The sequence below is a fragment of the Romboutsia maritimum genome, from assembly GCF_002251085.2.
GTDB classification, from domain to species: Bacteria; Bacillota; Clostridia; order Peptostreptococcales; family Peptostreptococcaceae; genus Romboutsia_B; species Romboutsia_B maritimum.
On the sequence record NZ_NOJZ02000001.1, the window covers coordinates 173,015 to 230,685 of the forward strand.

The 57,671-nt window shown below is 26.9% G+C and carries 54 protein-coding genes and 1 other annotated feature (1 of these 55 cut by a window edge); of the genes, 2 read left to right on the forward strand and 52 right to left on the reverse strand.

Features of this window, described 5'->3' with window-relative positions; genetic code table 11:
* A protein-coding gene (locus tag CHF27_RS00830) for a ribonuclease J (protein WP_095404867.1) crosses the window boundary here: on the reverse strand, nt 1-1,586 show its 5' portion. It extends 91 nt beyond the left edge of the window; 1,586 of the gene's 1,677 nt are visible here — the first part of the coding sequence; it begins with the start codon at nt 1,584-1,586; the stop codon falls past the left edge of the window.
* 221 nt (nt 1,587-1,807) lie between these two features.
* Between CHF27_RS00830 and CHF27_RS14665 the strand changes: the two genes are divergently transcribed.
* Entirely contained in the window at nt 1,808-2,545 is a 738-nt protein-coding gene (locus CHF27_RS14665; protein WP_095404866.1) for a metal-dependent hydrolase, read from the forward strand.
* Between the two features lie 22 nt (nt 2,546-2,567).
* Here the strand turns inward: CHF27_RS14665 and CHF27_RS00840 are convergent, their stop codons facing one another.
* The 19 genes from CHF27_RS00840 to CHF27_RS00930 form a co-directional block, all read right to left on the reverse strand.
* Nucleotides 2,568-3,011 (reverse strand): Fur family transcriptional regulator, encoded by a 444-nt coding sequence (locus tag CHF27_RS00840; RefSeq protein ID WP_095404865.1) that lies wholly within the window; start codon nt 3,009-3,011, stop codon nt 2,568-2,570.
* A 96-nt stretch (nt 3,012-3,107) separates the two neighbouring features.
* A complete protein-coding gene (locus CHF27_RS00845; protein ID WP_095404864.1) occupies nt 3,108-4,001 on the reverse strand; it encodes an LCP family protein in 894 nt (297 codons plus the stop codon).
* 199 nt (nt 4,002-4,200) lie between these two features.
* Nucleotides 4,201-4,476, reverse strand: coding sequence for a DUF1292 domain-containing protein (locus CHF27_RS00850; RefSeq protein ID WP_095404863.1), 276 nt, complete (start codon nt 4,474-4,476; stop codon nt 4,201-4,203).
* Between the two features lie 69 nt (nt 4,477-4,545).
* Entirely contained in the window at nt 4,546-4,971 is a 426-nt protein-coding gene (ruvX, locus tag CHF27_RS00855; protein ID WP_095404862.1) for a Holliday junction resolvase RuvX, read from the reverse strand.
* A 191-nt stretch (nt 4,972-5,162) separates the two neighbouring features.
* Nucleotides 5,163-7,328: a hypothetical protein gene (locus CHF27_RS00860; protein ID WP_095404861.1), complete on the reverse strand. Its 2,166-nt coding sequence runs from the start codon at nt 7,326-7,328 to the stop codon at nt 5,163-5,165.
* A 9-nt stretch (nt 7,329-7,337) separates the two neighbouring features.
* Nucleotides 7,338-7,595 carry an IreB family regulatory phosphoprotein gene (locus tag CHF27_RS00865; RefSeq protein WP_095404860.1) on the reverse strand — a complete coding sequence of 86 codons (258 nt, stop codon included), beginning with the start codon at nt 7,593-7,595 and terminating at the stop codon, nt 7,338-7,340.
* Between the two features lie 24 nt (nt 7,596-7,619).
* Nucleotides 7,620-10,265 (reverse strand): alanine--tRNA ligase, encoded by a 2,646-nt coding sequence (alaS, locus tag CHF27_RS00870; RefSeq protein WP_095404859.1) that lies wholly within the window; start codon nt 10,263-10,265, stop codon nt 7,620-7,622.
* Nucleotides 10,266-10,360: 95 nt separating this feature from the next.
* Nucleotides 10,361-10,584, reverse strand: a binding site (T-box leader).
* 61 nt (nt 10,585-10,645) lie between these two features.
* On the reverse strand, nt 10,646-11,731 hold the full coding sequence (gene mnmA, locus CHF27_RS00875; protein WP_095404858.1) for a tRNA 2-thiouridine(34) synthase MnmA: 1,086 nt from the start codon (nt 11,729-11,731) through the stop codon (nt 10,646-10,648).
* A gap of 148 nt (nt 11,732-11,879) precedes the next feature.
* On the reverse strand, nt 11,880-12,326 hold the full coding sequence (gene nifU, locus CHF27_RS00880) for a Fe-S cluster assembly scaffold protein NifU (RefSeq protein ID WP_095404857.1): 447 nt from the start codon (nt 12,324-12,326) through the stop codon (nt 11,880-11,882).
* A gap of 30 nt (nt 12,327-12,356) precedes the next feature.
* The gene (gene nifS / locus CHF27_RS00885; RefSeq protein ID WP_095404856.1) at nt 12,357-13,541 is read right to left on the reverse strand and encodes a cysteine desulfurase NifS; all 1,185 of its coding nucleotides are present in this window, start codon (nt 13,539-13,541) and stop codon (nt 12,357-12,359) included.
* 13 nt (nt 13,542-13,554) lie between these two features.
* On the reverse strand, nt 13,555-14,007 hold the full coding sequence (locus tag CHF27_RS00890) for an RrF2 family transcriptional regulator (protein WP_095404855.1): 453 nt from the start codon (nt 14,005-14,007) through the stop codon (nt 13,555-13,557).
* 196 nt (nt 14,008-14,203) lie between these two features.
* Complete coding sequence (locus CHF27_RS00895; RefSeq protein WP_095404854.1) at nt 14,204-15,136, reverse strand: ROK family protein; 933 nt, start codon at nt 15,134-15,136, stop codon at nt 14,204-14,206.
* A gap of 63 nt (nt 15,137-15,199) precedes the next feature.
* On the reverse strand, nt 15,200-15,970 hold the full coding sequence (locus CHF27_RS00900) for a GNAT family N-acetyltransferase (RefSeq protein WP_095404853.1): 771 nt from the start codon (nt 15,968-15,970) through the stop codon (nt 15,200-15,202).
* Nucleotides 15,971-16,134: 164 nt separating this feature from the next.
* A complete protein-coding gene (locus CHF27_RS00905; RefSeq protein ID WP_095404852.1) occupies nt 16,135-17,400 on the reverse strand; it encodes a replication-associated recombination protein A in 1,266 nt (421 codons plus the stop codon).
* 115 nt (nt 17,401-17,515) lie between these two features.
* Nucleotides 17,516-18,301 carry a GTP-sensing pleiotropic transcriptional regulator CodY gene (codY, locus tag CHF27_RS00910; RefSeq protein ID WP_095404851.1) on the reverse strand — a complete coding sequence of 262 codons (786 nt, stop codon included), beginning with the start codon at nt 18,299-18,301 and terminating at the stop codon, nt 17,516-17,518.
* Between the two features lie 184 nt (nt 18,302-18,485).
* A complete protein-coding gene (topA, locus tag CHF27_RS00915; RefSeq protein ID WP_095404850.1) occupies nt 18,486-20,585 on the reverse strand; it encodes a type I DNA topoisomerase in 2,100 nt (699 codons plus the stop codon).
* 30 nt (nt 20,586-20,615) lie between these two features.
* Nucleotides 20,616-21,716: a DNA-processing protein DprA gene (gene dprA, locus CHF27_RS00920; protein WP_095404849.1), complete on the reverse strand. Its 1,101-nt coding sequence runs from the start codon at nt 21,714-21,716 to the stop codon at nt 20,616-20,618.
* 10 nt (nt 21,717-21,726) lie between these two features.
* Complete coding sequence (locus CHF27_RS00925; RefSeq protein ID WP_095404848.1) at nt 21,727-23,265, reverse strand: YifB family Mg chelatase-like AAA ATPase; 1,539 nt, start codon at nt 23,263-23,265, stop codon at nt 21,727-21,729.
* A gap of 13 nt (nt 23,266-23,278) precedes the next feature.
* Nucleotides 23,279-23,623, reverse strand: a complete 345-nt coding sequence (locus CHF27_RS00930; RefSeq protein WP_095404847.1) for a YraN family protein — start codon at nt 23,621-23,623, stop codon at nt 23,279-23,281.
* A gap of 133 nt (nt 23,624-23,756) precedes the next feature.
* Between CHF27_RS00930 and CHF27_RS00935 the strand changes: the two genes are divergently transcribed.
* The gene (locus CHF27_RS00935) at nt 23,757-25,049 is read left to right on the forward strand and encodes a CapA family protein (RefSeq protein WP_095404846.1); all 1,293 of its coding nucleotides are present in this window, start codon (nt 23,757-23,759) and stop codon (nt 25,047-25,049) included.
* A 61-nt stretch (nt 25,050-25,110) separates the two neighbouring features.
* Here the strand turns inward: CHF27_RS00935 and CHF27_RS00940 are convergent, their stop codons facing one another.
* The 32 genes from CHF27_RS00940 to mltG all read right to left on the reverse strand — a co-directional run bounded on the left by CHF27_RS00940 (nt 25,111) and on the right by mltG (nt 57,553).
* Nucleotides 25,111-26,127 carry an alpha-hydroxy-acid oxidizing protein gene (locus tag CHF27_RS00940; protein ID WP_095404845.1) on the reverse strand — a complete coding sequence of 339 codons (1,017 nt, stop codon included), beginning with the start codon at nt 26,125-26,127 and terminating at the stop codon, nt 25,111-25,113.
* Nucleotides 26,128-26,177: 50 nt separating this feature from the next.
* A complete protein-coding gene (locus CHF27_RS00945) occupies nt 26,178-26,945 on the reverse strand; it encodes a ribonuclease HII (protein ID WP_095405109.1) in 768 nt (255 codons plus the stop codon).
* Nucleotides 26,946-27,317: 372 nt separating this feature from the next.
* On the reverse strand, nt 27,318-28,619 hold the full coding sequence (gene brnQ, locus CHF27_RS00950) for a branched-chain amino acid transport system II carrier protein (protein ID WP_095404844.1): 1,302 nt from the start codon (nt 28,617-28,619) through the stop codon (nt 27,318-27,320).
* A gap of 328 nt (nt 28,620-28,947) precedes the next feature.
* A complete protein-coding gene (ylqF, locus tag CHF27_RS00955; RefSeq protein ID WP_199533591.1) occupies nt 28,948-29,844 on the reverse strand; it encodes a ribosome biogenesis GTPase YlqF in 897 nt (298 codons plus the stop codon).
* 283 nt (nt 29,845-30,127) lie between these two features.
* On the reverse strand, nt 30,128-30,481 hold the full coding sequence (rplS, locus tag CHF27_RS00960) for a 50S ribosomal protein L19 (protein ID WP_095404843.1): 354 nt from the start codon (nt 30,479-30,481) through the stop codon (nt 30,128-30,130).
* Nucleotides 30,482-30,581: 100 nt separating this feature from the next.
* A complete protein-coding gene (gene trmD / locus CHF27_RS00965; RefSeq protein WP_095404842.1) occupies nt 30,582-31,274 on the reverse strand; it encodes a tRNA (guanosine(37)-N1)-methyltransferase TrmD in 693 nt (230 codons plus the stop codon).
* Between the two features lie 8 nt (nt 31,275-31,282).
* On the reverse strand, nt 31,283-31,795 hold the full coding sequence (rimM, locus tag CHF27_RS00970; protein ID WP_095404841.1) for a ribosome maturation factor RimM: 513 nt from the start codon (nt 31,793-31,795) through the stop codon (nt 31,283-31,285).
* A 94-nt stretch (nt 31,796-31,889) separates the two neighbouring features.
* Nucleotides 31,890-32,117, reverse strand: coding sequence for a KH domain-containing protein (locus CHF27_RS00975; RefSeq protein WP_095404840.1), 228 nt, complete (start codon nt 32,115-32,117; stop codon nt 31,890-31,892).
* A 22-nt stretch (nt 32,118-32,139) separates the two neighbouring features.
* Nucleotides 32,140-32,412 carry a 30S ribosomal protein S16 gene (gene rpsP, locus CHF27_RS00980; protein ID WP_095404839.1) on the reverse strand — a complete coding sequence of 91 codons (273 nt, stop codon included), beginning with the start codon at nt 32,410-32,412 and terminating at the stop codon, nt 32,140-32,142.
* A gap of 34 nt (nt 32,413-32,446) precedes the next feature.
* Nucleotides 32,447-33,799 (reverse strand): signal recognition particle protein, encoded by a 1,353-nt coding sequence (ffh, locus tag CHF27_RS00985; RefSeq protein WP_095404838.1) that lies wholly within the window; start codon nt 33,797-33,799, stop codon nt 32,447-32,449.
* The gene (ylxM, locus tag CHF27_RS00990) at nt 33,796-34,164 is read right to left on the reverse strand and encodes a YlxM family DNA-binding protein (protein WP_095404837.1); all 369 of its coding nucleotides are present in this window, start codon (nt 34,162-34,164) and stop codon (nt 33,796-33,798) included. The genes ffh and ylxM overlap by 4 nt, the downstream gene beginning before the upstream one ends.
* Before the next feature lie 109 nt (nt 34,165-34,273).
* Nucleotides 34,274-35,536: a signal recognition particle-docking protein FtsY gene (gene ftsY, locus CHF27_RS00995; protein WP_095404836.1), complete on the reverse strand. Its 1,263-nt coding sequence runs from the start codon at nt 35,534-35,536 to the stop codon at nt 34,274-34,276.
* A 55-nt stretch (nt 35,537-35,591) separates the two neighbouring features.
* Nucleotides 35,592-39,146: a chromosome segregation protein SMC gene (gene smc, locus CHF27_RS01000; RefSeq protein ID WP_095404835.1), complete on the reverse strand. Its 3,555-nt coding sequence runs from the start codon at nt 39,144-39,146 to the stop codon at nt 35,592-35,594.
* Between the two features lie 23 nt (nt 39,147-39,169).
* Nucleotides 39,170-40,240 carry an elongator complex protein 3 gene (locus CHF27_RS01005; RefSeq protein WP_095404834.1) on the reverse strand — a complete coding sequence of 357 codons (1,071 nt, stop codon included), beginning with the start codon at nt 40,238-40,240 and terminating at the stop codon, nt 39,170-39,172.
* A 58-nt stretch (nt 40,241-40,298) separates the two neighbouring features.
* Nucleotides 40,299-41,000, reverse strand: a complete 702-nt coding sequence (rnc, locus tag CHF27_RS01010) for a ribonuclease III (protein ID WP_095404833.1) — start codon at nt 40,998-41,000, stop codon at nt 40,299-40,301.
* 146 nt (nt 41,001-41,146) lie between these two features.
* Nucleotides 41,147-41,599, reverse strand: coding sequence for a CD1247 N-terminal domain-containing protein (locus tag CHF27_RS01015; protein WP_095404832.1), 453 nt, complete (start codon nt 41,597-41,599; stop codon nt 41,147-41,149).
* A gap of 90 nt (nt 41,600-41,689) precedes the next feature.
* Nucleotides 41,690-42,247 carry an elongation factor P gene (gene efp, locus CHF27_RS01020; RefSeq protein WP_095404831.1) on the reverse strand — a complete coding sequence of 186 codons (558 nt, stop codon included), beginning with the start codon at nt 42,245-42,247 and terminating at the stop codon, nt 41,690-41,692.
* Nucleotides 42,248-42,378: 131 nt separating this feature from the next.
* A complete protein-coding gene (aroQ, locus tag CHF27_RS01025; RefSeq protein ID WP_095404830.1) occupies nt 42,379-42,804 on the reverse strand; it encodes a type II 3-dehydroquinate dehydratase in 426 nt (141 codons plus the stop codon).
* 55 nt (nt 42,805-42,859) lie between these two features.
* Entirely contained in the window at nt 42,860-43,366 is a 507-nt protein-coding gene (locus CHF27_RS01030) for a shikimate kinase (protein WP_095404829.1), read from the reverse strand.
* On the reverse strand, nt 43,363-43,911 hold the full coding sequence (locus tag CHF27_RS01035; RefSeq protein ID WP_095404828.1) for a prepilin-type N-terminal cleavage/methylation domain-containing protein: 549 nt from the start codon (nt 43,909-43,911) through the stop codon (nt 43,363-43,365). The genes CHF27_RS01030 and CHF27_RS01035 overlap by 4 nt, the downstream gene beginning before the upstream one ends.
* Nucleotides 43,901-44,323, reverse strand: a complete 423-nt coding sequence (locus CHF27_RS01040) for a pilus assembly FimT family protein (RefSeq protein WP_243444915.1) — start codon at nt 44,321-44,323, stop codon at nt 43,901-43,903. The genes CHF27_RS01035 and CHF27_RS01040 overlap by 11 nt, the downstream gene beginning before the upstream one ends.
* 21 nt (nt 44,324-44,344) lie before the next feature.
* On the reverse strand, nt 44,345-44,947 hold the full coding sequence (locus CHF27_RS14405) for a hypothetical protein (RefSeq protein WP_095404827.1): 603 nt from the start codon (nt 44,945-44,947) through the stop codon (nt 44,345-44,347).
* 58 nt (nt 44,948-45,005) lie between these two features.
* Nucleotides 45,006-45,362 carry a type II secretion system protein gene (locus CHF27_RS01050; protein ID WP_095404826.1) on the reverse strand — a complete coding sequence of 119 codons (357 nt, stop codon included), beginning with the start codon at nt 45,360-45,362 and terminating at the stop codon, nt 45,006-45,008.
* Nucleotides 45,363-45,383: 21 nt separating this feature from the next.
* Complete coding sequence (aroE, locus tag CHF27_RS01055) at nt 45,384-46,238, reverse strand: shikimate dehydrogenase (RefSeq protein WP_095404825.1); 855 nt, start codon at nt 46,236-46,238, stop codon at nt 45,384-45,386.
* 60 nt (nt 46,239-46,298) lie between these two features.
* Nucleotides 46,299-48,779, reverse strand: a complete 2,481-nt coding sequence (locus CHF27_RS01060) for a PAS domain-containing sensor histidine kinase (protein ID WP_095404824.1) — start codon at nt 48,777-48,779, stop codon at nt 46,299-46,301.
* Nucleotides 48,780-48,818: 39 nt separating this feature from the next.
* On the reverse strand, nt 48,819-51,227 hold the full coding sequence (locus CHF27_RS01065; protein WP_095404823.1) for a sensor histidine kinase: 2,409 nt from the start codon (nt 51,225-51,227) through the stop codon (nt 48,819-48,821).
* Nucleotides 51,228-51,422: 195 nt separating this feature from the next.
* Nucleotides 51,423-52,073 carry an RNA polymerase sporulation sigma factor SigK gene (sigK, locus tag CHF27_RS01070; protein WP_095404822.1) on the reverse strand — a complete coding sequence of 217 codons (651 nt, stop codon included), beginning with the start codon at nt 52,071-52,073 and terminating at the stop codon, nt 51,423-51,425.
* Nucleotides 52,074-52,153: 80 nt separating this feature from the next.
* Entirely contained in the window at nt 52,154-53,818 is a 1,665-nt protein-coding gene (locus tag CHF27_RS01075; RefSeq protein WP_095404821.1) for a peptidoglycan D,D-transpeptidase FtsI family protein, read from the reverse strand.
* A gap of 69 nt (nt 53,819-53,887) precedes the next feature.
* The gene (udk, locus tag CHF27_RS01080; protein ID WP_095404820.1) at nt 53,888-54,520 is read right to left on the reverse strand and encodes a uridine kinase; all 633 of its coding nucleotides are present in this window, start codon (nt 54,518-54,520) and stop codon (nt 53,888-53,890) included.
* Nucleotides 54,510-55,745, reverse strand: coding sequence for a peptidase U32 family protein (locus tag CHF27_RS01085; protein WP_095404819.1), 1,236 nt, complete (start codon nt 55,743-55,745; stop codon nt 54,510-54,512). Before CHF27_RS01085 ends, udk begins: the two co-directional genes overlap by 11 nt.
* Complete coding sequence (locus tag CHF27_RS01090; RefSeq protein WP_095404818.1) at nt 55,738-56,406, reverse strand: O-methyltransferase; 669 nt, start codon at nt 56,404-56,406, stop codon at nt 55,738-55,740. Before CHF27_RS01090 ends, CHF27_RS01085 begins: the two co-directional genes overlap by 8 nt.
* A gap of 100 nt (nt 56,407-56,506) precedes the next feature.
* Nucleotides 56,507-57,553 carry an endolytic transglycosylase MltG gene (gene mltG, locus CHF27_RS01095; RefSeq protein ID WP_095404817.1) on the reverse strand — a complete coding sequence of 349 codons (1,047 nt, stop codon included), beginning with the start codon at nt 57,551-57,553 and terminating at the stop codon, nt 56,507-56,509.
* Nucleotides 57,554-57,671 lie beyond the last annotated feature (118 nt).

Here is a 57,671-nt window from a genome sequence, read left to right on the forward strand (position 1 = left end):
AAGTATGCCCATTCTTTTATATTCTTTTCTTCGCATTCTTTAAGAACTTGTTTTATTACATATTTAGCTCCATCCATTAAATCTTCAGATTCCCTTACATAAACAAATCCTCTAGAAATTATATCTGGGCCTGCTAAAACTTTTCCATCTTCTTTAGAAATAGTTACAACAACTATCATTAATCCATCTTCTGATAAATGCTTTCTATCTCTTAAAACGATATTTCCTACATCTCCTACACCTAAACCATCTACTAGTACATTTCCTGTAGGTATATGACCTGCTACTTTAGCAGAATTCTTATCTAACTCTAAAACTTCACCTGTTTGCATAACAAAAATATTTTGACTTGGCATTCCTAGTTCTTCAGCTAATTCAGCATGTCTTTTTAACATTCTGTATTCTCCATGTGCCGGCATAAAGAACTTAGGTTTTACTAATCTTTGCATAAGTTTTAATTCTTCTTGAGAAGCATGACCTGATACGTGGATATCTGCTATGTCGTTGTATACTACTTCGGCTCCTTTTTCAAATAAGAAGTTAATTACTTTTGATATTAATTTTTCATTCCCTGGTATTGGGTGAGCTGATATTATTATTAAATCGCCTCTTTTTATTTCTACTTTCTTATGTTCTGAGCTTGCCATTCTAGCAAGTGCTGACATAGGTTCCCCTTGAGTACCTGTAGTTATTATTACTAATTCACTATCTTCATACTTAGATAAATCATTTAAGTCAATTAATACATCATCTGATATATCTAAATATCCTAATTCCCTAGCAACTCCAACTACATTTACCATAGATCTTCCTGATACTGCTACTTTTCTATTAAACTTCTCAGCCATATTTATTATTTGCTGTAGTCTATGGATATTAGATGCAAATGTAGCAACTATTATTCTACTTCCATTTGCTTTTCTAAATAAATCATCTAACCCCGCTCCTACAGTTTTTTCTGACATCGTATAGCCAGCTCTTTCTACATTAGTACTATCTGCTAACATTAAAAGAACTCCACTCTTACTTAATTCACAAATTCTATGAATATCCATTACATCTCCGTCAATAGGCGTTAAATCAATTTTAAAATCTCCCGTATGATATATAATCCCTTGGTCTGTATGAACAGCTATAGAACAAGCATCTGGTATACTATGGTTGTTCTTTATAAACTCCACACTCATGTTTGTAAGTTTTATAACTTGTCGAGGAGTTACAACATTTAACTTAACACTGTTTAACTTGTGTTCCTTTAATTTAACTTGTATAAGTCCTATGCTAAGTCTTGATCCATATATAGGTACATTTATTTTCTTTAGTATATACGGAAGTGCTCCTATATGATCCTCGTGACCATGTGTTATAAATATACCTTTTATCTTGTCCTTATTTTTCACTAAATAAGTTATATCCGGTATAACTATATCTACCCCTAACATCTCGTCTTCTGGGAAACTTAATCCCGCATCTATTACAATTATCTCATCTTTATACTCAACAACGGTCATATTTTTTCCGATTTCGTTAAGTCCGCCTAAGGCCATAACCTTAATTTTATTGGTGTTTTTTTTGAACAATTGCATCATCTCCTTCTGTCTATTCAGTTTTTTAACTAAACACGTTCTAAAATTTAAATAATATCAAATCACGCACTCTTTACCAGTTATTATCATTGTACCATAATTCTCAATATATTTTAACCTATATTTAAAATACATTTATTGTATTATTTTGACAAATTTATTTTATTCTGCTATCCTCTGAATATATTATGTTAATTAAATTCATATAAATAGGAGGATATATGCGAGGAAAAACCCATTGTACAATAGGAGTTTTAGTAGGTATTCAAGTTTCTTTAATTTTTAAAATACCTATTTCTCTATTTAATATTATTGTGTCTGCTATTTTTTCAATTCTTCCAGATTTAGATGAACCTAATTCTCTAATTTCTGATTTCTTTTTAAATAAAAATATTTCTAAATTCATATATAAAGCATTAATATACTTTATTAATATTATTATTTTCTTTACTTCTTTAAAGATAAATAATAATTTTTATCTAAGTTCAATAATAACATTTATAACTATAGTAATTATAGAAGCTAAATTAACACATATGTTTTTAAGAAAGTTATTTTTATCATTGATTTTTTTACTATTAGCTATATGCCTATACTTGATAAAATCTAGAGTTTATTTTATATTTTTCACTCTAATTCTTAGTTTATTTCCATGGTTTAAGCATAGAAGTATATCTCACAGTATTTTTTCTACTGTTTTAATGTTCTTTTTATTAAAACAAATAGAGCTAATATATAGTATATCCAATTTATCTTTTTTTGGAACTGTTGGTTATGCAAGTCATATATTTTTAGGTGATTTATTTACTAAACAAGGAGTTCCTCTCTTATATCCATTAAGCAATAAGAAGCTTTCCTTATGTAGTTTTAGGGTAGGAAGCTTTTTTAGTAATTTATTAGAAATTTTATTTATAGTTATTTTGATATATATTATAATTTACTCTATAATAAAAATATAAGTCCCAATTGGGACTTATATTTTTATCGTTTATTACATTTTGGGCATAATCCATAAAATTTAACATCATGATCAAGTATTTTAAATTTATATAAATCTTGAATTTCTTTTTCTATACTGTCTAATAAATCTTCTTTTACTTCCATTATTTTACCACAATTTTTACATATAAGATGATGATGATGATGAGTGTCTTCTTTATTCAAACTTATTTCATATCTTATGCATCCATCATCTAGATTTAATTTAGATATTACACCTATCTCATCTAATAGTTGCATTGTTCTATAAACTGTAGCTAATCCTATTTCTGGACAATCAACTCTAACTAAATCATATATTTCTTCACTACTTAGATGATCTTTATTATTTTTAAGTAATATCTCTATTATAGCCCTTCTTTGAGGAGTAATTTTAAATCCTGTTTCTTTCAATTTCTCCTTTAATATATTCATTCTATTAACCATAACATCACCCTCATTTTTCAATTGATAATCTTTATTAATTATTCTATTCCATAATTAATATTTTGTCAACACATTTACCTAAATTTTACAGTATTGCTAGTTTCCATATATAAACTTATGAAGCATTTCTATATTTTTATCTTTCTCCCACTTTACAACAAACATACCGTTCTCTTCTAATTTAGTCTCTTCTCTATATTTTTCACTTGGAAATTGTAGTTGTTTTATATCATAACTAGCTAATTCATGGGATATTAAAGCCATCTTCATTATTTTACTAAAAGAAATATTAACATCTACATATTTTATTAAGCTTTTTACTATAGAAGCATAGTTTGTAACTGAAGTATTCGATAAATTTTGTGCAACATTTGCAAGTATTTTTCTTTGTCTTTCATCTCTATTATATATAGTATCCATTTTTCTTATTCTGGCATATGCTAGTGCTTGATAACCATTTAGTTGTTGATTCCCTATATTAGTTATATATTCTATATTTCCCTCTTTTTGTTCACTTAATCCATAACATGTGTTTATTACCTTATTTAAATGATTTATTTCTTTTTCGTTTACGTCTATAGTTACCCCCCCTAGGGCATCTATAATTTCAATAAATGATCTAAAATCTACGATAGCATAATCCTTTAAATTTAAATTTAAATTTTCATTGATTGTTTTTATTAATAAATCTACTCCTCCATATGCATAAGCATGATTTAATTTTTCATACCCCCTATTTGGTATTTTAACTATGATATCTCTTGCTAAGGATGTTAATTTAAGAGATTTGTTTAAATTATCTATTGTCAAAATTATCATTGTATCTGACCTAGATGCACCCTTACCTTCAACTCCATCTTTACCAATTAAAAGTATGTTATCCACCATTTTTTCATGTAAATCATCTTGTTTTAATGCATATATACTTTGTGTTGAAAAAAATATTATAAGAGAAATAAACAATACTAATAAATTCTTTTTATTCGTCATTATACAACACCTTCTACTCTTAAAATTTAATAAATATTTTCCCCTATTATATATTAATTTACACTAATAATAATAAAATTCTTATTAATGAAAATTTAAATATTATTCATTTTATATAAATTTATAAAAATAAATAAAAGCCTACTTAAAATCAATTTTTTTGATTTTAAGAGGCTTTATAGTCTTAACCTATAATATTTTATTGTTCATCCTCGTCATAGTTTAATCCTTCTTCTTCCATTATAGCATTGTATACAGCTACAACAGTTTCGTACTCATCATCACTTTCTAAAGCTACTAATATTTCACCATCTTCATCTTGGTCTATTCTAAATATTAAAGCTTCTTCTGCATCTTCATCTTCTACAGGCATTAATATTGCATATTCCTTGCCTTCTGCTTCTAGCGTAAGAATTATTTCAAATTCACTTTCTATTCCATTTTCGTCTATTAAGTTGATTATATTTTCTTGCATAGATTTCACCTCAAATTTATTATTTATTATTTACATTATATATCATATAATTAGAATTTTATAGTTATTTTATAAATTTCTTTGCATATCTAAATATCCTTGTAAAATTATTACTGCTGCTAACATATCTATTACTTTTTTTCTTTTTTGTCTGCTTACATCAGCTTCTAATAAAGATCTTTCTGCTGCTACTGTTGAAAGTCTTTCATCCCAAAAGTCTACTTCAAGTCCTGTTTCTTCTTTTAATAGCTCACAGAATTTTATTACCTTTTCTCCTTGAGGTCCTAAAGTCCCATTCATATTTTTAGGAAGACCTGATACTATTTTATTAACTTGTCTTTCTTTTATTATATTTTTTAATTCTTCTATATCTTTTTTCTTTCCTACTCTTCTTACAGTTTTAACTCCTTGTGCTGTAATACCCATTAAATCACAAACTGCAACTCCAATAGTTTTATCTCCTACATCTAATCCCATTATTCTTCCATCTAGCATAGTATGTCTCCTTATAACATCTTTATTCAAAAGTATTTATTACTTATCTATATTTTTCCTATCTGTAGCTCATTCATACATTTTTATAAATAATTAGTATCAGTTTATATTACTATATTAACTAAATAAGTTCAATGCTATCTAAAAAAATAAAACTAGTCAGAATAAAATTCTGACTAGTTTTTTATATATTATTTTTCATTAAATATCATCATATTTATACTTATTATAACAAGAGGTATAAGTATATAAATAGCTGTTGTTGATGCGGCAACTACACCTGAATCATTTACTAAAAGAGTAACCATACATCCTATCATACTGGCTATAAAACCTTTAAATATGAATGGATACTTATTTGCTATTCTTCTAAAATGTCTTGATGGCTTAAATATAAGCACAGCAATTATTCCTACTCCTGCCAATAATATATTTACCCATACACTTGTTTGAGCTAACTTTAAGTTCATTTGTATTTTTCTTGTAAATGTCTCTATTATAGCTCCTGGACCATCAGTTAAAATTTGATTTACAAACCCTGATAAATGAGATTGTGTTCCTGATAATATATCAAATGTAGCAAATGACACTACCACTACTACTGCTGCAATACCTAATAAAATAACTTTCTTAAAGTCAATCTTTACATCAAATATTATAAGAATAAATAATAAATATGCTACAGATTCAGAAATAGCAGATCCAACATTAGCTCCCATTGCTGGAGAAGCACTAGTTATTAAAATTACTAAAGATGAAACTATAGTAACCCATTTTGGAATTTTTTTATAGTTAAGTAAAATTGCTGATCCAAAAATTGCACCACCTATAATTATTCCTTGATATTCATTTCCTACTCCGTAATATCTCGCTCCATTTAAAGGATCATAACTCATTATACTATTTTTCATTAGATATGTTCCAAGTACAGCGTCTATAACTACAAGTAACACAGTTATTACTGCAAAGAATCCCATATTCTTTAAGTCATCTTTGAACAGTTTTCTCCCTATAACATAAAGTATCAATGTGGCAATAACTATTGCTATCGCAATAGACATCTGCGTTTTAAAATTAAATATCCCTACTATCAAGAAAGATAATGGCATTATCATACCTAATTTTATAAACTCTTTTAGAATTATAAATACTTTTTCTTTATGTGGCATATAATTTCTAAAGATTACTGCTATCATGGCTATTATCCATGATGCTGAGATAACACCTACAAAAGAATTAACAACACTTGATCTTACATCTGATATAGAAACTATCTTTTGATATTCATCTAGTAAGTAACTTATATTATCTTTTCTGTCTACTAAATTGTATTTTTTACCTACCATATCTTCATTTTGTAAACCAAATTCACTTAGTACATCAACTCCTACATCTAAATTAGCTAATATACCATCTCTTCTAGTTGTAGCTGAAGATAATATTCCTTTGCTATCACCTTTAAATTTTATTATCGGAGATAATCTTCTTTTATTTTTGTAATCTAAATCACTTGGAAATGTACTAGTAATATATACTGTATCATTTTCACCTATCATATTAAATACTTCTTCTAGATATGTATTTATATTACTATATATCTTTTTCTTCATTGAAGAATATGTATTATCATTTAAACTAAGTCTATACATATCCAGTCTATATGTATCTCCTAAATCTACAAATATAGCATCTGTTTCTTTATAAGACTTTTTAGTTTCTTGTATCAATTTATTATAATCAGTTGCTACTTTAAATGGCATATTAGAAGCTTCTTTGTTTATATTATCAACATTACCAGAATCTATTCTTCCATATTTGTCCATAGCAATAAGACCTATATTTCTATTCTTTTCAAGTTTTCCATCTTCTATAATATCAGAATTCCCTATAGCAGATACCTTAAATCCATTATCAGATAAAGTTTGACCCAAAGAACCTAATATAGCTCCATATTCACCATTTAATTCATTTTCATTAATTGATCTATTAATAGATACATTGTTAATTCCTTTTGCATCCTTACCTGTGGCGGCCTTAAAAGCTTTTGCTGATTTTTCGTCTACATTTTCAAATTTAATATAATTTTCAGTGGATACACTAGCTCTACGTCCAGCTCCCATTGTTGCATATGATCTTCTATCATCTGTACCCTTGTCGCCTCTTATATTCATAAGACCAACATAGCCTTTAGTTTTTAATTCTTTATTTAAGAATGGAATATTCTGCATATTAATAAGGTTAGTTCTATTCATGTTAATGAATAGAACTTTACCTTTCTCATTTGCAAAGCTATATTTTGGAATAGAAATCATAAGTATCATAATCACTGTAAACAGTGATACAATTTTTTTCTTCATTATGTGAACCTACTTTCTATTCAAATAGTGAGTAATTACTTCTTCAAGTATCTCGTCTCTTTCAAATTTTTTTATAATAGATCTAGCATTTTTATAACTAGTTATATAACTTGAATCTCCTGAAAGTAGATATCCTATTATTTGATTTATAGGATTATATCCCTTTTCAATTAGCGCTTTATATACAAGATCTATTGTTTCACCTACGCTTATTTTTTCATCTGCTATGCCTTCAAATTTCATTGTGTAGTTTAAGTCATTTTCCATACTTAAAACCCCCTTAAGTGAATGTTATTTTACTTGTGATTTAACAACCTCACTTGCATAATTTAAAGCTTCATCTACTTTAGATACATCATTTGCTCCAGCTTGTGCCATATTAGGTCTTCCTCCACCTTTTCCACCAGCTATCTTAGCAACCTCTTTAACTATATTACCTGAATGTATTCCTTTTTCCAATACATCTTTAGTAGCAGTAACTACAAAATTAACTTTTTCATCTACTATATTTGCAACAACTACAACACCTGATACAAGCTTATCTCTTAAACTATCAGCTGTATCCCTTAATGTATTCATATCCATATTTTCAAATTTAGTAGTTATTAAATTAACTCCATTTACTTCAACCTTAGAGTCAAGTATAGAATCTACTGATTGTAAACTCATTTTTGTTTTTACATCATGTAATTCTTTTGATAAATTTTTATTTTCCTCTATTAAGTGTTGAACTCTTTGAGTTAAGTTATCTTCTTTAGTTTTTAATGTAGTACAAACTTCAGATATAACAGCATCTTTTTCTTTTAAGTATTCATAAACTGCTTTACCTGTTATAGCTTCTATTCTTCTTACACCTGCAGCTACTCCACCTTCAGATAATATTTTAAACATACCTATTTGAGAAGTGTTTTTCAAGTGTGTTCCTCCACAAAGTTCTATTGAGTAGTCTCCCATAGAAACAACTCTTACCTCATTACCATACTTTTCGCCAAATAGTGCCGTAGCTCCTTTTTCTTTTGCTTCATTTATACCCATATTTTCACAATTTATATCTAATGAAGCTAAAATAGCATCGTTAACTTTTTCTTCTATAACTTTTAATTCATCTTTTGATATAGCTTCAAAATGAGTTACATCAAATCTTAATCTTTCTTGTGTAACTAAAGATCCTGCTTGATTAACATGCTCTCCTAGTACTTCTTTTAATGCTTTGTGTAATAAATGTGTTGCACTATGATTTCTTGCAGATGCCATTCTTATTTCTTTATTTACTAATACTGTTAATTCTTCATTAGTATTTACAATACCTGACTTAACCATACCTATATGCTTTATAGTATTGTTAGCACCTTTTTTAGTGTCTATTACTTCTATAACTAAATTTTCTGATTTATTTGTTAAAATTCCACAATCACCAGCTTGACCTCCACCTTCTGGATAGAACGTAGTATTCTCTAGAACTACTATAACTTTATCTCCTGAACAAGCAGTTTCTACTATTTCGTTATCTTTAACTATAGCTTTAACAGTTGATTTTGTATCTAAAGCTTCATATCCTTCAAATTTACTAGATATAGAAGAATCTAATTTTGATAAAGGATCTTCTTTCCAACTTTCACCTTCCATATTTCCTCTTGCATTTCTAGCTCTTTCTCTTTGTTTATTCATTTCATCATTAAAAGACTCTTCGTCTAAATCAAGATTTTCTTCTTCTAATATTTCTTTTGTTAAGTCTATTGGGAATCCGTAAGTATCATATAATTTAAACGCATTTTCTCCACTTAAAGTATTCATTTTATTATTTTTTAATTCTTCTATATAACCTGCTAATATTTCTGTTCCTTGATCTATAGTTTCATTAAATTTCTCTTCTTCTATTCTTATTACTTTCTTGATATAACTTTCTTTTTCTACTAATTCTGGATACGCCTCTCCACTCACTTTAATAACTTCTTCAACTAATTTGTATAAGAAGTTTTCTTTTATACCTAATAATTTACCGTGACGAGCTGCTCTTCTAAGTAATCTTCTTAAAACATATCCTCTTCCTTCATTTGATGGAAGCACACCATCTGCAACTAAGAAGCTAACTGCTCTTATATGATCAGTTATTATTCTTATAGATACATCTGTCTTATCATTTTCTCCGTATTTTACATGAGCCATGCTCTCTACAGTGCTTAATATTTGTCTTATTGTATCTACATCAAATATTGTATCTACATTTTGCATTATACAAGCCATTCTTTCTAGACCCATACCTGTATCTATATTTTTATGTTCAAGTTGTCCATAGTTTCCATTTTCATCTCTATCAAATTGAGTAAATACATGATTCCAAAACTCTAAGTATCTATCACAATCACATCCTGGCTTACAATCAGGACTTCCACATCCGTATTCTTCACCTCTATCAAAATGTATTTCTGAGCAAGGCCCACATGGTCCTAATCCAATTTCCCAGAAATTATCATCTTTACCTAGTCTAACTAATCTTTCTTCTGGGAAGTTCATTTCTTTTACCCACAAATCATAAGAATCTTGATCTTCTTCATATACTGTTACCCATATTTTTTCTTGTGGTATATGTAAATGTTCCGTAACAAATTCCCATCCCCATCTTATAGATTCTCTTTTAAAGTAATCTCCAAATGAGAAGTTTCCTAACATTTCAAAAAAAGTACCATGTCTAGCAGTCTTCCCTACATTTTCTATATCTCCGGTTCTTATGCATTTTTGACAAGTAGTCATCCTCTTACTTGGCGGAACCTCTAATCCTGCAAAATAATTTTTTAAAGGTGCCATACCTGAGTTTATAAGTAATAAACTTTTATCATTATGTGGTACTAATGATGCACTTTCTTTTTTATAATGACCTTTAGATTCAAAAAAGTCTAAAAATTTACTTCTAATTTCATTTAATCCCATTTTTTCCATTTTAAAATTCCTCCTATTAGCTATTATTAATATTATGTATATTTTTTATATTAAAAAAACCTTAAAATATAAAAAACCCCGCGCCTATAAAAATTTATAGGGGCGAGGATATTCTTCGCGGTACCACCCTAATTATCATGAATAATCATGACATCTTCGGAAAACCTTAAGTTATAACGTAACTAACGACAATCTCTACTTATATATTTCAAGATTGTTACTCCAAGACTGCTTCCACTAATCTACTCTAAGGGCTTCCACCAACTCCCTCTCTCTGTAAGAGATTAACTAATTTACTATTTCTTTTCGTTGTATTTTGATATTTTAAATTTTATATAGATATATTACTAAATTTTATATAATTAATCAATAGTATTTTTTTATAAACTATTACTTATTATACCTCCACCTACTACAACATCTCCAATATACATAACAACTGACTGACCTTTTGTCATAGCTCTTTGAGGCTCATCAAATACTATTCTTATTGAATCTTCTTCGTGTTTATATACGGTTGCGTCTGCAGGTTTAGCAGAGTATCTTATTTTAGCTTGAACTCTTATAGGTTCTTTTATTTCATCTATATTTATAAGGTTTACATCTGTTGCTATAAGTTCCTTATTAAATATATCTTCATTTGAACCAAGTATTACTGTATTTTTTTTAGAATCAATATCTACAACAAACATAGGCTTACCAAATGCTATACCTAGTCCTTTTCTTTGACCTATTGTATAATTTACTATTCCTTTATGTTTTCCTAATACATTTCCTTTAGTATCTACAAAATAACCTTCTTCAATTCTTTTTTTAGAATGTTTTTTTACATAATTTGCATAATCATTATCTTTTACAAAACAAATTTCTTGGCTATCTGGTTTATTATAAACATCCATTCCCATTTCTTTTGCAATTTCTCTTACTTTATCTTTTTCATAATCTCCAATTGGAAGTAATGTGTGTTCAAGTTGCTCTTGTGTCATATTATAAAGAGCATAAGTTTGATCTTTTTTATCTGTTATTGATTTTTTTAAAAAATATCTACCTGTTTCTTCATCTTTTTCTATCTTTGCATAATGACCTGTTGCTACATAATCACATCCAATTTGTCTAGCCTTTTTATAAAAATCATCAAATTTTATATGCTTATTGCATGCTATACATGGATTAGGTGTTCTTCCATTCAAATATTCATCTATGAAATAATCTATTACTTTCTCTTTAAATACATCTCTAAAGTTTAGTACGTAGAAAGGTATGCCTATCTTTTCAGCTACTCGTCTAGCATCTTCTACGGCAGCTAAAGAACAACATCCACCTTCATTCTCTATTAAATCATCGTCATCATCTTGCCATAATTTCATAGTCACTCCTATTACATCATAACCTTGCTTCTTTAAAAGGTATGCTGCTACAGAACTGTCTACTCCTCCACTCATACCTATCATTACTTTTTTGCTCATAAAATCACCTCATTCTTTATATTATATATATTTTACATAATTTTTTAAAGTATAAACTTAAATCATATTACATATAATTTAAATTTCATTTAATTTAAAAAAGTCTTCGAAATGAATTTTTCACCTCGAAGACTTTTTGTATTTATTTTTATTCTTCTTCCTCTATATCATGGTGATGATCATGATCGTCATCTATAACTACACCATCTAATTCAGGTATGTGTATATTATTTTTTTGTGCATAATCTATTAGTGCCGCTTTAATAGCTTGCTCTGCTAATACTGAACAGTGCATCTTTACTGGTGGTAATCCATCTAGTGCTTGTGCTACTGCTTTATTAGTTACTTCTAAAGCTTCATGTATAGTTTTTCCTTTTACCATTTCTGTTGCCATAGAAGAGCTTGCTATAGCTGATCCACATCCAAATGTTTTAAATTTAACATCTCTTATTATTTCATTTTCTATATCAAGATATATTCTCATTATATCTCCACATTTAGCATTCCCAACTTCTCCAATTCCACTTGCATCTTCTATTTCCCCTACATTTCTAGGATTCATGAAATGTTCCATAACTTTTTCACTATATTGCATAACAACTTCCTCCTCTACTACTATCCCTATTTATCCTTGATTTTTTATTTTGTCATAAAGAGGTGACATACTTCTTAATCTCTCTATAACCCCAGGTAAATTTTCTATTATATAATCTATATCTTCTTCTGTTGTAAAATCGCCTACTGTAAGTCTTAAAGAACCGTGAGCTTTCTCATGAGGTAATCCTAATGCCATAAGAACATGAGATGGATCTAATGATCCTGAAGTACAAGCTGAACCACTTGATGCAGCTATTCCTAACATATCTAGCATTAAAAGAATTCCTTCACCTTCTATAAATTCAAATCCAAAGTTCGCATTTCCTGGTAATCTATCTTCCAAACTACCATTTACAGTCGTATATGGTATGTTATCTAATATACCTTTTATTAATTTATTTCTTAATCTTGTAAGAGTAGTTACATGATTTTCCATGTTATCTTTAGCTATCTCTGCTGCTTTACCATATCCAACTATTGCTGGTATATTTTCAGTACCTGCTCTTCTTCTTTTTTCTTGAGCTCCTCCATGTACAAAATTATGAAGCTTTGTACCTGTTTTAATATATAAAGCTCCTACACCTTTAGCTCCATATATCTTATGTGAAGACATACTCATTAAATCTATGTTTAATTCTTTAATATCTATTGGAATATTTCCTGCTGCTTGTACTGCATCTGTGTGGAATAATATATTATGTTTTTTAGCTATTTCTCCTATTTCTTTTATAGGTTGTATAGTTCCTATTTCATTATTAGCAAACATTATACTTATTAAAATAGTGCTATCTTTTATTGCGTTTTCTAATTGTTCTAAACTTATTTTTCCTTCACTATCAACATCTAAATAAGTAACTTCAAATCCATGATGTTTTTCTAAATACTCACAAGTATGTAGTATAGCATGATGTTCTATTTTAGATGTTATTATATGATTTCCTTTTTCTTTATGAGAATACGCTACTCCCTCTAAAGACCAGTTATCACTTTCAGAACCACCAGCTGTAAAGTATATTTCACTTGGTTTTGCATTTATTAAATTTGCAACTTGTTCTCTTGCTTTATCTAAAGCATTTTTAGCTTCCCTACCAAATGAGTGAAAACTTGATGCATTCCCAAAATAATCTGTTAAGTAAGGCATCATTGCATCTAATACTTCTTTTTTTACAGGAGTTGTTGCAGAGTAATCCATATATATTCTTCTTTTTTCCATTACATTCATCTCCCTATCCTTTTAATATTATATTAGTTATATCATTATTTACTTTTGTTTTATTGTAATCATTTATCATATCTTGAAGAGTAATAGAATTTATAACATCTTCTATACCCTTTTTCATTTTTTCCCAAACTATTTTTGTTACACATACATTTGAATTTTCACAAACATCTTCATCTAATACACAATCAGACAAAGAAACTGGTCCTTCTAGCACTACAAGTATATCACCTACACTTATATCTTTTGCTTCTTTAGCTAATAGATATCCACCTTGAGCACCCCTTACACTTTTAACCAATCCTGATTTTTTTAAAGCCGAAAAAATTTGCTCTAAATATTGATCTGATATATTTTGTTTTTTGGCTATTACTTTTAAGGGTACTGGACCTTTATTCTGATTTAGTGACAATTCAAACATAGCTTTAAGTCCATATCTACCTTTAGTCGATAGTTTCATTTTATCACCCTCTACATTGAAATCTAATTCATACTATTTTAGTAGGAATTATCTTCAAGAATTATTGTATTATACCCTAGTAATTTTGTCAACATTAAATTCATACTATTTTTGTCAGGATTAAATTTATTACTATTTGCACTAAAAAAGCTATAAAAGTTCAATTTAAATTAGAAACTTTCATAGCTTTTTATAATTAAATAATTGATGCTCCTAAAATTCCAGCATCATTTTTATATTTTGCAATTACAATGTCTGCTATGTCTCTATCATTATAAATTACCTTTTCTTTAACTCTTTGAGATAATCCATCTAGTATAATATCTTCTGAATTAGATATCCCTCCTCCTATACAAATAACTTCTGGATCTATAAAATGTATTATGTTTACAATTCCTTTAACAAGATATTCCTTAAATCTATTTATAGCCTCAACTGCAACTCTATCTTTTTCTATATATGCATCAAAAATTATTTTTGCATTAATATCTTCTTTTTTATTATGACATTTGTCTAAAATTAGGCTATCATATCCTTCATCAATTAGTTTCTGTACATATTTTATTATTGCAGTTGCTGAACAAAATGTCTCAAAACATCCATTGTTTCCACATTCACAATCAAAATAATTTGATTCTATAGTCATATGGCCTATCTCAGAATTTCTTCTATATAGACCATCTATAACATTTCCATTTACTATAATAGAACCTCCTATGCCTGTTCCTAATGTAATCATTACTCCTAGATTATATCCTCTCATATTTCCATATTTATACTCTCCTAGTGTCGCTAATGTTCCATCATTTTCTATAGATATACTAGTTGTTGGATATATTTGTTGTAACTTCAACTTCATTTGAGAATTTTTTAATCCTAAATTTAAGCATGTTATAGTTTCATCTTTATTTACAATCCCTGGAATTCCAATTCCTATCCTACTTATACTTTCAATTTTAATATTATTTTTTCTAAGGATACTATCTATTAAAGACTTAATATCTTTTACTAATCCATCTAGATTACCACTTTTAGTTGTTTGTTTACTTTTTTTATAAACAATCTTTTGAGAATCTACTAAACCACATTTTATACTAGTTCCACCTACATCAATTCCTATTGTATACATTTTTCCTCCTATAGCATTTAATTCTTTAGTCTTATGTTTTATAGTGAATTAATTATTAAACTTTTATCTATAATATATACTCCACTTTCCTATTTCTTTAAATCCTAATTTTTTGTATATTCTTCCTGCTGCTTCATTATCATAAAATAAGCATGGTATTTTATGATCTTTTATAATTTCCATACATATTTTTTTTGTACATTTAGTTGCATATCCTTTATTTCTATATTTCGGATGAGTACCTATACCTACTAACATAGCATGCGTATTATTTTCCGATGTACTCTTTGCCATAGCCACAACTTTTCTATCTACTTCTATACAATACCCCCTCCCCGTTTTTAAACTATTTTTAATATTTTCAACTGTAGTATTTTCAAATTCATCTATTGATTCATATAAATTAACTACTTTTCCTATATTTCCAAATTTAACTCTTTTTAATTTTACATTTTTTTCATTTTCTTTTAAAAATTTTTCATTTTCTAATTTACAAAATTTCACTTCTCTTATTTTCCTACATTTCAATTTACTTGCTAATTTTTCTAAACAATCTGTCTTTCCACTTATCTCTGAGTAATCTACATCTTTTAAAAAGTAAAAAAAATCATCTTTGTCATATTTATAATCAGAATAAAATATTAAAAAGCCAAAATATTTAAGCAATATTGCATCTATACTTCCTCTTTTATTTATATCAGCCCAAATACTCAAAAAATAATTATCATATCCATATCTTTCTATATCCCCTATTATAAATAAGTTAAATTCTGGCTCCCTTTTTAAATACTCCATAACTTTAGCATGGTAAGTAGAATCAAGCTTTACAATCATACAACTTCCCCCTGATATGAAACTTAAAATAATATCTTTTTATAGTATATAATAAATTATACTAAATATTAAATTATATGTTATCTGAAAAATAAAAATATGTAGATATTAATTTATATCTACATATTTTTATTTCCTGAAATAATCAATTTTAAATTTTATTTTTACTTTTTTATGCTTTTCCAGTACTGTTCAAATGCTATTTCATTTTTATTTTTACTTGGATTGTAATACTTCTTATCTTTTATAACATCTGGTAGATACTGTTGCTCTATATAGTGATTAGGATAACTATGAGGATATTTATATTCAACTCCTCTTCCTAAATTTTTAGCTCCTGCATAATGTGCATCCTTTAAATGTAGTGGAATATCTCCAACTTCAATGTTATCTAAATCTGCTAAAGCTAAATCTATAGCACAAATCGCTGAATTAGATTTTGGACATTGAGCTAAATATATAGTAGCTTGAGCTAAAGGAATTCTAGCTTCTGGAAACCCTAATTGTAGTGCTGATGATACGCAAGCCTCTGTTATTGTTATTGCTTGTGGAACAGCTAATCCTACATCTTCACTCGCCACACATAATAATCTTCTAGTAATTCCTTGTATATCTTGTGCTTTTACCAATCTAGCTAAGTAATGTATCGAAGCATCTATGTCTGAACCTCTTAAAGACTTATGAAATGCAGATAACGTAGAATATGAATCATCTCCTCCATTATCATAATTTAAAACTTTAACACTTGAAGATTCTATGACATTTTCTAATGTTACATTTACCATATCTTCTCCTATGTCTATTCCCATATTAAATGCTAATTCTAATTTATTTAAAGCAGTTCTCATATCCCCATTACAAGTCTGTGCTATGTATTCTAAGGCTTTATCTTCTACATTGATAGTTTCATAAGCATATAATGTTTTCAACTTATCTTTAGCTCGTTTTAGCCCATTTAATATATCTTCCTTTTCTATATATTTAAATTCAAAAATAGAGCTCCTACTTAAGATAGCTTTATATATAACAAAATAAGGATTGTCTGCTGTACTTGCTATTAATGTAACAAATCCTTCTTCTATAACTTCAAGTAACGACTGTTGTTGTTTTTTATTTAGTGCTTGAATTTCATCTAACATTAAAATTAATCCATTATAAAATAAATCTCTTTTAGTGGCATCTATTACTTCCTTTATTTCCTTAACTCCACAATTAACCGCATTTAATTTTACATACTTCTTTCCTGTAGTATTTGCTATTATATTTGCCAATGTTGTTTTTCCTGTACCTGGTGGTCCATATAAAATCATGTTAGGAATATATTGATTTTCTATAAGTTTATTAAGTACTTTGCCTTTACCTATTATATGAGATTGACCTATCATATCATCAATACTTTGTGGTCTTAATCTATCTGCTAATGGTTGCATATTTCCTCCTTATCTTCTATTTCTAGTCCTAATAATTTTCAATTTATTTAATACAAAAAAGATATCTATGTAAATATAGATATCTTTTTTGTAAAATCTCTCACTGATTATTTAATTATTGATTATTTTTTAACTTTTTAAGTTCGTTTTTAAGCTTATCATTAAGTATTTTTATATGAGTACCTTTCATTCCTAATGATCTTGACTCTATAACTCCAGCACTCTCAAATTTTCTTAATGCATTAACTATAACTGATCTAGTTATACCAACTCTATCAGCTATTTTACTTGCAACAAGTAAACCTTCTCTTCCGTCTAACTCATCAAATATATGCTCAACAGCTTCTAATTCTGAATATGATAATGTTCCAATAGCCATTTGAACTACAGCTTTCTTTCTCATTTCTTCTTCTAACTCATCACCTATAGATCTTAATATTTCCAATCCTACTACTGTAGAACTGTACTCAGCTATAACTAAATCATCATCTGTGAATAGCTCATCATATCTAGAAAGTACTAATGTACCTAATCTTTGTCCACTTCCTAATATAGGAACCATTGTTGTATATTTTTGTAGTCTATCATGTTCAAATGGGAATAATTCAAGTATTCCTTCCCCAGTTAAATTTTCTTTTGTTTCTAAAATTTTAAGAAGGTTTTCAGTGTATTCTACTGGAAACTTCTTTTGCTTAGTTACTTCATCTTCTATTACAGAACTATCTTTAACATCATTAAGATAAAGACCTAACACTTTCCCTTTAGCGCTTAGTACATATGCATTTGCACCTAATACTTCCCCTAATGCTCCGGCTAACAAATCGAAAGAAACGCTGCTACCGCCACTTGTTTGTAACGTCTTATTAATCTTTCTTGTTTTTTGTAATACTTCGCTCGCCACTTATAATCATCTCCTCAAATCAGGCCTTTTAACAAACCTTTATAATCTAAATATCTTTATTTCTAAATAAAAATTATTTTATAGTTATATATTAATTTTATTTGGTGTACTTTTCATGCACTTGAAATCTTATCATAATTTAGAAGGTTTTTCAATACAATTGGCGCGTTTTATTCAATTTTCGCTATTTTCCGTCACTAACATCAGTTTTATTTTCTTTATTTGTACCTTTATTACATTCTTTATTAGAACAAATAACCTTAGTTTCACTCTTAGTTACTTTTTCAACCATATAAGATCCACATTTATCGCAAAGCTCACCTGTAGGCTTGTTCCATGCTACAAAGTCACAGTTTGGATAATTTGAACAACCATAAAAAGCCTTTCCCCTTTTTGACTTTCTAAGTATTATATCTCCATCCTTGCACTTTGGACATTTTACTCCTACTTTATTTACAAGAGGTTTGGTAGTTTTACAATCCGGATAATTTTTACACGCCATAAATTTACCAAATCTTCCATACTTGATAACCATATTAGAACCACAGTTCTCACATATTTCATCTGTCTCTTCATCCATATTGATTTTTTCAATACTTTCCATAGCAACTTCAATAGCTTCTTTAAGTGGTTCGTATACTTCTGACACTACTTCTTTCCACTGAGTATTACCTTCTTCTATATCATCTAGTTTATTTTCCATTTGAGCTGTAAAATCAACATCTATAAACTTTTGGAAATTATTTTCTAATATGTCTGTTACTATCATTCCTAACTCTGTTGGGCATAAACTAGTTCCTTGTTTTTCAACATATTCTCTATTTAATATAGTGGCTATTGTAGGTGCATACGTACTAGGTCTACCAATACCCAATTCTTCTAATGTCTTTACTAAGCTTGCTTCTGTATATCTAGCAGGCGGTTGCGTGAAATGTTGTAATGGTATTATTTCGTCTATTTTAAGTAAATCGCCTTCTTTTATGCTAGGCAATACTTTGTCTTCTCTATCTGTGAAATTATATATTTTTGTATATCCATCAAATTTTAATTTAGACCCTGTTGCCTTAAATATTACATCATTTATTTTGCATTCAACATTTAATATATCAAATACTGAGTCTTCCATTTGACTTGATACAAATCTTCTCCATATTAAATTATATAATTTAAATTGATCTCTACTCAATGAACTCTTTATACTATCTGGCGTCCTATTTACTAAAGTTGGTCTTATAGCCTCATGTGCATCTTGAACCTTTTTAGTACTTTTATTATCTTTTTTATCTGGATTAGCCTTGTAATAATCTTCGCCTAATTCATCTAATATATAATCTTTTGCTTTATACTTAGCTTCATCAGATATTCTCTTTGAATCAGTTCTTATATAAGATATAAGACCTACAGTTCCTTCAGAATCTATATCTATACCTTCATATAATTCTTGAGCTATCATCATAGTTTTTTTAGTGGTAAAAGATAATTTATTAGCTGCTTCTTGTTGTAACATACTAGTAGTAAATGGTTTAGGAGCAGATTTTCTTCTTGTCTTAGATTCTATACTAGTAACATTTATATCCTGTCCTTCTATTTCTTTTAAAATTTCATTTACCATATTTTCATTATCTAGTTCTATTTTCTCATTTTTCTTTCCATAAAACTTTAAAGTTATATCTTTATTTTTTTCTGTTTTTGCATTAATATCTATTGTCCAATATTCCTTTGGATCAAATGCTTTTATTTCTTTTTCTTTGTCACATATTAATTTTGTTGTAACAGACTGTACTCTACCCGCACTAAGTCCTTTTCTAACTTTTTGCCACAATATAGGACTTATTTGATATCCTAATAGTCTATCTAAAACTCTTCTTGCTTGTTGAGCATCTACTATACTTAAATCAATATTTCTTGGATTCTTTATTGCTTTTTTTATTGCATCTTTAGTTATTTCATTGAATTCAATCCTACATGGATCTTCTTCATTTAGCCCTAATATATATGCTAAATGCCAAGATATTGCTTCTCCTTCTCTATCAGGGTCAGTAGCCAGATAAACTTGTTTTGACTTTTTAGCTTCTTTTTTTAACTCTTTTATAACGTCGCCTTTGCCTCTAATATTTATGTACTGAGGCTCAAAATTATGTTCTATATCCACACCTAACTTACTTTTAGGTAAGTCCCTTACATGTCCTACTGATGCTTTTACTGTATAATGACTTTTCCCTAAAAATTTTTCTATGGTTTTAGCTTTTGCAGGCGATTCTACGATGACTAATGTTTTGGCCATAAAACCACACACCCCCACTATCTATCTTATTCATATATTTAAACTATAAGTTTTATTATTTGTTTCTATCACTAAATCATATAACTCTAGTTCATTTAGAATTGTATTTACATATTTTATTTCCATTCCAATATAATCACAAATTTCATCTATTTGCAAGCAACCTTTATGTTTTATTAAATTAATTATCTTAATACAATCCTCGTTTAAACTTATATTAGCATAATTTTTACCAATATTTTTATCCTTAATACTATTTATATTATATTCATCTATAATATCCTCTATATTTTCTACTAACTTTGCTCCTTCTTTTATAATTTTATGGCATCCTTTACTCATATCTGAGTTTATATTTCCAGGTATAGCAAATACGTTTTTGCCTTGATCTAGTGCAAACTCTACAGTAATAAGAGCTCCACTTTTTTTAGCTGCTTCGACTACTATAACTCCTTCACTTATGCCACTTATTATCCTATTTCTATTTGAAAAATTCGAAGGTATAACATATGAATCAACTCCATATTCAGATATTAAGACTCCATCATTTTCTAAAATTTCATTAGATAAATATATATTTTGTTTAGGCAAAGGATTATGAACTGATGATCCTAAGACTGCGATAGTTTTTCCAACTCCATTTAAACAACCTACATGAGAGTATGAATCTATACCTATAGCTAGTCCACTAACTATATTTATTCCCATTTCAGATAATTGATTGCTTATTGTTTTTGCACAACTTATTCCGTATCTAGTTGGCTTTCTAGATCCTACCATAGCTAAATTAAGACCATTATTAATTATGTTGACGTTTCCTTTATAATATAAAATACTCGGTGCATCATATATATTTTTTAAATTATTTGGATATTTTTCATCATGTATACAAATATAATTAATATTCTCTTTATGTAATTTTTCTTTTATATTGTCTAAATACGAATGACTTTTATATTTTACTATATTTTGTTTGATATTTAAATTTATATTTTTTAAATGATATATTTCTTTATCCGAAAAGTCAAATAATTTTTTTATATTTCCTACTTCATTTTCTATTTTTTGTATAGTTTTATTACTTATTCCTCTTATTGATTTTAACCATAAATATACATCTTTTAATTCCATAAACTACCTCTTATTTAAAATGGGTATAAAATGCTTTTCTAAACGAAAAAGCTTCCATTATATGATTTTTATCTATATTTTCACATTCTTCCAAATCTGCTATTGTCCTAGCCATTTTTAATAATTTAGTATAACTTCTATTACTTAATTTATACTTATTGAATATTAATTTCGTTGTCACTAAAGCTTCATTATCTAAACTACAATACTTAAATATATCTGATGATCCCATTTCATTATTAGTTTTTATTTTTGTGTTTTTAAATCTATTTAATTGTATGTCTCTAGCTTTTTCTATTCTTTTTTTAATATCACTAGATTTTTCTATTTTTTTATTATAATTTAAATCATCATAGGAAACTTGATTTACTTCTACAAAAATATCAAATCTATCTAATAAAGGTCCTGATATTTTATTAATATATCTATTTATCTCGTAAGTTCGACATTTACACTCTATATTTGACATATAATATCCACATGGACATGGATTCATAGATGCTACTAATAATACATTGCACGGGTATTGAACGTTGTATTTTATCCTAGATATATTTATATATTTATCTTCTATTGGTTGCCTTAATGTTTCCAATATCTTTCTGTCAAACTCTGCTATTTCATCTAAAAACAATACTCCTCTATGAGCTAAAACTACTTCTCCTGGCTTTGCGTCAAATCCACCTCCAATTAAAGATTGTTTTGTTGTTGTATGATGAGGTGATCTAAATGGCCTTTTATTAATTATTCCTATATTTTTGTCAATTAGGCCTGATGCACTGTATATTTTGCTAACTTCTATCATTTCTTTTTTATCCATATCAGGCAAAATCGTTCTTATTCGCTTAGCTATCATTGTTTTACCTGAACCTGGAGGGCCAATCATAAGTATATTATGATTTCCTGCAGCCGCTACTTCTACACTTCTTTTTATAAAGTAATTACCTTTTACGTCAGAGAAATCTTCATCATAAATCTTATTTTCTTCTATTTCTTCAACTTTATATAAACTACTATCTTTTGTTTTATCTACAATTAATTTGTCATTTAATAACATTATACATTCATTTAAACTTTTAACTGGTAATATATCTATTCCATCTATAAAAGAACTTTCTACTAAATTGTCAAATGGTAAAAATATTCTTTTTATTCCTTGTTCTTTAGCACCTATTAATATAGGTAAAATTCCTCTAACCTTCCGTATGCTTCCATCTAAAGATAATTCACCCACAAACATACTCTCATTTAAGTATTCATCCTTTTTATTTATATATTGTCTAAGTAGACCTATACTTATAGACAAATCCAAAAATGAACCTTCTTTTTTCATATCCGCTGGAGATAAATTTACAACTATCCTTGAATTTGGGAATTTATATCCACTATTTATTATTGCCGATTTCACTCGTTCTCTTGCTTCTTTCACTTCTGTACTAGCTAGTCCTACTATATTAAAGCAAGGTATTCCATTAGTAACATCAACTTCTACTGTAATTAAAAAACTTTCTATACCTATTAAATTACTCGAGTTAATTATACTTAGCATTTATTACTCCTCTCTAAAAAGCATTAACTATATGATTTAATTTATTTTCATTAAGATAAATTTCAATCACATCAAATCTTATCGGTATATTATATAAGCTGTTTTTCAATATATAGTATCTTGCTACTTTTGTTATTTTTTGTCTTTTTCTATAATTTACAGCTTCAGATGGATACCCAAACCTAACATTGCTTCTAGCTTTAACTTCTATAAAAACTAACTCGTTGTTTATGTTTGCTATTATATCCACTTCACCGATTTTTGTTCTATAATTTTGTTCTATTATTTTAACTCCCATATCTGATAAATATTTGGATGCTATACTTTCCCCTAAATCCCCTTTATCTTTATTATTCATTTTTATTCTCCTAAAATTAAACTTCTTCTAGTAATTATTGTCATAGCTGTATTTAAGTATACAAATTTTACAATATTGTAATTGAAAAGTTTTACATTTAAATATAAGATATGTATATAAAGGAGGGTATTAAATGTCTAGATCTAAAAAACTAAAAAGAAGTAAAAAGAAAAAACTTATTTCATTATTAATCATCTTATCTATACTATTTTTACTAATCACATGCTTAATATTTGGTTTTTATTATGGACTTAAAGGGCTTAGAAATAATGTGTCAAAACTTCCCTCTAATGAAAAAGATAAAATTTCTGAAGATTTAAATACAAATGAGGTTAATACTATTACTTTAACAGCCGTTGGCGATATTATGGTACATATGCCTCAACTCACAGCTCAATATGATTCATCTACAAATTCATATTGTTTTGACAATAATTTTCAACATGTTAAGAATTATGTGAAAAATTCTGATTTTTCTATAGCGAATTTAGAAACCACTTTAGCTGGTTCAAGTATTGGATATAGTTCTTATCCTGTTTTTAATTCACCTGATTCTTTATCTACTGCATTAAATAACTGTGGATTTAATATTTTATCTACTATAAATAATCACTCTTTAGATAAAGGTGATTTAGGTTTAGAAAGGACTTTAAAGATATTAAAACAAGATGGGTTTGATGTTGTTGGAACAAAAAATTCATCTTATGAAAAAAACTTTATAATAAAGAAAAAACACGGAATATCATTAGGAATAACTTCATTTTCTTATGCAGAAATAAAAAATTCTATTAAATATGTAAATGGATTACCTGCTTCAAGCGATACTTCTGATAAAATTAACGTGTTTGATGTACATAATGTAGATAATGCTTTTAATTCTATTTCTAAAACATTATCAGAAATGAATAATCCCGATATTAAGATTGTTATTTTGCATTGGGGAAATGAATATCAAAGAGTTCCTAGTTCATTCCAAACTAGCCTAGCTCAAAAACTATGTGATGTAGGTGTAGATATTATAATTGGTTCTCACCCTCATGTTGTTCAACCTGTTGATATAATAACATCATCTGATAATAAAAAAGAAACCCTAGTAATATATTCCTTAGGAAACTTTTTATCAAATCAGAGAAGAGAGTTAATGGGAACGCCTTACACTGAAGACGGTTTATTAGTAAACATCAATATAACTAAAAAATCTAAATATGATACTGCAAGAATTTCTAAAGTTGAATGTATACCAACTTGGTTAAATAAATATTATACAGACTCAAAATCTGTTTATGAAATAATTCCTATTTCAAATAAAGAAGAATTATCTAATATTAAAAACTTACCTTATAATAAATTAAAAAAATCATTTGAAAATACAACTTCTCTAATAAAACATTCTGATTTAATCAGTTATCCTAAAAACTTATTTTAACAAAAAAGTAATAGCATTTTTTTAATGCTATTACTTTTTATATAATTATTTATAAACAACACTATCTAAATATAACTTTGTCATTTATGTCTTTAATTGTTTGACAACCTGTTAATATCATAGTTTCATTTAATTCTGATTTAAGCTTATTTACATAAGCCTCTACACCTTCACACCCTCCACCAAAGGATGCACTTACAAAAGGTCTTCCTATAAGAACAGCATCTGCTCCAAGGCCTATCATCTTTAAAACATCTATTCCAGTTCTAACTCCTCCATCTGCAAGTATAGTAACTTTACCCTTTACAGCTCGTGATATACTTGGCAACACATCACAAACTCCCGGTGTACAATCAAGAACTCTTCCTCCGTGATTTGATACCACTATTGCATCTACTCCTGCTTTTACTGCCATTAGTGCATCTTGTACAGTCATTATTCCTTTTAATATAAATGGTAACTTTGTAGATGCTTTTAATTCTTTTATTTGTTCAACATCTTTAGGTCTTACAGTTTTTCCATGCATTGATAAAGTAACTAGTCCACAAGCATCTATATCAACTCCAACTGCAAATGCCCCTGACTCTTCTGCTAATTTTATTTTTCTTTTTATATCTTCATTTTCCCAAGGCTTTATAAATACTATGCCTTTTCCGTTATTTTCTTTAAGTACAACTAAATTTTCTATTAAAAATTCATCTACAGCAGTATCTCCTACCATTGGATAAATTCCACTATTTATACATCCTTTTATAACACCTGTTATATATTCTTTTTCAGTTAACATTCCACCCATATTTAAAGTTGTTCCAGTTACTGGTGCTGCAAATATAGGTACATCCATTTTTTTACCAAATAAATTTATAGATGTATCTGGGTTAGAAACATTATGTATTACTCTCATATTTATTTTTACTTTATCTAAACTTTTATTATTTTCTAAAAAGGAAGATCCACTTCCCTTTCCTCCCATTCCAGGAACTTCTCCTGCGCAAGCAATTCCATTGCATACTTTACATACTTTACAACTACCATTTAAATTTTCTCTGGCTTTTTTTATTACTTCTTTATAATCCATGAAATGCCCCCTATTAATTCCATCTATTATTAATAAACAATATACCTTTATTATAGCACATTCTTTAAAAAACTCTTTCTATGTATTGGTGTTATTCCATGCTTTTCAATAGCCTCATAATGTTCTTTTGTTCCATATCCTTTATGTGATTTAAATCCATATTCTGGATATACTTCATCATAATGATACATGATACTATCTCTTGTTACTTTAGCTAGTATACTAGCCGCTGCTATTGATATAGATTTTGAATCTCCCTTAATTATAGGTTTTTGATCTATGTCTATACCTGGAATTGTAGCTGCATCTATTAATAAATAATCCGGAGTATTTTTTAAACAATTTACAGCTTTCTTCATTGCCATATAAGTAGCATTTAGTATATTAAATTCATCTATTTCTTCATTATTAACAATCCCTATTCCATAATCAAGTGCTTGATCTTTAATTACTTCAAATAATTCATCTCTTTTAGATTCACTTAACTTTTTAGAATCATTTACACCTTCTATCTTTGTTCCCTTTTTAAAAACGACCACACTCGCAACAACTGGTCCTGCTAAAGGACCTCTTCCTGCCTCATCTATTCCACCTATATATAAATACCCTTTTTCATATCCCTCATTTTCAAATGTGTTGATTATTTCTAATCGTTCTTCTTCTCTTCTAATATTATCTAATTTCTTAGCAAGTTTTGTTGCTAAATTTTTAACTGATTTTCTTTCATCATCTTTTAAAATATCTATATATGATAAATATTGATTAACTTCTAAACTTTCTATAATTTCTTTAATTTCTTTTACACTTTTATCCTTCATTAATTTCTCCTCATTTTTCTCTAATTTATTATTAATTTTTACATATTCATATTTTATTCTTATTTCCACCGTAAATCAACTTGATATTATCTCAACCTACTACTGATATAATCATTTCCCTAAATTAATTTTATAATCAATTGATTATTTACATTTTTATCAACTTCAAATCATTCATATATGGCTTTTAAACCATTTCTAAGAGTATCTTTATCTTAAACAACATGAATACACCTTATTCTCTATTTATTCTTTTAAAGCTTACTTTTAAGCCTAATTTTTATCATCTAATTTTATAATGAAATAAATAGTTATATAAACAAAAAAAATCGTTGATATCTATTTATATCAACGATTTGTGTATTTTATATATTAACCTACTTTATCAATTTTGCCTGAATCAACTTTATCACTATAAGGTATAAAACTTCCTATAATTCCTGCAATAATTACTGGTAATACCCAGTTGAATCCTAACGGTGCAAATGGAAGTTTATCAATTAATGGTATATTAACTTGTAAAGAATCTATTACTGTTAATACACTTATAAATAAAGCCATGTATGCAGAGCATTTAAATATATTATCATTTTTTATTTTATCTCCAAATAAAGTAAGCATTACTAATGAAATAGTTGCTGGATATATTATACTTAAAATTGGAGCCGAGAATTTTATTATTGTGCTTACTCCAAAGTTAGATACTATAGCACTAAATATACAAACTCCTATAACTATAGTTTCATACTTTAATTTTCCATTTGTAATTTTAGTAAAATATTGACCTGTTGCTGATACTAGTCCTATAGCTGTTGTTAAACATGCTAATCCAACTATTAAAGCTATTATAATCTTACCTGGCTGACCAAGTAATGAACTTGTTATATTAACTATCAATGATGTTTGAATCACATCTTTTCCATATATTTGAGATACAGTTGCTCCAAGATAAGCAAGTCCTCCATAAACTAAACATAAACCTATCGCTGCAACAAAACCTGATTGTAATGTTAATTTTATCTTTTCCTTTTCATCTGTATATCCTTTATTCGTCAATGAAGTTATTACAACTGTAGACAACGCTACAGCTGCTAATGCATCCATAGTCTGATATCCTTGAGCAACACCTTCCCCAAATACATTGTCTATCATAGCATCTGGATTTATACTTCCTAAAGGAGTCATTATTCCTTTAATAATCAATATAGCAAGTGCTATTAGTAATCCTGGAGTTAAAAATTCACCTATTATGTCGACTACTTTTGATGGTTTTATTGTTAACACTAATGTTAGTATAAAAAATATAATCGAGAATAATACCGGGTTAAATCCATTAAACAAAGGTGCAATTCCCATCTCGAAAGTTGTCGCAGCAGTTCTAGGTATTGCTAAAAGAGGTCCTAAACATATCATTATGGCACATCCTAAAACTACAGATAATTTATTTCCAGCTCTTCCAAGTACTTTACTTATTTCTCCTCCACATTTAGCTGCTGCTAATATTGCCAATAATGCTAAACCAACATCAGCTAAAACAAATCCGCTAAATCCGGTTATCCAATGAGAACCTGATATTAAGCCAAGGAATGGTGGAAATATCAAATTTCCTGCTCCAAAAAACATAGCAAATAGAGCGAATCCTACCACTACTATATCCTTATTTTTCTTTACCATTTTAAAGCCCCCCTTAAATTCATTACAATTTAAATATTTTGAATTAATTATACATTCTGGAAATCTAATTGTCAACAATATTTAAAATATACAGAATGTTTCAAATATTCATTTTGTTTAAATTATCTTTAAATTTATAGTTATATTACTTAATTTTATTTTGACCAATAGTATTTTTTTTATATAATATTTTTAATTTTATTTTTTATATTTTACTTATAAACAATTTCTTAAATAAAAAAATTGCCCCAAATCTTGTTTTGGAACAATTCTTTTAAACACACAATAATATGATAATTTAAATAAAAAATTAATGTATATTTTAAAATTAATTTTTTATATCTTCTGGCATTTCTAATGTTATCTTACCTATCTTACCTTCTCTAAATTCATTTAAAACTGTAAGAGCTATACGAGTATAATCTAATTCTTTTCTTCCCATTATAAACCCTCTTTTATATCCTATCATATCCATAGTTTCTATAGGAGTATCACCTAGTTCTTCTAGCTTATATCTCTCTTTTAACTTTTCAGGCTCAATTATCATTAATTTTTCTATTAATCTTAATGCTAAAGTTTCTATATCTAAAACTTCATCTTTTATCGCTCTACTAAAAGCTAAGTTTAAAGCTACTTCTTGGTCTTCAAATTTAGGCCAAAGTATACCTGGAGTATCTAATAATTCTAAATTTCCTTTTAATCTTACCCATTGCTTTCCTTTTGTTACTCCTGGCTTATCTCCTGTAACAGTACTTTTTCTTCCTGTTAACTTGTTTATTAGAGAAGATTTACCTACATTAGGAACTCCAACTATCATTATTCTTATAGGTCTTTCTTTTCTTCCCTTTTCTATTAAAGCATCCATTTTTTCTTTTGTTTCAGCTTTACATTCTTCTACTATTTTATTTAAGCCAACACCTTTTACAGTATCAACAGGAATAGCTTTTATTCCTCTTTGCTTATAATAACTTATCCATTTATTTAACTTATCTCTATCCGCTAAATCACTTTTATTTAATATAACGACCCTTGGTTTATTACCTGCAAGTCTATCTATATCTGGATTTTTACTACTAAAAGGTATTCTTGCATCTAAAAGTTCTACGACTACATCTACTAATTTTAAGTTATTTCTAACTAATTCTTTAGTTTTCTTCATATGCCCTGGATACCAGTTTATATGTAGGTTATCATCCATAAGATACTCATCGTAATCGCTTCTCATCTTATCTCCTCTTGCCATATATATCACTCCTTAATCTATATCTATATATTCTTTTATTCTACTATTTTAACTTATCCATTATACCACAATATCTACGAAATAATTTCAATTATAAAGTTGATAATTTGTATATTTATATTAAATCATTTAATAAATCATTAATTTTAGTAGTATAAAAAATCTCATTCTATATCTAATTTTAATATTATATAATTTATAAATTCCTTTAATAAAAAAAGAACTGAGAATTCTCAGTTCTTTTATTATAGTAAAGTTATAATAACTATCTAGCAACTCTAGCTTCTTTTATCTTAGCAGCTTTACCAACTCTACCTCTTAAGTAACCTAATTTAGCTCTTCTTACTTTACCTTTTCTAGTTACTTCTATCTTATCTATTCTTGGAGAATGAACTGGGAAAGTTCTTTCTACTCCTACGTTGAAAGATATTTTTCTTACAGTGAAAGTTTCTCTAGCTCCTCCACCTTGTCTCTTTAATACTACACCTTCGAATACTTGTATTCTTTCTCTTTTACCTTCAACTATTCTAACGTGTACTTTAACTGTGTCCCCAGGTCCAAAGTTAGGAACATCGCTTTTTAATTGTGCTTGTTCTAATGATCTTAATAATTCGTTCATCTTTCTTCCTCCTAATATCATAGACGTTCTTAATTACTGACCACTGTAAACAGAGGAACGCCCGTAGTTTCGACATTTTATATTATATAATACTTTTGTATTATTTACAAGCCTTTTTATATAAATCTGGTCGTCTTTCTTTAGTTACTTTTAATGATTCTTCTTTTCGCCACTCTTCTATTTTTTTATGGTTTCCTGATAATAAAACCTCTGGAACTTCTAAATTCATAAATTCCCTTGGTCTTGTGTAGTGTGGGTATTCTAATAAATTATCTTTAAATGATTCTTCTTCAAATGATTCATTTTGATTTAATACTCCTGGTATTAGCCTAGAAATAGAATCTATTAAAATAAGTGCTGGTAGTTCTCCACCTGTTAAAACATAATCTCCTATAGATATTTCATCTGTTACTATTAAATCTATAATTCTTTGGTCTATACCTTCATAATGTCCACATAACAGAATTATATCTTCTTCTTTTGACATAGATGTAGCAATTTCTTGGTTATGAACCTCACCTTTAGGAGTTAGATAAATCACTCTTGAATTTTTTATATTATGAGTTTCTATTATATGCTTATATGTATCGTATATAGGTTGTGGAGTCATTAACATACCCGCTCCTCCACCAAATGGATAATCATCAACTTTTTTATGCTTATTATTAGAAAATTCTCGTATATTATATACAAATACTTCTATTGTTTCTTTTTCTACTGCCCTTTTCATTATACTTTCATTCATGTATGAATGAAATATTTCTGGGAAAAGAGTCATTATATGAAATCTCATTTTATCACCTAATCTAACATTCCCTTAATAGGGTCTATAATCATTTTTCTTTCATCCATATTTATAGTTGGGACAAACTTCATTATTGCAGGAATTAAATATTCGTTTTCTTCTCCTTTTACTACATAAACATCATTTGCAGCATATTGAAGCACTTCTTTTAATACTCCTACTTTTGTACCATCTAATGTAAACACATCTATGCCTATCATATCCGCAATGAAATATTCTCCAGATTCAAGATCTCTACTTTCTTCTCTAGATACATACATAAATTTATTCTTTAACTTTTCAGCCATCTCTACAGTATCTATATCTTTTATTTTCATTATTATCATGTTGCCTTTGTATCTAACTTTTTCTACATCCCAAAGAGTTTCTAAATCTTTTCCTAAATAAAAAGATTCCAATTCATCAAATCTGTATATATCATCAGTAAAAGGATAAACTCTCACTTCTCCTTTTAATCCTTGTGTATTAACTATTTGACCTATTTTAAAATGAGTTATTTTTTCTTTCATAGTCCCACCTTCTCTTTTGATTCATTGATTATTTTCATTTTGTCAAAGTTATCTGTATTATATACAAAAAGGATTAGGTATATACCTAATCCTTTTATACTATCTCAAGAGAAACTTTAACTTTTTCTCTATTTGCAGCAGATTTTATGACAGTTCTTATAGCTTTAGCTATTCTGCCCTGCTTACCGATAACCTTACCCATGTCGTCTGGAGAAACTGTAAGTTTTAAGATTATTTCATCTTTTTCTTTAGTTTCTACCACTACTACTTCGTCAGGATTATCAACTAGAGCTTTAGCTATATCTAACACTAGCTCTTTCATATATTCCATCTCCTAATGAAAACTATTTAGCTTGCTTAGAAGCTTCGAATTTTTCCATTACTCCGTTGTTAGCTAATAAAGTTTTAACAGTATCAGTTGGTTGAGCTCCATTTGATAACCACTTTACAGCTTTCTCATCGTTTATTTTAACTTGCTTTGGTTGAGAAATTGGGTTGTAGTATCCTATTTCTTCTATGAATTTTCCATCTCTTGGAGATCTAGAATCCGCAACTACTATTCTGTAGAAAGGTTTTTTGTTTGATCCCATTCTTTTTAATCTTATTTTAACTGCCATTACAGTCACCTCCGAAAATTTTTGTCTATTTTATTTATTTAAAGAAAGGAAGTCCGGCAAAACCGCCCCTTTTCTTCATACTTTTTTGTGAACCTGTAAACATCTTCATCATTTTTTTCATTTCATTAAACTGCTTTATCAATCTGTTTACATCTTGAACACTTGTTCCACTACCTTTAGCTATTCTTTTTTTTCTAGAAGCATTAAGTAGCGCTGGATCTCTTCTTTCATCTGCAGTCATTGATTGTATGATAGCTTTCGTTCTATTCATTTCTTTTCCATTTAAGTCTACGTCACCAAGCTGATCTTTCAAGCTTCCCATTCCTGGTATCATACCCATTATCTTGTCAAGAGGACCCATGTTTTGTATCTGTTCCATTTGAGTTAAGAAATCTTCGAAATCAAGGTCTTGTTTCTTGATTTTTTGTTCTAATTCCTTAGCTTTTTCTAAGTCCATATTTTCTTGAGCTTTTTCTATTAGGCTTAGGATATCTCCCATTCCTAATATTCTAGATGCCATTCTATCTGGATAAAATGGTTCTAAATCATCTAGTTTTTCACCCATACCTATAAACTTAATTGGTTTTTGTGTAACAGCTCTAATTGAAAGTGCTGCCCCACCTCTTGTATCACCATCTAATTTAGTTAATACAACTCCATCTACTCCAAGTGCTTCATTAAAGCTTTCTGCTACATTTACAGCATCTTGTCCTGTCATAGAATCCACAACTAAAAGTATTTCATGCGGTTTAACTTCAGATTTTATGGATTTTAATTCATCCATTAAAACCTCATCTACATGAAGTCTACCCGCTGTATCTATAATAACTAAGTCATTATTATTTTTAATTGCATGACTTAATCCTGCTTTCGCTATATTTACTGGACTTTCTTTATCGCCCATATTAAACACTGGTATATCCAGCTTTTCACCAACAACTTGTAATTGCTTAATTGCTGCTGGTCTATAAACGTCACAAGCCACTAATAAAGGTCTTTTACCTTGTTTTTTAAAATATCCTCCAAGCTTTCCTGATGTAGTAGTCTTACCTGCACCTTGAAGACCAACCATCATTATAACTGTCGGTGGTTTAGAAGATATCATAACTTTACTTTGTACATCACCCATTAAGCTTGTAAGTTCTTCGTTAACAATCTTTATAACATGTTGAGCAGGAGTTAGACTTTCCATAACTTCTTGTCCAACACATCTTTCCTGAACCTTTTTTACAAAGTCTTTTACTACTTTAAAGTTAACATCTGCTTCAAGAAGAGCAAGTTTAACTTCTCTCATAGCATCTTTTACGTCTTTTTCAGTAAGTTTTCCTTTAGACTTTAACTTTCCAAGAGCTCCTTGTAGCTTATCAGCTAATCCTTCAAATATCATTTTAACATCTCCCTACATACATCTTCTATATTTTCTAGCTTAGGGATTAAATTAGCACAATCTCTATTTTGCAACAAATCTTGTTTAATGTCAACAATTTTATCTTGTATAAATTTGATGAATTTTTCTTGTTCTTGAATTTTAGATACTAGGTTCAACTTTTCTTCATAGTCTCTTAATATCTTTTCTGAACGCTTTAACGTATCATAAACACCTTGTCTTGATACATTTAAATTTTCACTAATTTCACCTAGAGAATAATCTTCTTCATAATATAAGGTTACTATTTCTCTTTGCTTGTCAGTCAACAATTCTTTATACTGCTCAAACAATAACCCAATCTCAACCATTTTTTCTATATTCATCTTTTTCACTTCCAAGTGAGTTACTGTAAAGGTTATTTACTTTACACATTGTATTTTATATTAATTAAGATGAAATGTCAACTATTAAATTTTAATATTTTTGAGCTAATTAATTCCCAAATAAAGCATCAGAGAATGCTTTTGCATCAAAATCTTGTAAATCTTCTACTTTCTCTCCTACACCAATAAGCTTAACCGGAACATCTACTTCCGACTTAACTGCAAGAACTACTCCACCTTTTGCAGTTCCATCTAATTTAGTAAGTACTATTCCCGTTATATCAGCTACTTCCTTAAACGTTTTAGCTTGAGATACTGCATTTTGTCCTGTAGTTGCATCAACGACTAACAATACTTCTCTTTTAGCTTCTGGAAATTCTCTATCAACTATTTTAAATACCTTTCCAAGTTCATTCATAAGATTTGCTTTATTATGAAGTCTACCTGCTGTATCACATATTAGTAAATCAACATTTCTAGCTTTAGCGGCTTTTATAGCATCGTATACAACAGCTCCTGGATCTGCACCTTCTTGATGTTTTATTATATCTACATTACTTCTTTGAGCCCATACTTCTAATTGTTCTATTGCAGCTGCTCTAAAGGTATCTCCTGCTGCTAATAAAACTTTTTTTCCTTCGCTTTTATATCTATTTGCCAACTTACCTATAGTAGTAGTCTTTCCAACACCATTTACTCCTACCATAAGTATTATACTTGGTGATTTTTCAACATCTAATTTAGCATTATCATTATCAAGTATATTTTCAACTATATTTTTAAGCTCTACTCTTACGTCCATAGGATCTGTTATACCCTTTTGCTTTATTCTGTTTCTAAGTTGATCTATTATATTCATAGTCGTATTTACACCAACATCAGCAGTTATTAAAATTTCCTCTAAATCTTCTAATAACTCTTCATCAACTTTTGTATACATATTTAAAACATTATCTATTTTATCAGTTATTCCTTGCTTAGCTTTAGTTAATCCTTGCTTTAATCTTTCAAATAGATTAACTTTAGGTTCTCTTTTTTCTTCTTCTATTTCTTCTTTTTCTTCTTTTTTCACTATTTCTTCTACTTTTTCTATTTCTTCTACTTTTTCTGTTTCTTGTATTTTTTCTGTCTTAACTATTTCTTCTACTTTTCCTTCAGTTTCTATATTTTTTATTTCTATATTTTTTATCTCTTCTTTATCTTCAGCTTCTACAATAGGTTCTTTATCACTAAAACTCTCTTCATTAACTTCTTTGTTTGATTCCAGTTCTATTTTCTTCATTTCTTCTTCTAAAATATTTTCTATTTCTTTATCTTCTGTTTCTTTCTTTTCTTCTTTTTTCTTATTAAATTTAAATAGATTTTTAAACACTTCATTTCCTCCTGAATATAAGCCAATCTTTTGTTTGTATATATCTATAAATATATTAAATTATATCTGTCAATTCCTCTGCATCTTTTAACTGTAAGCTAATAACTTTTGAAATTGCTTTTTCTTGCATTGTAATTCCATATATATAATCAGCAGCTTCCATAGTACCCCTTCTATGTGTTACTGATATAAATTGTGTATCTTTAGCTAACTCTTTTAAAAATTCCCCAAATCTATATATATTTGCGTCATCTAAAGGAGCCTCTATTTCGTCTAGTATACAGAACGGTGTAGGTTTAGATAAAAGTATAGAAAACAATATACTTATTGCAGTAAGTGCCTTTTCTCCTCCTGATAATAAGTTTAAATTTTTCATTTTTTTGCCTAGTGGTTGTGCCGTTATCTCTATATCACTTTCTAATATATTGTCCTTATCTAATATAGTAAGTTCACCATATCCTCCACCAAACAATCTTTTATATACATATTTAAAGTTTTCATTTATTTCATTAAATTTTACTTCAAACTCAGATTTCATATTTTCTTCTAATTCGCTAATCAATTTTTCTATAGCTTCAATAGATTCTTCTAAATCTTGTTTTTGTTCACTATAAAAATCATATCTTTCTTTAACTTCTTCATACTCTTTTATAGAATCTAAATTAACATTTCCAAGGTTTCTGATTTCTTTTTTTAATCCCTCTAAAACTTTCTTATCTATTTCTATACTATCATCCTTAACTTCAATAGCTTCAACTAGCGTCATTTCATATTTTTCAAAAAGTTTATTTATATATGTCTCTTTAGTAGCTTTAACTCTTTCTAATCTACCTTGTACTTTAAATAAACTTTCTTTTAAATCCATATATTGACGATCAGCAGCTTTTAATTCTTTATTAAAATCTTCTAATCTACTCTTTAAACTTTCTTTTGAAGCTTTTTTAATTTCTAAATTTCTGTTACTATCTAATAACTGTTTATTTAAGCTTTCTTTCTCAGTTTGCTCTATAATAATATCTTCTTCTAATTGAGTAGTTTCTATTTCTTCAGATTTTAATGATTCCTCCAAGCTATTTGCTTTTTCGTCTAACTCTAAATTTTCTTTATTTATTCTTTGTATATCTTTTATTAAAGAATCATATATCTGATTATTTTTTACCAGTTCTAAATTTAACTTATCAAACTTATCCCTATCATCTTCATATAATCCACTATATTCTTTTAACTGTACACTTAAAACTTCTATTTTATTTTTATTATTATTATATTTATTTTCTATTTCTTTCACTTCTTCTTTTACAATATTTGTCTTTTTTATTGTATATTCTAAATTAGAATCTAAACCGTGCTTCTCATTTTCTAATTTTTCTTTACTATTATTTAAAGTATTTACTTCTTCTTCTACTCTACTAATAATTGATGTTTGCATTATTATAGATTTATCTAATTCTTTAATACTATTTTGTGCTTCATTTATTTCTTTTTTAACTTTGAATATATTTTCATTCAGTTCATCTTTATATTCTATTAAAGATGTATTTTCATTTTTTATAAATTCTATTTTTTCAGTATACTCTTGTATAAGCCTTTTTCTAGACAATATATTTCCATTTGTTCTTAAACTTCCTCCAGTTAAAGATCCACCTGGATTTAAAATTTCTCCGTCTAATGTAACAACCTTAAATTTATGTCCTGTTTCTTTTGCAAATTTAATTCCATCATCTATATTATCTATAATTATAGTTCTACCTAATATACTCTCAAATATATTTTTATATTTTTCATCATAAGATATTAAGTCACTCGCTACTCCTATAAATTTAGTACTAGACCTTATATTACGAGTATCTATTTTATTAGATTTAATTATGTTTAAAGGTAAAAATGTTACTCTACCTAAATTATTTTTCTTTAAGTAGTTTATTGCAAACTTAGCACTATGCTCATCTTTAGTTATAATATTTTGCATATATGCTCCAAGTGCTGCTTCTACAGCCTTCTCAAATTCCTCAGGAACAGTTACTACTTGTCCTAAAGCTCCATATATACCTTGCAATGATTTATTTTTTAAAACTTCTTTTACTCCTCTATTAAAACCTTCATAATGATTTTCCATATCAATATATATATTACGCTTTGAATTATAATCATTCATACTATATTTATTATTCTGAATTTTTAACTCTACGCTAGAGTTATTCTCAATTAAAGTTTTTAATTTGTTTTCAAATTCATTTTCTTTAATTTTTAAATTTTGCATATTTTCTTTTGTGTTATTCATTTGTTTCTTTTTATTATTTAAATCATTATTTTTGTAGTTAATATTTTTTCCTATCTCTTCAATATCTAAATCTATATTTTGAGTTCTTGAATTTATATTTTCACTATTAGCTTGTAATGTAGATAACTTGCTCGTAGATCCTTGTTTTTCATTTAACAAGCTTATTATTTCATCTTTTAATTGTTCTATCTCATTATTTAGATTTTCTATTTTTTCTTTTTTATCATTATTTTTTAATTCCACATCTTTTACTTTATTATTTAGCAAATTTATACTTTTTTCTTTTTCATATTTCTTTTCTTCTAATTCTTTGACATTTAACTTATCTTTTGTCATTTTTTCTTTTATATCTTTTATTTCTTTTCTTTTTCTATCAATATCATTTCTAAAGTTTTTTATTCTCTCTTTTATAAGATCTACCTGAGCATCTTTTTGAGACATTACAGATTTTATAGAATTTATATAATCAATAGCCTTACTTATTGTTTCATCAATATTTTCTATATCCTTATTAGTCTGATTAAAATTATTTTCTATAGATTCTTTTAATTTTTCTGTTTCTTTAGATTGCTGATCAAGTAATTCATTATGCTTATTTATTTCCTTTAACTCTGCATCTAAAGATTCTATTTCCTTAATATAACTATTAACTTCTATAGTTTTTAATTTTTCACTAACTTCTATATATTTCTTAGCTTTTGACTGTTGATTAAATAATGGCTTTAATTGATTTTCTATTTCTAAATATATATCATCAATTCTCTCTAAATTTTCTTTTGTATTTTTTAAGTTTCTTTCAGCCTCTTGTTTTTTATATCTATATTTAGATATACCACAAGCTTCATCAAAAACTTTTCTTCTATTTACAGGATTAGGGCTAAGAATTTCATCTACTTTACCTTGTTCTATTATTGAATAACCATCTTTACCAATACCTGTATCTAAAAGTATTTCTTTTATATCTTTAAGCCTACAGCTTTTGTTGTTTAAGAAAAATTCGCTTTCTCCATTTCTGTAAGCTCTTCTTTTTATAGTCACTTCGCTAAAATCTAATTCTAATTTTTCATCACTATTGTCTATAGTAAGAGCAACCTCACAATAATTCATCGGTTTTTTACTATCTGTTCCTGCAAATATAACGTCTTCTAATTTATCACCTCTAAGACTTTTTATACTTTGCTCTCCTAGAACCCACCTAACTGCATCAGATATATTACTTTTACCACTACCATTAGGTCCTACTATTGCTGTTATACCCTCTTTAAATATTATGTCTGTCTTTGTAGGAAAGGACTTAAATCCTTTTAATTCTAATCTTTTTAAATACAATGTGTTCTCTCCCTTCAATGAAACTAAAGGTTGTAAATATTATATAAATCTTTATACATATCCTTCATATTAATAGCGATTATATTTTCATTATCTAATATGATTTCTAATTTATCTATATTAATATCATCTTCCTGTGTTTTTAAAGTTACACCTAATTTATTTTTCATATAAACACTATTACTCTTTTTATTGCCTATTATTTTCGAAATATTTTTTTTGTTACAATTAATTAAAATATTACTTGTAACTTTATTTTTTCTAATAATATAATCTAAGTAATCTCTAATCATTTCTGATTCAACTAATTCTCTAAAAGCTGGATGATATGGTCCTGCAACCACAGCCTTTCCTACTTGAATATCGTCTGTAGCTTGTAATCCTACTCTTATTACATTTATATTATTAACATAAAATAAAGCTAAAAGCTTCTTTACTATTTTTATACTTTCATCTAATGTAAAAGGTTTATATTCATTTTCATCTAAAAGCTTTTCCAAACCTGTTTCTTTAACTACTAATGTTGGATAAATTCTTACACATTCTGGATTAAGTTCTATAAATTTCTTAGCTGTTTTTATACACTTGTATTCAGAATCAGATGGTAGTCCTACCATCATTTGTAAACCTAATTTTATACCACTATTTTGTATAAGCTTAGCACTTTGAGACACTACATCTGCATTATGTCCTCTTATGCTATCCACTAATACTGTTTCATCTAACGATTGTACTCCAAGCTCAATTATGCTCACTTTATATTCTTTAAGCATATTCAATATTCCCTCATCTATACAATCTGGTCTTGTTGACATTCTAATATCTTGAATTAATCCTTTATCTACATATTCCTTCGCTACTGATAACAAACTTTTTTGTATGTCTATATCTATAGCTGTAAAACTTCCTCCAAAAAATGCTATTTCTATCTGAGCATCTTTATCTATTGTTGGTAAATATTCTTCAATAATATTTTTCACATCTAAACTTGTCACATTCGTACTTACTCCTGTAATCTTTTTTTGATTACAAAATATACAGTCATGCGGACAACCTTGATGCGGAACAAATATCGGAATTATTCTCTTTTTCATTTTATATCATCCTTTTATTAAAACTTCTTTAAACTATACAACTCTTTTAAATTAAATATTACAGTATATCATCCAATGCGATTCTAGCTGCTAATTGTTCTGCTTCTTTTTTGCTCTTTCCTTCTCCAACTCCTAAAACCTGTTCATTTAATCCAACTTGCATAACAAATCTTTTATTATGATCTGGACCTTTTTCTTCTATTAATTTATACCAAATATTATTTTCACCTTTACTTTGTAAAACTTCTTGAAGATGTGTTTTATAATCTCTAAATATTTTTCCTTTTCTAGAATCAGATATTATATTTTTCATATAATTCAAAATAAATATTCTAGCGTTTTCTAATCCACCATCTAAATATATAGCTGCTATTACGGCTTCTAAAGCATCTGCTAGTATAGATATCCTTTGTCTTCCTCCCGTTGCCTCTTCACCTTTTCCAAGTAACATGTATTCACCTAATTTAATTTCATTAGATACTTCACTTAAAGACTCCTCACATACTATATTAGCTCTAAGCTTAGTTAATTCACCTTCTGGCAATTCATGTTCTTCGTTAAATAAATAATCACTTACTACTATACTTAATACTGAATCCCCTAAGAACTCTAATCTTTCATTAAAATTGTATCTCTTATTTTCATTAGAATAAGAACTATGTGTAAGAGCTTCTAATATGTACTCCTTATTTTTAAATTTGTAATTTATAATATGTTCAAATTTAGATATATTGTCTAATATTTTTTTATTTAATTTCATAATACTACCTCCGAGTTAATTATCTCTAGATTATAGTGTACTATTTTTCTTCAACTATTGCAAAACTAAAATTTCTATTATTTATATAGAAAAACCTATGAGATAAAAGTATTCTCATAGGTTCTTTAATTTATCTATATAAATTTTTATTTGTGTTCGTGGTCACAATCACAACCACAGTCGCAATCATCATCACATGAACAAGTACAATCATCTTCATCTTCGCCAGATAATATTATCGCTTGGCAATTAGGACAAACAATATCTACACCATCATCATATAATAAATCTTCGTCTATATCTACTAAGTCACCACAGTTAGGGCATTCCATTTCTACATAACTAAACTCTTCATCATCTTCATCGCTGTCTTCATCTTCATAAAGATCATCTTCTACTTCTGATAAGTCTTCGTCTATAGATTCTACATATTCTATTAAGTCTGTTTGCTCTTCTTCTAAATCAACAATAGCATCAGCAAAATTTTCTAACACGTCTACTATTTTATGTATTATCTTGCCTTCTTTACTTTCCTTACTTATGTCTAATCCTTCTGTAAGACCTTTTAGGTATGCAACTTCTTCATATAAATATTTCATGTATACCCCTCTCTTTCTCTATTTTTATATAAATTAAAAGCTCATATATCTTTATTATTAAGATATATAAGCTTTTATATACATCATTTATTAAACTCTTGATAAATAATCTCCAGTTCTTGTATCTATCTTTATTTTATCACCTTGATTTATAAATAAAGGAACTTGAACAACAGCACCAGTTTCTACTGTAGCTGCTTTAGTTACGTTACTTGCAGTATCTCCTTTTATTCCTGGTTCAGTTTCTACAACTTCTAATTCTGCAAAGTTTGGAGCTTCCACTTGGAAAGGTTGTCCTTGATAGAATCTTATTGTAGCAACTTCATTTTCTTTTAAGAATTTAATTGCTTCTTCAACTTGGTCATAGTTTAATGGTATTTGGTCAAAAGTTTCTTCATCCATGAAGTAATATAATTCACCATCATTGTATAAATATTGCATTTGTCTTGTTTCTATTAATGCTTTTGGGAACTTATCACTTGGATTGAAAGCTTCTTCTCTTATTGCTCCACTTTTTAAGTTTTTATATTTAGTTCTAACAAACGCTGCACCTTTTCCTGGTTTAACGTGTTGGAAATCAACTATTAAACATGGTTGACCGTCTTTTTCAAATGTTACACCTTTTCTAAAATCACTTGCTGATACCATTTTTGTCCCTCCATCTAAAAATACTTTTATTATTTTTTGGGTGATTTTGTAATTTAACTATCACCTTATCCTTTTTCAATTATATATCCTATTGCAATCTTGTCAAGTTATATTAAGTCTATATAATAATATTACCTATTATTAATTATAGCATTCACACCTAATATATAACTATAAAAACCAAATCCAGATATCTGTCCTATACAAGCCTTAGCAGTTACACTTTTTTGCCTAAACTCTTCTCTATCATGTATATTAGATATATGAACTTCTACTACCTGTTTATTAATGGATTTTATGGCATCATGAATAGCATAGCTATAATGCGTAAAAGCTCCTGGGTTTATAACAACTCCATCAAAATTTTCATTCGCTTCATGAAGCTTATCTATTATATCACCTTCATGATTACTTTGAAAAAATTCAATTTCAACTCTTCCATCAAATTCTTTCTTTATATAACTAACTAAATCTTCTAGAGTATTATTTCCATAAACCTTAGGTTCTCTTTTACCTAACATATTTAAGTTTGGTCCATTTATAACTATGATTTTCATAAAATACCCCCAACTTTTAGATTACAAACTTTTACCAATATAATAATATCATATATTATCCAATAGAAACAAGTATTTGACTAACTACTTCTTCTATATTTTTTTCGTTTATATCAATTATAAAATTTGCTATTTTCTTATACTTTTCATATCTATCACTTAATAATGTTTTTATTGTATTATTTAAGTTACTACTTTCCTTTAAAAGTGGTCTTTTATTTATTTCTCTTGAAACATTTTTTACTATAGTCTCTACATTTGCATCTAAAAAAATGACTTTATCTTCTTTTTTTAAAATTTCAATATTTCCCTTATTTGTAATTATTCCTCCTCCAGTAGAAATAATTATATTATCTCTTAATAAAAGTTCTTTTAATAAATTAGTTTCTAAATTTCTAAAGTATTCTTGACCATATTTTTCAAATATATAAGAGATACTAACTCCTTGAACTTTTTCTATCTCATTATCCATATCTACAAATTCTACATTTTTTATCTGTGATAATTTTTTACCTACTACACTTTTTCCTGTACCCATAAATCCTATTAATATAATTCTCATATAATATCTCCCTCAAAATTTCTTATGTATATTTTAAATTTACTTTCATGTATTTGCTTATTTTTTGATAGTTTAAGAATCATATTTACATATTTGCCATCTTTAGATATGTTCACATATATTTTATCTATATAATCTCCAATTTCATATCCTCCACGGCTACTTATTTCATTATTTATTGAATTAATAAATAATTTATTTTTTCCTTCTTTTAAATTTAATTCTATATCTTTATTGGAATTGTTTATTTTTTCGTTTTTATATTTACATTTTATTGAATTTACATTTTTATAATTCTGTTCTTTAAATTCACTTTCTTCTTTATTACTAATATTAACTCCTATTATACCCATTGAATTGCCAATTACGTCCTCTATATGTCTTGTCATATCCATTGCTTGTTGTTGCAGTTCTATTTTATCTTCTATAGAATTTTTTATATTTAAACAAAATATTAAAAGTGAATAAAGTAACAGTATTAAAATACTCATTATAGATAATGATACTATACTTTCCAAAAGAATATATCCTTTTTTACACTTCATATTTTCCTTCTTTCAAAAGAGTTCTTCCACTTATTGGAACAATTGTTATCTCTTTATATACTTTTTTGCCAAATATCTTAATTTTACCTCCACGCTCTTCTAAACTTCCATCTGTTCTGAATTTAACTCTAATTATACTTGGATTTATTTTTATATTTGATGGTATTGAAATTTCTTTTATATTTTTTTTGTTATTTTTAAGGACATATCCGTTATAACCACTACTAAAAGTCCATAGTATATAAACACTACCATCTCCTAACATATTACTTCTTCTGACATATCTAATATCTGAGCATAACTGTTTTGTAAAAGAATTAATATGGTATTTTTCAATACTATATTTCGGAAAACATATAGTTCCTATTAAAAGCACTATGCTCATAGCTATCATCAATTCTACAAACGTCACATTCCTTCTCTTTTCATAATTTTATATCTCCTTGTAATCATATATTGTTACTAAGTCTTTCTCATCAATATCTAGTTTTATATTAATATCTTCTAGTATTTCTTGATTTTGATTATCTATTTCTATTGATTCAACACTTTTTATATGGTCTGATTGTATAAGATCTGTATTTTCTAAGGTATGATTATTTTTAGTTTCTTCATTATTTTTAACTTCATTTTCTTTTTCTATATCTTTTTCCTTTGTATACCATGGATTTTTTATATTAACATTTACTTTAATGGTTTTTTTGTAATTTTCATTTTTCACCTTACTTACAATATCAAATTGTAATATTTCATTTTCTAAGCATAAATCAATCTCAGAAAATTTTAATGTTATATTTTTCAAACTACTTTTCGAAATATCTTCTATGTTATTAATAAATTTATAGTAATTATTCCCCAAGAAATATTCTCTAAATTCCTCTTTATTTTCACTTAATTCTACAGCATTTTTAACTTCTCTTAATATATTACTATATACTATTTCTATAGCACTCAAAGATTCTTCCTTCATATTTATATTTTTAAAATCTAGACTATGTATATTGTTATTTGTATATATTAAATTAATACACATCATACATATTACACTTATAATAGAAAATATTATCAATGTTATTATTAATATAGACCCTTTATTATTTCGTAATATAACTACTCAACTCCATACTTTTTACATTTAATTTTACTTTAACATCTATTTTATAACATCGATAATAATCTTCACTTTTTTCTATACTAGTTTCTATTTTATAGCCTTCATATTCTTTTAAATTGCAATATTTTTCTTGTTCTATATTATTATTTCTAACAAAATATTTCATATCTTCTATATATGTTTTTGCTATATTCAGCATTTCTATATTTTTTTCATTACTGTTTACTAAATTATAACTTGAATAAATTGAAGTAGATACCATATATACAGCCACACATATAATTGATAAACTAACTATACATTCTATAGAAGTAAATCCATTATTTTTATAACTCAAAATATCTTCCTTTCTTATAGTTTATTGTTTTACAATTTTTAAATACATCTCTTTTAATATTTGAGCATCTTTCTTTGATGGCTTTATATTTGTCCAAATATAAAATGCATGTAATCCTTGATTTATTAACATATCTATTCCGTGAACTACATCTAAGTTTTGCTTAATAGCCCAATTTAAAAATTTTGTATTATGAGGTTTATATACAATATCGCAGACTAAAGTATCATTAGTTTTTATTTTTTCATCTATTGGACATTCATCACTATTCATTCCTATAGGTGTTGTATTTATTAATATATCTATATTATTCAAATCTTCTTGATTAATAGGTTCTGTTGAGCAGCTTATTTCTGTAGAAAAATGTTTTTTAATTATATCTTTTATTTCTATAGCCTTATTAATAGTTCTATTCCTAATTTCGATTGAATAAACTCCATTATTAGCTAATTCTATAGCTATGCTTCTACATGCACCTCCTGCACCTAAAACAGCTACTCTTTTATTTTTTACCTCATAACCTTTATCTAAAATAGATTTTACAAATCCTACTCCGTCAGTATTGTAACCTTTTAATTCCCCTCCTTCATTTTTAAGTGTATTTACAGCTCCTATTAACCCTGCACTCATGTCTACTTTATCTAAATATTTAATCACATCTACTTTATAAGGTATCGTTATATTACATCCACCTATACCTAAAGATTTTATTCCCTTTATAGCATCTTCTAATCTATCCTTATCCACATCAAAACATGAATATATACTATTTACATTATATTTTTCAAACAAATAATTTTGTATATTAGGCGAAAAACTTTGTTTTACTGGATGCCCTAAAAGACATATAGTTGTTGTATTTGAATTGATATTCATATATTCTCCTCCATATATTTATTGTCATTAACTTATAATTTTATACCATTTTATTACATTTTAAAAGCTACATATTTTTGTATATTCATCATAAATAGAGTTATCATTTTTATTGATTGAAATATTTTTATAATTTCTAATTTTTTCATAAGAATCAACAATTATAATTATTTCTAAGTATTTTTCTTCTTTCATTTCTATTTTTATATTTCCTCCATGTAAATCTATTATTAATTTAGCTACAGTTACTCTTATATCCAAAATTTTTCTTTCATTATCACTTATATACTTATCATAATCAAATCCGTTTTCATTACTTATAGTTATGATTGATTTATTCGCTTTGCTTTCTAAATTAAAATATATTATGCTGTTTGGTAAAGAATATCTCATAGTCATTGACAGAAAAGTAAATATGACACTTTCAAAATCATTAGGGTCAATATTTACTATCTTTTCTTCTTCATCAGTATCAAAAACTATATTTCTATCCTTCGTACAAATACATCTATTAAACTCTGTAACTAAATCCTCAGATATATTAACTATATTATAATAATCTTTATCTGTATAATGGAAATCTGACTCTAACTTTACTAAATCCATTATACTATCAATTAACCCCATAGATATTTTCAAATGTTTTTTAACTATTTGTATCGTTTCTGATAAACTATCCTGTGGATTTTTTAATATTTTATATCTAAAAACAGATTCTAAAAGTTGATTGCTTGAATATATTACATTTAATGGTGTTTTTAATTCATGAGACATATTAACAAAAAATTCAGTTTTAATCTTATTTTCTCTTTCCTTAATTTCTATCTCTCTTTCTATAGCTTCCATTTTTAGTTGTTCTGTTATATCTCTGACTATTCCAACCATTTTTAGTTTTTTATTTATATCTATAAGCATTCCTCCAGATTCAATATCAACGTCATTTCCATATTTATTTTTTATAGTAGTTCTTTTAAATTTAATACCTCCATTAGTATTTCCTGATGTAATAGTTACTTCTTCATTAATATTATCTAACCTAACGTCTTCAATATCTTTTGAGCCCAATATATCTAAAAATGTTGAATTAGCATAAGTAAGTAATTTATTTTCAAAATTAAGTATATATATCCCCTCAGGTATTATATTAACTAGTGCTTCGTATTTCTTTTTACTATAGTCTATATCTCTTAATATTTTTTTATAATCAGTTATATCCCTTATAACAACGAGACTTTTATTTTCTCCAATCTCAGAAAATTCAACTCTATCTATGTTTAAACATAACTCCATTCCATTTTGACAGTTATAATGTAATTCTCCATTAGCTGCTTTTTCTATAATAATATTTTTAATATCATTCTTATTAAAATCTATATCTTGATTTTTTCCATTATTATAAATAATCTCACTATCATTAGCTACTAAAATCGAATGTGGTATATTATCCACTATCTTTTTATATTTAATATTATTTTCTTTAATTTGTATCTTACTTTTCTTTTTATATGTTATATCTGTTATTGCACAAATTATACCTATTCTTTCATTTCCAAGATTAAAAGGAGCATATGAACATTCAAAGAATCTTCCATCTTTCCCCTCTATTTCTTCACTTAACTCTACTCCATATTCCCTTACAGCCTCTAAATTTTCTATAAATGATTCTTTATTTTTTATACTTTTATTTAAAAATTTCTTTAAGTTTATTTTATATTTACAATCTGAATATTCATTCCACATTTTAGAAAAACTATCATCTTCATTTAGTATATATCCATCGTTATCAATTAAAAGTATACATCTATTAGATTGATTTAAGATCAACTCTAATATAGTTTGCTTTTTCTTTAGACTTTCTTCAATCTTTTTAGTAGTATTTTTATTATAATTTAGTTTTTCATAACATAACTTTATAAATATATTTGTCCTATTTAATTTGCTTAATATATCTTTTTCTTTAAAGTTAATGTCTTTAATATGAGTTCTTGATACTTTTAAAAATATATATATACTTGATACAAAATCTAGACTTTCTCCTATATAAATAAATTCATTTCCCGTTTTTAATATTAAATTTATAAATAGATATATAAAGTACAGAACTTGAATTATCGTATATTTAGGTTTGAATTTTTTAGTATATAAACTAATTGAAAATAGATATAATGAAGTCATTAACATATATGAAATAATAATAGTTATATATAAATATATATGTTTATCACTTGGAGCTAGTAAACAATATATGCCTAAAAAATAATTTATATTGAACAAAATATTTATATGCTTTATTTGCTTTAATTTAAAATTTAACTGAGTTACAAATGAAATTATCATAATTTTATATATATAATTCAAAATTAGTAAATTACTATTTGAAATATCACCTAATATACAAATTGTTTTCAAAATAATTATTGTAGATATTACAAGTGTAGATATTACACTCTTTTTAAACTTGCTAACTTTGCAATTAGCATGTAAAACATATACACTCATCAAAAAAATTGCTACTGTTAATAAATTAATATATTTATACATACTCCTTCCCCTTTTACCCCATATAATTATAATTTCCCCTTAAGACTCTATATTAAAATATATATCTGAAAACTCTATATCTACTTTTTCTCTGTCAATAGAAGTAATTTCTGAATTTGTATTAAGAGCTATTAAATTGGAAGCTACATTATTTTTAAAAACAAGTTCAAACTTACTACCTTCACCTAACTTACTACTTACTTTTATCTTAGCATCATTAAGTTCAGCTAATTTTTTCACTAAAGATAAACCAACACCTGTACCTTCTGCACCTCTAGATAAAGTCCTATCTAGTTGCTCAAATTTTTCAAATATAAAATCTTTTTTATCTTCTGGAATACCTACACCTGTGTCTTGTACACATACACATACCTTTTCTTCTTTGGCATCTATATATACATATATTTTTCCTCCTGAATCAGTAAACTTAATTGCATTTGATAAAAGATTTAATATTATCTTTTCTATTTTATCCTTGTCTATAATTAAAATTTTAGTTTTAACATTACTACTAAATAAAATCTCTAAACCTTTTTCCTCTGTATAAACTTTAGATAAATTCACTATATCTTCAACTAATGAAACAATATCATATTTTTTAAAATTCATATCATATTTTTCATTTTCTATACTCATTATCTCATCTATATTGTTTAATAAGCGTTTTAATCTATATGAATTTTGCTTAACTAATCTAGTATAATTGTTAACGTATTTAGAATTATAAATTTCTTTATCATTATCTAATATATTGTTTACATTAAATATTGTATTTATTGGTTTCTTTAAATCTCTGGCTATAAGAGATAAAAATTCTGTTTTAAATTTATTTTTTTCTTCCATAACACTTAATTTTTCCGCCATCTTCTTAGCATTATATTTATCCTCTAGAAGCCTTGCAACAACCAAGAAATTTTCTTCTTCTTTCCTATCTATTATTGCAACTGATATATCTATATTTCCATTCGTTCCAACACTAAATTTCTTAAATTTTCCAAATTCTCTACTTGCTACATATTTTTTTACTATTTCATTCAAGCTATCAACACCTATTTTTTTTAGTAATTTTATCATAGCTTTATTCATATAAGTATGATTTTTAGTTTTTTTATCAATTACTACCATTCCTTCAGGTAATGCTTGTAATAATACTTTATACGTTTTTTCGCTTTCCTCTAACTCATTTTTAGCTATTTCTAAAGTTGTTATATCAATAGCCAGACTGAGCATCATATGAGCATTATTTAGTGTTAATGTCATTGTCATAAATTCAATAATCTTACCATTCTCTGTTTCTATTTTTGTAATAGTTTTATCTTTTTTTCCTAATTGAACTAAATTTATGTTACTTATAAATTCTTGTCTAAATTTTTTAGTTATCTGTTTTTTTATATCATCTATGAGTAATACCTTTTCTGATTGATTACATATATTAAAAATATCTATTGCCTTGCTGTTTATATAACTAATAGTATTCATATTATGAATAATAACACCATCACTTAAAATATCCATTAGTTTTCTATATCTTTCTTCACTTTCTTTTAATTGATTTTGTATCATTGTACTTTGAGTTATATCATTTAAAATGCATATTATCATACTCTGACCATTTATCATATCTCTAGAACATATAAATCTATATATTTGATTTTTAAAACTCTTTATACTTAATATACAATTATTTTTAGAGTCTATATTTTCTATTGCATGTAACATTTCTTGACTATTAATAAATTTTTCTTTAAAAAACTCTTCTACTTCAAATTTTTCTATATCGATTTTATCTTCTTCTAAAAAAATTTTAAATACTTTATTTATGCAAATTAATTCTTTTTTGAAATTCAATATAAATATAGGTGTATTACTTTCTTCTATAGATTTACTTATCTTATTATTAATATCTAAAATTCCATTTTTAAATTTTTGTTGTAAGCGACATTCTAAGGCGATTTCCTCTTTTGATTTTGATATGTAATGCTTGTTAATCTTTAGTTTGTGTTTGTTTTTTGATAAGCTCGTACTAAATTCTTCAATTTTATCTATTATACCTCTATTAATTATAGTAGAATTTAGCATAATATTAATTAACATAGAAATTTCATAGGATGTGTTTAAAACTAATATAGCTAGTAAATTTCCTACTATCAAAAATATGTTTATTTCAATTTTAAATTTAATTTCTTTTGAGAATAAAATCAATAATATAGACTTCACTATATACATTAAACTGATTAAATATTTAACATTTTGAGTGTATATATATATACATCCAATATTTATACAAAGTATATATATACACAGTTCTACAAGTGACATTATCGTCAATTTTAAAAATGATTTTTTCCTAGATACCTTATATAAATACATACACATTATTTGAATTGAAATTATAATAATTATGTTCAATGTTTCTATGATTTCTCTATATTTATATAAATCTCCCACATTAATCACCACCCTTTTTTAATTTATGGTTGATTTTCACATGTTTTTTCAATATTTAACTAAATAATATTTTTACTGTAATATCTTAACATAATGTTATTCTTTTTTACTATATATGTATATTAGCACACTACTTCCAAATAATTTGTCACTTTTTGAGCAGTTTAAAATAAATTTATTCAACAAAAAAAAGCCTTAATTTAGGCTTTTTTCTGACTTAAGCTCTTTTCTTAATTTTTTAAGAGCTCGCTTTTCAATTCTAGATACATAGGATCTTGATATTTCTAGTTTCTGAGCAATTTCTCGTTGAGTTTTATAACCTGATTGAGTTAGGCCATACCTTAACTGTACTATTTCTTTTTCTCTTTTAGTCAAAATTTTATCTAGTTGTTCATAAAGCTTTCCAATTTGTACTTTAAGCTCTACTTGATCAATTATATAGTCAATATCGGTTCCTAGCACATCAATCAAACTGATTTCATTACCTTCTTTATCCATACCTATTGGATCTTGAAGTGAAACTTGCACTTTATTTTTTTTATTGGTTCTTATATTCATTAAAATTTCATTTTCTATACACTTAGAAGCATATGTTGCTAACCTAGTTCCTTTATCTACGTTATAAGTTTCTATGGCCTTTATTAGTCCTATTGTACCTATTGATATTAAATCATCTTGATCCTCGTTTGAATTATTATATTTTTTTGCTATGTGTGCTACTAATCTCATGTTCCTTTCAATCAAGACTTCTTTTGCATTTTCATCTTTCTCTACTTTAAATTTAGTTAGATAACTTGCTTCTTCTTCAGGGGTTAATGGTTTTTCAAATGATTTCAAAATAGTCAATAAGCCACCCCCTCTTTTGACGTGTTATTTTAAATTATATGAAAGTGGCTCATACAAATTGACTATTTTATAATTATTTTTTATTTTAAACCTTTAGATATCTCTTTAAAAATAGGAGTTGCTGACTTATTATTGTTCTCAGTCCCCTCCACTATCACAGTTATAGCATACTTAGGAGATTCTTCTGGATAAAATCCCGTTATCCATCCATGAGATATTTCTTTCTTATTTAAACTACTTTGAGCTGTACCTGTTTTCACTCCACATCCACCATCTAAATCCTTTAAATCTTTGGCAGTTCCTTCTTTGGAAACTTTTTTCATCATACTTTTAATTTTAGTCATTGTATATGGAGAAATTAATTCTTCTTGTTTTGTTGTCTTAAATGTCTTTAAAATTTTCTTATCATTATTAATGATACTATCATATAAATATAATGGTTTATATGTTCCATTATTAGCTACTATTTGTGTTAATTGATTAATTTGCAATGGAGTAAATTCTATATCTGCTTGTCCTATCGCTAAATTTCTTATTGATATGTCCTTTGGAACTTTTGAATTTTTCTCTTCATCTAATCCAATTCCAACTTGATTAGATAATTTAAGTTTTTCTACTGCTTCTAAAATTTTTTCTTTTCCTACTTTCATAGCAATATCTAAGAATGCAGTATTACATGAATTAGCAAAAGCTTGATCTAAAGTTTCAACTCCATGTCCATTAATTTTATGGCATTTTAATATTTCATCAGTATTTCCTACCTTTGCTTTTCCTTGACAATTATATGTATAATTAGAATCTATAACTCCATTTTCTAAAGCTGCATAAAGTACTACTATCTTAAACACAGAACCTGGTGGATATGTAGCTCTTATAGCTCTATTTTCTAATTCTCCATTTCTACTATTACTATACTTTGCTATATCATTTTGATTAAAGTTTGGTCTAGAACATATAGAAAGTAGTTCTCCCGTTTCTACATTAGATATTACTACTGAACTTGGATTTTCTTCTTTATCTAATATCTTTTCTACTTTCTTTTGAATTTCATAATCAATAGTTAATTTAAGATGTTTATTTGTTTCACTTTTTTCTACAGTTTTTACACTACCTTCTAATATATCTAGCTTTTTTGAATTACCAATATTACCAGCTTTAAATACAGATACATACTTTTCATTAGTATTATTAAGTATACTATCCATACTTTTTTCAATTCCACTTTGAGCTGTTTTATCTGATTTTTTAAGATACCCTATTGTATGAGATAGTATTTTATCATTTGAGTATCTTAAAGTTTTTTCTTCTACTAAAATATTATTTTTTTCTAGCTCTGATTTCATTTTATTATTTATATAATTAGTTTCAATCTCTATTACACTAGAAAATACTTGCTTTTCAAATTCTTTAAATATATCTTCTTCACTTATATTTGTAGCTTTTTTTATAAGCTTTATAGTTTCATAACTATTGTTTAATTTTGATTTAGGTACTATTAAAATACTTTGTCTTTCTTTATCTGTAATTGGAATATTATTTCTATCATAGATTATTCCTCTTCCACTATTTAACTCAATTTTATCCATACTTTGCATTTCTACCATTTTTTTGTATTTATCACATTTTAAAATTTTTATATCTATTAATCTATAAATTAAAAAAGCATATACTATAATACATATAGAAAATATACTATATATTCTTTTTTTAGTTTTATATGATAATGGACCTTTTTTCCTTGACATAAAATCACCCCTTAGATATTTATCATTTTTGACAATTTCTAAGGGGTTAATACCAATATTTTTAATTTTTTAATTATCTAATTGAGTTCTTATTTTAGATATTACTATATCTATAGCAACTTCATTGTGTCCACCTTCTGGCATTATTATATCTGCATATTTTTTATATGGCTCTATAAATTGATCATGTGCTGGCTTTACTGTTGTTAAGTATTGATCTATTACAGAATCTACTGTTCTTCCTCTTTCTTTTATATCCCTTTGTATTCTTCTTAATATTCTTAAATCATCTTCCGTATCTACATATATTTTTATATCTAATCGGTCTCTTAACTGTTCATCTTCTAATATCATTATACCTTCAACTATTATTATGTCTTTAGGTGTTATACTTACCGTTTCATTTTGTTTCCTAGTATGAAGTTCATAATCATATATAGGCTTTTCTATAACATTTCCCTCACATAAATTTTCAATATGCTTTATAAGAAGTTTATTATCAAATGAAAGAGGATGGTCATAATTAGTCTTTAATCTTTCTTCAAAGCTTAAATGACTTTGATCTTTATAATAAGCATCTTGTTCTAGTACAGCTATATTTTCTTCTGGTATATTATCTATAATTGCTTTACATACTGTACTCTTTCCTGATCCTGTTCCTCCTGTTATCCCAATTATAAGCGGTCTTTTTTTATTTGTCATCTTGCATTTCTCTCCTTAACATATAATCCTTGTCTACTTTTCCTGATAATTTAACTTTAATAATTTGATTTGGATGAGATGCAGTCTGTATAGATTCTCCATCTTCATCATACATTTCTTCTATCTTAGTAAACATAGTTTCTTTGTATGGTCCAAATACCTCTATGTCATCTCCAACATTTATTATATTTCTTTGCTCTACTATTGCAAGTCCACTTTCTGCTTCTATTCCTTTAACTATACCTATAAAATCATAACTTCTAACATAAGAAGTTGTTTCACAATTTTGTTCTTCTTCACCTGGTTTTTCTAAATAGAATCCAGTCGTAAAATGTCTATGGCTACTTTTTTGAATTTCCTCTAACCATAAAGGATTAAATGTCCAATTTTGTGAATCTTCATAAAATGCATCTATAGCCATTCTATACGCTCTAACTACTGATGCTATGTAATAAGAAGATTTCATTCGTCCCTCTATTTTCAAACTTGTTATACCTGATTTTATCAATTCTGGTAAATACTCTATCATACACAAATCTTTTGAATTAAAGAAAAATGTACCTCTTTCATCCTCATATATTGGATAATATTCTCCAGGTCTTTTTTCTTCAACTAAACTATAGTTCGATTTATCTGCTTGAGCAAAAGATTTTTGATTTACATCTTTACTTTCCATATAATTACTTATTAAACATCTTCCTGAGTTTGATATACACATTGCACCATGTACAAAAACTTCTATATCCATATCTAACGGTGTTTTAGCTCTAATCTCAGATATTTCTTCACATGATAACTCTCTAGCCATAGCAATTCTTTTTATTCCTTGATTATGCCAAAAATTAGCACTCACATAGTTTGTAGTATTAGCTTGCGTACTTAAATGTATTTCCATATCTGGAACCACTCTTTTTACAATATCTAATACTCCTGCATCTGCTAATATAAAAGCATCTACACCTAGTTTTTGTAGTTCTAATAAATATTCTTCTAAATTAAGAAAATCATTATTATGAGGAATTACATTTACTGTTACATAAACTTTCTTTCCTTTTTCATGAGCAAAATCGATTCCTTCTTTCATTTCTTCTTTAGTAAAATTTCTAGCTGAAGACCTCATTCCAAAATATTCTCCACCTATATAAACAGCATCTGCTCCATAAGTTATAGCTATTTTTAATCTTTCTAAATCTCCCGCTGGTGCTAATAGTTCCGCCTTATGCATTAGCTTCACCTCTTTCATTTTGTTTATAGCTAAGTGCAACTCCATCTCCTATAGGTATAAGAGATGTATCTAAGTACTTACAATTACATATATAATCTAAGTAATTTCTCATTCTCTTTACTATTGTCTTTTTTCTTCTTATAACAAAGTCATCATGTGCTACCATTCCTTTGTATAATATATTATCTGAAATTAAAAGTCCATCAACCTTTAATTTATCTATAACCATATCATAAAATAACTTATATTGTCCTTTAGCCGCATCTAAGAATATCATATCAAATTCACCTTCAACTTCAGATAATAATTCTTGAGCATCTCCTTCCAATATAGTTATGTTATTTTCAAAATTTGCTAGCTTTATATTCTCTTTAGCTTTTTCAATCATTTTTTCATTTCTTTCTACAGTTATTATTTCTACATCTTTACCAACTGTAGTAGCAAAAAGAATTGAAGAGTATCCGATTGCACATCCTACTTCTAATATCCTCTTTGGCTTTTGAACTTTTAATAAAACTTTTAATAGTTCAGATACTTCTTTATGTACTATTGGAACATTATTTTCATGCGCATACTCTTCTAATTCTTTTAAAAGTCCATTTTTTTCTTTTAAAGTACTTCTTATATAGTCTTCGACTAAATCATTTACTATATTACTCAACTAAACCACTCCTTAAGTGATAACAAAAATTAATTATGGATTAAATCTGTAATTTACAAGATATAACCCATAACCTTAATCGTTATATTAAAATAAAATTCTATTTTTTGTTTTTCAACTTTTCTCTTTCTTGTCTATATTGTTCTACATTTTTTAAATGTTGTTGGTAATCTTTACTATAATTATTTCCTCCGTCTATCTTTGCAACAAAATATAAATATTCTGTATCCTCAGGATAAAGAGCTGCTTGGATAGACTTAACACCTGGGTTTGCTATTGGTGTAGGTGGTAATCCTTTATTTTTATAGCTATTATATGGAGATTCTATTTCTAAATCACTATACATAACTATTTTTTTTCTTTCTTCAAAAGCATATTGTATAGTTGCATCAGATTGAAGAGGCATACCAGTTTCTAGCCTATTATAAAATACGCTAGCTATTATAGGTCTATCCTTATCTAATACTGCTTCTTTTTCTATTATAGACGCTAAATTAACTATTTGTTGAATAGTCAGTTTTAACTCTTTTTGTTTTTTAACAAACTTATCACTATAAACTTTCTTAAATTGACCTAACATTTCGGATAATATTTCTTTTTCTTTATCATCTTCATCAAAATAATACGTATTAGGATATAAAAATCCTTCTAATGACTTTATATCATCTTCTTTTAAAAATTCATATTTCTCATAAAACTCACTTGGATTTTTAATTAGTTCTTTAAATTTATCTTTATCTCCTAAATTTTTATTTACAAGGATAGAAATGATTTCATTTGACGTTGATCCTTCTGGAAATGTTACTTTAATTCCATCATTATATGTTTTTCCTGAAGACAAAAGATTTATTATATCATCATTTGAATAAGTCTGATTAAGCAAATACTTGCCAGCTTTTATATTTTCGGCTTTGTTGCTTACTTTTATCTGCAACTTAAATAGTATTTTGTTTTTAACTAACTTATTTTTATATAATATATCAGATATTTTACTTACAGTTGATCCACTTGGAATATCCACAACTATATCTTTTTTATTATTTTTATTATAAGGACCTATCTGTGTAATAAAAAAGAACACCATCAAAGCTACTAGTACAATAGAAGCTAGACATATTACTTTCAACTTATTATTTTTCAAATTCATAGAGATATCTACTCCTTATATATATTTGCATCCTTTATATTATAAATCTAAGAATAAAAATTTTCAATAAAATTGTCGAACAAATTTATTATTAAACTTATATTTCAATACATTTTAG

Bases quoted from the DNA above. Each gene is read 5' to 3' on its own strand.
- CHF27_RS14665 (WP_095404866.1), top strand. From the start codon at position 1,808: ATGCGAGGAAAAACCCATTGTACAATAGGAGTTTTAGTAGGTATTCAA.
- CHF27_RS00840 (WP_095404865.1), bottom strand. From the start codon at position 3,011: ATGGTTAATAGAATGAATATATTAAAGGAGAAATTGAAAGAAACAGGA.
- CHF27_RS00845 (WP_095404864.1), bottom strand. From the start codon at position 4,001: ATGACGAATAAAAAGAATTTATTAGTATTGTTTATTTCTCTTATAATA.
- CHF27_RS00850 (WP_095404863.1), bottom strand. From the start codon at position 4,476: ATGCAAGAAAATATAATCAACTTAATAGACGAAAATGGAATAGAAAGT.
- ruvX (WP_095404862.1), bottom strand. From the start codon at position 4,971: ATGCTAGATGGAAGAATAATGGGATTAGATGTAGGAGATAAAACTATT.
- CHF27_RS00860 (WP_095404861.1), bottom strand. From the start codon at position 7,328: ATGAAGAAAAAAATTGTATCACTGTTTACAGTGATTATGATACTTATG.
- CHF27_RS00865 (WP_095404860.1), bottom strand. From the start codon at position 7,595: ATGGAAAATGACTTAAACTACACAATGAAATTTGAAGGCATAGCAGAT.
- alaS (WP_095404859.1), bottom strand. From the start codon at position 10,265: ATGGAAAAAATGGGATTAAATGAAATTAGAAGTAAATTTTTAGACTTT.
- mnmA (WP_095404858.1), bottom strand. From the start codon at position 11,731: ATGAGCAAAAAAGTAATGATAGGTATGAGTGGAGGAGTAGACAGTTCT.
- nifU (WP_095404857.1), bottom strand. From the start codon at position 12,326: ATGCAATATAGTGAAAAAGTTATGGAACATTTCATGAATCCTAGAAAT.
- nifS (WP_095404856.1), bottom strand. From the start codon at position 13,541: ATGGAAAAAAGAAGAATATATATGGATTACTCTGCAACAACTCCTGTA.
- CHF27_RS00890 (WP_095404855.1), bottom strand. From the start codon at position 14,007: ATGAAACTATCGACTAAAGGTAGATATGGACTTAAAGCTATGTTTGAA.
- CHF27_RS00895 (WP_095404854.1), bottom strand. From the start codon at position 15,136: ATGTATACAATAGGAATTGATGTAGGTGGAACTAGTATAAAATGTGGT.
- CHF27_RS00900 (WP_095404853.1), bottom strand. From the start codon at position 15,970: ATGATTGTAAAGCTTGATTCTACTTACCATGCTAAAGTTATGGAGTAT.
- CHF27_RS00905 (WP_095404852.1), bottom strand. From the start codon at position 17,400: ATGCAACCATTAGCAGATAGATTAAGACCACAAAGTATTGATGATATG.
- topA (WP_095404850.1), bottom strand. From the start codon at position 20,585: ATGGCCAAAACATTAGTCATCGTAGAATCGCCTGCAAAAGCTAAAACC.
- dprA (WP_095404849.1), bottom strand. From the start codon at position 21,716: ATGGAATTAAAAGATGTATATTTATGGTTAAAATCAATAAGAGGAATA.
- CHF27_RS00925 (WP_095404848.1), bottom strand. From the start codon at position 23,265: ATGCTAAGTATAATTAACTCGAGTAATTTAATAGGTATAGAAAGTTTT.
- CHF27_RS00930 (WP_095404847.1), bottom strand. From the start codon at position 23,623: ATGAATAATAAAGATAAAGGGGATTTAGGGGAAAGTATAGCATCCAAA.
- CHF27_RS00935 (WP_095404846.1), top strand. From the start codon at position 23,757: ATGTCTAGATCTAAAAAACTAAAAAGAAGTAAAAAGAAAAAACTTATT.
- CHF27_RS00940 (WP_095404845.1), bottom strand. From the start codon at position 26,127: ATGGATTATAAAGAAGTAATAAAAAAAGCCAGAGAAAATTTAAATGGT.
- CHF27_RS00945 (WP_095405109.1), bottom strand. From the start codon at position 26,945: ATGAAGGATAAAAGTGTAAAAGAAATTAAAGAAATTATAGAAAGTTTA.
- brnQ (WP_095404844.1), bottom strand. From the start codon at position 28,619: ATGGTAAAGAAAAATAAGGATATAGTAGTGGTAGGATTCGCTCTATTT.
- ylqF (WP_199533591.1), bottom strand. From the start codon at position 29,844: ATGAGAAGCGATTACGATGAGTATCTTATGGATGATAACCTACATATA.
- rplS (WP_095404843.1), bottom strand. From the start codon at position 30,481: ATGAACGAATTATTAAGATCATTAGAACAAGCACAATTAAAAAGCGAT.
- trmD (WP_095404842.1), bottom strand. From the start codon at position 31,274: ATGAGATTTCATATAATGACTCTTTTCCCAGAAATATTTCATTCATAC.
- rimM (WP_095404841.1), bottom strand. From the start codon at position 31,795: ATGAAAGAAAAAATAACTCATTTTAAAATAGGTCAAATAGTTAATACA.
- CHF27_RS00975 (WP_095404840.1), bottom strand. From the start codon at position 32,117: ATGAAAGAGCTAGTGTTAGATATAGCTAAAGCTCTAGTTGATAATCCT.
- rpsP (WP_095404839.1), bottom strand. From the start codon at position 32,412: ATGGCAGTTAAAATAAGATTAAAAAGAATGGGATCAAACAAAAAACCT.
- ffh (WP_095404838.1), bottom strand. From the start codon at position 33,799: ATGATATTTGAAGGATTAGCTGATAAGCTACAAGGAGCTCTTGGAAAG.
- ylxM (WP_095404837.1), bottom strand. From the start codon at position 34,164: ATGAATATAGAAAAAATGGTTGAGATTGGGTTATTGTTTGAGCAGTAT.
- CHF27_RS01005 (WP_095404834.1), bottom strand. From the start codon at position 40,240: ATGAAAAAGAGAATAATTCCGATATTTGTTCCGCATCAAGGTTGTCCG.
- rnc (WP_095404833.1), bottom strand. From the start codon at position 41,000: ATGAAATTAAATAAAAAAATATTAGACAATATATCTAAATTTGAACAT.
- CHF27_RS01015 (WP_095404832.1), bottom strand. From the start codon at position 41,599: ATGAAATATTTATATGAAGAAGTTGCATACCTAAAAGGTCTTACAGAA.
- efp (WP_095404831.1), bottom strand. From the start codon at position 42,247: ATGGTATCAGCAAGTGATTTTAGAAAAGGTGTAACATTTGAAAAAGAC.
- aroQ (WP_095404830.1), bottom strand. From the start codon at position 42,804: ATGAAAATCATAGTTATAAATGGACCAAACTTAAATATGTTAGGTAAA.
- CHF27_RS01030 (WP_095404829.1), bottom strand. From the start codon at position 43,366: ATGAGAATTATATTAATAGGATTTATGGGTACAGGAAAAAGTGTAGTA.
- CHF27_RS01035 (WP_095404828.1), bottom strand. From the start codon at position 43,911: ATGAAGTGTAAAAAAGGATATATTCTTTTGGAAAGTATAGTATCATTA.
- CHF27_RS14405 (WP_095404827.1), bottom strand. From the start codon at position 44,947: ATGATGTGTATTAATTTAATATATACAAATAACAATATACATAGTCTA.
- aroE (WP_095404825.1), bottom strand. From the start codon at position 46,238: ATGAATATCAATTCAAATACAACAACTATATGTCTTTTAGGGCATCCA.
- CHF27_RS01060 (WP_095404824.1), bottom strand. From the start codon at position 48,779: ATGTATAAATATATTAATTTATTAACAGTAGCAATTTTTTTGATGAGT.
- CHF27_RS01075 (WP_095404821.1), bottom strand. From the start codon at position 53,818: ATGTCAAGGAAAAAAGGTCCATTATCATATAAAACTAAAAAAAGAATA.
- udk (WP_095404820.1), bottom strand. From the start codon at position 54,520: ATGACAAATAAAAAAAGACCGCTTATAATTGGGATAACAGGAGGAACA.
- CHF27_RS01085 (WP_095404819.1), bottom strand. From the start codon at position 55,745: ATGCATAAGGCGGAACTATTAGCACCAGCGGGAGATTTAGAAAGATTA.
- mltG (WP_095404817.1), bottom strand. From the start codon at position 57,553: ATGAATTTGAAAAATAATAAGTTGAAAGTAATATGTCTAGCTTCTATT.